The organism is Lachnoclostridium sp. An118 (genome assembly GCF_002160985.1).
Classification (GTDB): domain Bacteria; phylum Bacillota; class Clostridia; order Lachnospirales; family Lachnospiraceae; genus Claveliimonas; species Claveliimonas stercoravium.
Genome location: NZ_NFLQ01000007.1, coordinates 56,504 through 112,356 on the forward strand (window position 1 = coordinate 56,504; position 55,853 = coordinate 112,356).

Here is a 55,853-nt window from a genome sequence, read left to right on the forward strand (position 1 = left end):
GATTGGGAACAAGCTGGCCCAGAGGCTGGATATCCCCCTCTACGACAAAAATCTGATCCATATGGCGGCCCAGGAGCTCGGTATCAGCAATGAGGCTGCGGAGAATATCAACGAGACGGCTCTTGGCAGGTTCCTGTCCTCCTATGTGGTGAGCCTGGGGGATTACACGACCTTTATGAGCGGAGAAAACGTGGAGCCCCTGAGCGAGCAGATGTACCGGGTGCAGACAGAGCTTGTGAAGAAGCTGGCCGCCCGGGGCTCCTGCGTCATCGTGGGCAGGTGCGCGGACTATGTACTGGGAGACTACAGCAGCTGTATCCATGTGTTCATCCACGCCTTCAAGGAGGACCGGATACGCAGGATATCCAGGATTTACAAGCTGAACGAGAAGCAGGCATGGGACAAGATCAAACGGACCGACAGGGAGAGGAGGCTCTACTATGAGACCCATGCGCAGAGACCCTGGGGCAGCATCGAGTCCCACCAGATCCTCTTTAACGCCAGCCTCATGGGCGTGGACGGGATCGTGGACGCGCTGGAGGCCATGTACCGCACAAGGCAGAAATAAGACAAAAAGGAGATAGACACACATGCTTTTTATTGAATATCCAAAATGCAGCACATGCAGACGGGCCAAAAAACACCTGGAGGACGCAGGGATCGCGTTCCAGGACCGGCACATTGTGGAGGACAATCCCACGGAGGAGGAACTGACAGAGTGGATCCGGATGAGCGGCCTGCCGGCGAAGAGATTTTTTAACACAAGCGGCATGAAATACAGGGAGCTGGGACTGAAGGACAGGCTCCCGGACATGAGCGAGGAGGAGCAGATACGCCTCCTGGCAGGCGACGGCATGCTGGTCAAGAGGCCCCTCCTCATAGACGGGGAACGGGTCCTTGTGGGATTTAAGGAAAAAGAGTGGACGTTTTAGGAGAGGATATCCGTGAAGAGTATACTGCTTGTTGAGGATGATGAGAGCCTGAACCAGGGCATCACACTGAAACTGAAAAAAGAAGGATACCGCGTTTCTTCTGCCTTCTCGCTGGAGGAGGCAGAAGAACTTTTTGACTCTGCCGCCTGGGACCTCCTCATCTGCGACGTGGGCCTGCCGGACGGCAGCGGGCTGGATTTCTGCAGGAGAGTGCGCCGGGTCAGCGATGTGTACATCCTGTTCCTGACAGCCCTGGACTCAGAGATCGACATGGTGACGGCCTACGACCTGGGGGCGGACGACTACATGACCAAGCCCTTCAGCCTTATGGTGCTTGTCTCCAAAGTCCACGCTTTCATGCGGAGGACCAGGGAGGCTCCCGCCTCCCGCATCGTCTCCGGCGATATCCTCCTCTCCCTGCGGGAGATGAAGGCCTTCCGGCAGAGGCCGGAGGGGGGAGCGGAGCCGGTCCCCCTGAGCAAAAAAGAACTGCAGCTCCTCCTGCTCCTGATGGAGAATGCCTGCCAGATCCTCACAAAGGAGCAGATACTGGAGCGGGTGTGGGGCGTGGAGGGACAGTTTGTGGACGACAACACAGTACCTGTCAACATCAGCCGCCTCAAGGGAAAGCTCGGGGGCAGCTATATTCAGAATGTAAGGGGGATTGGCTATATATGGACAGAAGAAAGCTTCAGAGAGTAGCCCTGCCTGCGGGGCTGCTCTTTCTTGTACTGCTGGCGCTGGGAGGACTCCTCCATACAGCCGGGGAGGCCGTGAAGGAGGAGGAGCAGCAGAAGCTGGGGGCTCTTGTGAGGGAGCACCCGGAGTATGAGGACCGCTATGCCCGGATCATGGGCGGGGATGCCCCGGGCGATGCCTCCGGCCTGGGAGCGCAGATCCTGGAAAAGTACGGCTATGACACCCTGGACGGCGGGGCCTACAGGGCGGTCCGCCGGTATTTTTTCCTTGCCGGATGCCTTCTTGCGGCGGGGATGGCGGTCTCTGCCCTGTTGGCGCTGCTGGCCCTCCGGGCCCAGAGAAGGGCGGAGGAGGACAGAGAGAGGCTGGAGGAGAAGCTGAGGGAGCTGCGGCTTCGGGAAGAGGGCACAAAAGAGCGCCTTATCCGGGAGGAACAGGAGACAAAGTCCCTGGTGACGGACATTTCCCACCAGCTCAAGACCCCCGTCGCGGCCCTGCGGATGAGCCTGGAGCTAAGGGAGACCACAGAGCTGACCGAGGAGGAGAAGAGAGAGTGCTCCGGCAGAGAGCTGCAGGAGGTGGCAAAGCTGGAAGAGCTCCTGAACAGCTTTACCCAGCTCTCCAGGCTGGAGGCGGATATGATACGGATCCGCCCGCGGATGGAGGAGCTGCGGCAGACTCTCGCCGGGGCGGTGGGAGCTGTCTATATGAAGGCGTTCCGCCGGGGCATAGAGCTGTCCCTGGAGGAGTTCAGGGACCGAAGGCTCCCGCATGACCCCAGGTGGACGAGGGAGGCCTTTGTCAATATCCTGGACAATGCGGTGAAGTACTCCCCGGAGAACACCTCTGTCACAGTGCGGGTTTCCTGGCTGGCCTCGGCTGTGATGATCGAATTTGAAGACCAGGGCATAGGCGTGCCCCAGGAGGAGGCCCACCGGATCTTCCAGAGATTTTACAGAGGAAACGCCCGGCAGGTTCAGGAGGGGGAGGGGGCCGGCGTGGGACTCTACCTGGCCCGCCGTATCCTGGAGGCCCAGGGAGGCACCGTCTGTGTAAAGCGGGGAAGGAGAGGGGGCAGCAATTTTATCGTGACCCTTCCTTACAATTCTGTTATGGAGCCTGTAAGCGTCCTGTAAGCCGGGCATACTATACTGGTACCAGAGTCGAAAAAAGGAGGCTGAACAGATATGAAACCAATATTAGAGACCATCGACCTGGTAAAGTATTACGGGTCCGTCAGCAGCGTGGTCAAAGCCATCGATCACACGGACCTTGCGATCCGGCGGGGCGAGTTTACCGCCATCGTGGGCAGGAGCGGTTCCGGGAAGAGCACCCTGCTCCATATGCTGGGAGGACTGGACCGGCCGGACAGCGGGAAAGTCCTCATAGAGGGAAAAGACATATTTAAACTGAAGGAAGAGCGGCTGGCCGTGTTCCGCAGGAGGAAAATAGGGTTTGTCTTCCAGAGCTACAATCTGGTCCCGTCCCTGAATGTGTGGGAGAACATCGTCCTCCCCATCGGTCTGGACGGCCGGCGGGTGGACCGGGAGTTTGTCATGGGCATCATCCGGCGGATCGGCATGGAGGACAAGCTCCACGCCCTGCCCTCCACCCTGTCTGGAGGACAGCAGCAGCGGGCGGCCATCGCCAGGGCTCTGGCGGCGCGGCCGGCGATCATTTTAGCGGATGAGCCTACAGGCAATCTGGACTCCAAAAACGAGCTGGACGTGATCAGCCTTTTAAAGAGCTGCGTCAGCGAGTACGGGCAGACCCTTGTGATGATCACCCACGATGAGACCATCGCCCAGATGGCGGACCGGATGATCCTCATCGAGGATGGCAAGGTGGTGAGCGCATGAAGACAGTGACAAAGACAGCCCTTGCCAATCTGAAGCTGAATCGGGGGAGAAACCTTATCAGCGGTTTTGCTATTTTACTGACAACTCTTCTTATTTTTTTTACGATCACCATAGGGATGGCTGCCGGATCTGTGGAGCTGGCTGCCGTCAATGTCTACTATCCCACCTACCACGCCATGTTCCGGGGCGTGACGGAGGAGAATGTACAGAGGCTGGAAAGCCAGAATGAGATCGAGGCCATGGGACTGAGGGAGGATTTTGCCTACGGCGTGGACGATGACGCAGACATTGGGTTTTATGCCATGGACGAGGAGGGGATTCGTCTCAGCAAGATCGAGCTGGAGGAGGGACATTTCCCCAGGGAGGGGAAGGAGATTGCCCTCTCCAGGGGGCTCCTTGCGGAGTACGGCCTGGAGGCCGGCATCGGAGACCAGGTGACTTTGCCCTTTCAGCTGGTGGAGGATGGAGGTCTGGGGTGGCAGCAGGAGGACACCTTCCGGATCACCGGTTTCCTTGAGACGGACACAGACCCGGAGAACAAAGCCTACGGCGTCATCTGCTCCCTGGACTATATGCGCGCCTCCGTCCCTGCGGAAGACAGGGCGTACCGTGTCCTGCTCCGGCTGAAGGACACCCAAGAGAAGGGGGATGGGATCGAGACTGTGGACGCCCTGGAGGAGAAGGCCTGCGAGATGGGAGAGGACTTTGGCGTTGACCGGGACAATGTAGTTGTCAACACCACCTATCTTCTTGCCAACTATACGGACCCGGGCCTTTACACCGGAATCGGGGCCATCATCCTGGTGGTGGTCGCAGCCGGCGTCCTCTGTATCTACAGCATCTACTATGTGTCCATGGTGCCCAAGATACAGGAGTACGGGCGGCTCAGGGCCATGGGAGCCACCAGGAGGCAGGTGCGGCAGGTCGTGTTCCGGGAAGGACTGGCAGTGGCCTTTGCAGCCCTTCCCGCCGGTCTTCTTCTTGGCAGTATCCTGGCCAGGCCGGTGCTGTTCACTATCTATAAAATGGCGGACAATGTCGAGACCGCCTACACGGAGCCGGGCATGCACCAGCTCTGCGTCGAGCTGCTGGAAAAGGGACAGGTCCCCATCCTTCGCTGGTGGATCTACCTGCTGACCATCCTGGCGGTCCTTGCCACCGTCTGGCTGTCCCTCGTAAAGCCCATGCGCCTGGCAGCCAGGGTTTCCCCTGTGGAGGCCATGCGCTATCAGGGCGGCAGCAGCCGGAAAAAGGACAGGAGGGGATATGAGAGCCTGAATATCTCCAGACTCACAAGGACCAACCTGGGGAGAAACAAGAGGCGGACCGTTCTCACAGTCCTTACCCTGGGCTCCATCGGCATTCTTTTTATGGCTGTGGCTACAGTCCTCTCCTGCGCATCGCCGAAGGAGATCGCCAGGCAGGAGTTTGAGGGGGATTACCAGATCTACGTGGACAGCTGGGAGGGGGACAAGATGAACCCGGACCGGGCCTGGGCCAGCCTCATGAAGGATAATCCCCTCTCCTCCGCCTTTGCAGAGGAGGTGCGCTCTGTCCCGGGCGTGGAGGAGGTGAAGGTCCGCTCATGGCTGACAGGCAGTCTCCCGGAGCTGGACCCGGAGGAGCAGGCCACGACGGCCAACGTGGAGGGCTACGAGGATTCTTATAAGGAGGCTGTCCTGTCAGGCATCACAGAGGGGACGGCGGACTGGGAGGAGCTGAAAAGGGGTGAGAAGATCATCATGAACCAGCGCCTGCAGCACTGGTTTCCGGAGCTGACGGCGGGAAGCCAGGTGAAGCTCCTCCTTGAGACAGAGCAGGGACCGGTGGAGAGGACCTTTGAGATCGCGGCGGTGGGAGCATATCCATCGGGGATCTGCGGAGGTAACTTCCTTCTGCCTGCAGAGTCTCTTGCCCGGTTCACTTCGGCCAACCTGAGCCAGACTTTGGTCATCACGGTGGACAAAGAACAGAAAGAAGAGGCTTTCCAGGCGTTGGATGCTATGGCACAGATCAGCCCCTACCTGGCCACAGACACCTACGACACCCATCTTCAGACATGGGAGAGCGGCATGGGCATCATCGCCCTCCTCGGATATGCCTTCCTCATCGTCCTGGGAGCTATCGGTATCATGAACCTTGTGAACACCATGATCAACAGCATCTACACAAGGAAGAAGGAGCTGGGCATGATGCAGGCCATCGGTCTGTCAGAAAGGCAGCTCCTGGGCATGATGCAGATGGAGGGCCTGTTCTACACGGCGGGGACCCTGGCGGTGGCGCTGGGTATCGGCAGCCTGGCGGGCTACGGCGTTTTCCGGTACATGAAGGCGGAAAATATCATGAATGTGACCAGCTACCATTACCCGGCTCTTCCGGCTGTGCTCCTGGCTCTGGTCGTGGCGCTCACCCAGGTGCTCCTTACCTGTGCTGTCTCCCGCAGCTTCCGGAAGATGAGCCTGATCGACCGCATACGGTACTCAGAATAAAAGAAGAGAGAAGACGGAGCCTTGGGGCTGTGGCTGGACTTTGCGGGCCCCTTCTGCTAAAATGGACTGCATATGCAGGAGTCGAGAGGATCCTGCGGGCCTATTGCGAGGAGGATGGTAGTTATGTATGAAGTGATGAGTGCTGACGAGGCGATCCGCCTGATCCGGGACGGGGACTGTATATGCGTCAATTCGTTTGTGGGGATAGAGAACCCGGTAGAGCTCCACGAGGCGCTGTACAGAAGATACCAGAGGATGCAGTCCCCCAGCCATCTGACGATGATATCCAGCGCAGGCTTTGGCGTCTGGGACGAAAACAGGAACGCGGAGGGGTACATACGGGAGGGCGCGGTGGACCGCCTGATCTGCGGACATTTCGGAGCTATGTTAAGCACAAAGAAGCTGGTGCTTGAGGACCGCTTTGAGGCATATAACCTGCCCCTTGGATGTATCTCCCACGCCATCCGCGCGCAGGCAGGGGGACTGCCGGGGGCGCTCTCCAAGGTGGGACTCGACATTTTTGTAGACCCGAGAAAGGAAGGACCTGGTATCAACCGGCTCTCGATCGACGACTCTCTTGTGAAATACGTGGAGGTGGACGGGGAGGAGTTCCTCTACTACAAGCTGCCGAAGATCACGGTGGCTCTCATAAAGGGCACTGCCGCGGACAGGAAGGGAAATATTTCCTTTGACGATATGTTCATGTCCGGCGACGCCCTGTCCATCTGTCAGGCGGTGAAGGCAAACCACGGCAGGGTGATCGTCCAGGTGGACCGGCTGGTGGACACACCCTCAAGGCCGAGGAATGCCATTATCCCGGGCTGCCTGGTTGACGCCATCGTGGTAGTAGAGCCGGAGGAGAGGAACGAGGCTTACACTGCGCTGACAGGAAGCTTTGAGATCCCCTATGCGCAGTGGAGCGCGTGGAATGAGAAGATAGACACAGTATCCGCAAAGACGCGGGGCAACAGCGCAGCCGGCAATATCATCGGCAGAAGGGCGGCCAAGGAGCTGCGGGTGGACGATATCGTCAATATCGGGATCGGGATCCCGGAGATGGTGTCCAGACACGCCCGAAAAAACGGCATGCTGGATATGGTGACTCTTACCGTTGAGTCCGGAGGCATCGGAGGCTTTCCTGTCTCGGGGGAGGCGTTCGGAGCCATGATAGGGGCGGCCTCCGTGTACGACATGGCAAACCAGTTCGATCTGTACGACAACGGAGGGCTGGACATATGCTTTATGGGAGCCCTGGAGGTGGACCGCCAGGGGAATGTCAATGCCCACCGTGGACCGGGCGCCTTTGCGGGAATCGGCGGATTTGCCAACATCACAGCCAAAACGCCCACGGTAGTGTTCTGCCTGACCTTTGATACCAAAGGGCTGGAGGTCTCTCAGAAAAAGGGGACCGTGACCATTGAACGAGAGGGGACTGTCCCCAAATTCGTAGAAAGGGTAAAAAGCGTCAGCTTTTCGGCAGCACGGGCTATTGCAAACGGACAGAAGGTCCTGTACGTGACGGAGCGATGCGTGTTCCGTCTGACCCCCAAGGGACTGAAGCTTATTGAGACCTACCCGGGGGTAGACGTGCAGAGAGATATCCTGGACCGCCTTCCCTTTGAGGTGGAACTCTGAGAGTATCCTCCGGGCAGGAGCGGGCGCTCCACAAAAGAAAAGTTGATATTGACAGAATGGAGTGCCGGATAGTATCCTGAAATCAGAATACTTTATTAAATGAGGAGGAAAAATCATGAGATATCAAATTCAGGGCGAGACGCTTCCAGTAGTCATCTGTGAACTGGAGGGCGGGGAGAAGATGATCACAGAGGGCGGCGGCATGGCCTGGATGTCCCCGAATATGAAGATGGAGACATCTACCAACGGCGGTGTGGGGAAGGCCTTTGGGAGAATGTTCTCCGGTGAGTCTATCTTCCAGAACAACTATACAGCAATGGGAGGTCCCGGCATGATCGCTTTTGCTTCCAGCTTTCCCGGGTCTATCCGTGCTTTCGAGATCAGTCCGGGCAATGAGATGGTCTTCCAGAAGAGTGCGTTCCTGGCAGGCGAGGCGGGAGTGGATGTGTCCATTTTCTTTAACAAGAAGGTCGGTGCCGGATTATTCGGCGGTGAGGGATTTATCATGCAGAAATTCAGCGGAAACGGTACGGTCTTCGCGGAATTTGACGGGCATGTGGTAGAGTACGAGCTCCAGGCAGGGCAGCAGATCGTGGTGGACACCGGACATCTTGCAGGCATGACAGCCAGCTGCAGCATGGAGATACGGAGCGTCCCGGGTGTGAAGAACATGCTCTTCGGGGGCGAGGGATTTTTCAACACCGTGATCACCGGGCCGGGCCGGATATGGCTCCAGACCATGCCTATCAGCAATGTGGCGGCCGTGCTCCGCAATTACATAACAACTGCGAAATAGTAAAAAACCGCAGGATATTTATAGGCAGAAATACTAAGTCCAGAGAGGGAATAATCTGAATATTGGGCAGTTTTCACAGCAGTAGTCAGGAGAGATTGCATTTTCCCGAGAGTGTGATATAATATTGACGACTTAAAAGGGAACGGCATAAAGAAAAAATATTGTGAGCAGTAAGATCTAGGAGGAATTGAAATGGCTACAAGAAAGACAGCAGATACCAAGACAAAAGTTGGTGTACAGAAGACAGTAAGCAAAGCATCAACCGATGTTGTGACTGCGGCGGCACAGAAGGCTGCGGCAGCTGCTGATACGAAAGAGGCTGTAAAGAAGGAAGCTGTTAAGGCAGAGCCTGCCAGAGAGACAGCTGCCAAAGAGGAGACTGCTAAGAAGGCCGCCGCACCGGCGAAGAAGGCCGACGAAGCTAAGGCGGCAGAGAAAAAGACGGCACAGAAGAAGGCTCCGGCCAAAAAAGCCGCGGCGAAAAAGGAGATCAAAGTCAAGACCTATGTGCAGTACATGGGCAGAGAAGTGGAAGAGAAGGATATGATAGCTGCCGTAAAGAAGAGCTGGACAAAGGCTTCCGGTAAAAAAGTGGGAGACATCAAGTCCATCGATCTCTATGTAAAGCCAGAGGAGGGTGCGGTTTACTACGTGGTAAACGGAACAGATACAGGTTCTGTGGCTTACTAGGAGCATAACAGACAGAGGGCGCGGGGTATGGGACCTGCGTCCTCTTTTTTTGCTGTGTCAGCGGCCGGATCGGAAGCTGCTCTTTGGGAGCGTCGGTTGTCAGTGAGAAGTAGACAGAATATTCTATAAATAACAATAAATTAAAAGATAAGTAAAATGTTTTTAAAATAAATATTGACAAATACGGTGATAAGTGTTAATATAAAGTCACAAAATAATAAACGAGATAAAAAACAGAATATAGAAAGTTTTTTATAGGTTTATTATTTTAGCTTTGAAGGACAGTCGATATCTGTAGATTGAAAAAATATGATCATTAACTTATTATAGTTGGATAATAAGAATTCATATTAAAAAAAGATTTACAGACAGAAGCTGAAATCCAAAGTCAATAGTTTAAGAAAAGGAGGTACGGACCGCCAAAAAATTAAACTATCTATACTGGTCATCATTAAGGGAATCCAAAAAGACTGATTCTTGAAAGCCAGAGTACTGAGAAAAGATTTTATTTGAGATATCAGTTTATCGGGTAATAAGATGTTAGTAACAGGAAGTTCATAGCAGACAGGAAAAGGTCATCCGATGAAATTAAGAATGGTCAGTATAAAAAGAAATCATTTTTTGCTACATGTGTAGAGAAAGGAAGAAAAATGATTGAATCAGTAAAGTAGAGACGGGTGTCAGTTTATTATGAAATTGATGCCCGTCTCTACTGTTTCCTGCTGACAGGGAAAATGTACTTAACAGAGAAAGAAAAAGATGATATAATACTTCTGAATAATTAATACAGGGACAAAGGAGAAGGTTATGGACGAATTGATGTCGATGATGAATCAACTGGCCGATGGGGAGACGGCGCAGGTCGCACAGAGCGTGCAGGATATGATGCGGGGGAGTATAGCTCCCGCTGTTACTGCTGTGGCCCTGGGACTTGTCATCTGTTTCTTTGGATTAAAGCTGATCCGTGTACTGGCGGCCATAACAGGTATCTGTATCGGGGCAGCGGCGGGAGCCGCCCTGGCTCTGGCTGTCGGCCAGCAGGGGACAGTGGTCCTGGCAGCGGCGGCCGTGGGGATGGTCTTATTCGCCTGTCTCGGGGCGATCCTCAGAAGAGTAGGCGGATTTCTCTTTATAGGAGTCCTCACAGCAGGGATACTGGAATGGGTCCTGGCACCGGGCACGCTTCCCTTCCACCTCATATGTCTGGGGGCGGGACTGGTACTCGCAGTGATCGCGGCCATACTGATGGACCCCATTATCATTGTCTTCTCTTCCATAGGAGGAGGCATTATGGCGGGGCTGGCAGCGACAGCACTCACCGGACTTGACCGGAATATCCTCATTACATACGCGGGATGTGCGGTCCTTGCGATACTGGGAATGGTCGTACAGTTCATGATGAAGTCCAGAGAGGTCGGCAAGAGAGAAAAGCGCTTCTCTGAGGCTGTGAAAGAGGAGAAGTCGGTGGAGACGGAAGTGGAGAAGGCAAGGATGCTGCTGGAGGACGACCTGACAGAGCCGGACGATGTCGAAAAAGCGGAAGACAAGTGATAACAAGTCTGATTTATAGGACACCTCATCTGCTATGGTATACCCATAGGAAGTGAGGTGTTCTTTTATGTACAGGGTAAGCAGGATTTTATTGATGGGAGCCGGTTTCATTTTGGCGGCTGGAGCAGCACTGGTCTTTGGCTTTGCGGACTGCAGGCTGGACGGGACCGTATATATGGCGGTCTGCCTGCTGGGACTGGCGATGATGTACGGTTCGAGCAGGGGGATGTCCAGGGAGTATTAGGACAGTGCATTGTGTTTCCTCCCTCTGATGTGCTATAATAAAAACATGCCGAAAGGGCATATTAAAGTGCAAAGGAGGCTTACTGATGAAACTGGATATGCATTGTCATGTAAAAGAAGGGTCACTTGACAGTAAGGTAAGCTTGGATGACTATATTACAAAGCTCAAGCAGGAGGGCTTTGACGGGATGCTCATCACGGACCATGACACGTACAAGGGCTACAGGCACTGGAAATATGAGATGAAGGGGAAGGTGCATGAAGACTTTGTCGTGCTGAAGGGGATCGAGTATGACACCTGCGATGCGGGCCATATTATCTGCATCATGCCGGAGGGGGTAAGGATGCGTCTCCTGGAGCTGAAGGGCATGCCGGTGCAGATGCTGATCGATTTTGTGCATCGGCACGGAGGGATACTGGGACCTGCGCATCCCTGTGGAGAGAAATATCTGAGCTTTACAAACACAAAAAAATATTTTAAATCTCCGGAGACGATAAAGAGGTTTGATTTTATCGAGGTGTTCAACTCCTGTGAGCCTGAGGAGTCTAATGACAGGGCGGCCAGGCTGGCGCAGAAGTACCAGAAGGTGGGGATAGGCGGCAGCGACTCCCACAAGATCGAGTGTGTGGGGAAGGGATATACGGTCCTGCCCCAGAGAGTGACCTGCGAGACGGAGCTGATCACGCTGATACGTGAGAAGGCGGCCATCGAGGCGGGCGGCACTCTGTACGGCAAGACGACGAAGGAGAAGCTTGGCCGGATGAACAAGATACTGCCATACTCCTTCTGGTTTTACAACAAGGGCGGAGCTCTTCTGAGGAAGAGGAAGAGGACGCAGAAGGGCAGGATCGAAAATCCGGTGGATCCCATTGACCCCATTGAGATCCCCTATCTGGATGAGATAAAAAGGAGGTAGGGAGCCCGGGCTTCGGGACCAGGCGCGCGCACAGATGACAAAGAGGGACAGGCTGCAGGAAAGCCTGTCCCTGTGCTGTGCCTTTGAAGAAGAGAAGAACAAGAGGATCACAAAGGAGAAAGAGAAGATGTATGTATTATGGTGCAGGCTGTTCCAGAGGGTGATGAAATTTTTCATGGATATAGTCCCCTTCTGGCGCAAGCCAAAGATGATAACTGGAAGGGACAGCCTGAAAAAGCTTCCCGGCATGCTCCGGCATAAGGGTATCAAAAATGTGATGCTGGTGACAGACCCGGGGATTGCCTCTCTGGGGCTGCACGAGCAGCTTCTGGAGTGGATCCGCGAGGAGGGTATTGAGTGCGTGGTGTATGACAGGACCACGGCAAATCCCACCATTGCCAATGTGGAGGAGGCTCTGCAGCTATACCGGGAGAATGGGTGTCATGCGCTCATCGCGTTTGGAGGAGGCTCTCCCATGGACTGTGCCAAGGGAGTGGGAGCCCGGGTGGCAAGACCTCACAAAAAAATCTCCTCCATGAGAGGGGAACTGAAGATCTTAAAGCCCATCCCCCCTGCTCATCGCCGTGCCTACTACGGCGGGGACGGGAAGCGAGACCACCCTGGCGGCTGTGCTGACAGACGAGAGGACGCATGAGAAATATGCCCTCAATGACTTTGTGCTGATACCCAGATATGCAGTCCTCGACCCGGTCCTCACAGAGGGGCTGCCCCCCTTCATCACGGCAACGACTGGCATGGATGCTCTGACCCACGCTGTGGAGGCGTATATAGGCAAGAGCAACACAGCCCAGACTATAGAAGACAGTGTGGCCGCAGTGAAGCTGATCTTCAGGAATCTGGAGCGTGCCTACACGGACGGTTCCGATATGGAGGCAAGAGAGAACATGCAGAAGGCCTCCTTCCTGGCCGGAGCAGCGTTTACAAGGGCCTACGTGGGATATGTCCACGCCATCGCCCACAGCCTGGGAGGGGAGTACGGCATCCCCCACGGCCTTGCCAACGCCGTGATCCTGCCCTATGTGCTGGAGGCCTATGGGAGCTCCGTGTACATGTCCCTGGCAGAGCTGGCGGACATTGTGAAGATAGGACAGGATCTGGAGAGTGACCAGGAGAAGGCCAATGCGTTTATCGCAGAGATAAGGGCCATGAACCGGCGGATGGGAATCCCGGACAAGCTGGAGGGCATCCGGGAGGATGATATCGACATGCTGGCAAAGAGGGCTGCAAAGGAGGCCAATCCGCTGTACCCGGTTCCGCGGATCATGAGGAAGGACCAGCTGAAGGAAATCTATTATCAGATACGCGCGCAGGAGGAGAGAAAATGACAGAGTATAAAGATATGCTGCAGAAGCAAAGAGACTATTTCCGCACCGGAGAGACAAAAAACGTGGCCTTCCGGCTGCGGCAGCTTCAACGGATGGAAGCCTGGATTAAAGAGAACGAGGAGGACATCATGGAGGCCCTGAAGCAGGACCTTCACAAGTCCCCCTTTGAGGCCTACGCTACGGAGATAGGGATTGTCAAGGAGGAGATACGGTACACGCTGAAGCATCTCAGGAGATGGGCCAGGCCAAAGAGAGTCCCCACTCCTGTCACCCAGTTCCCCTCCAGGTCATGCATCTATCCTGAGCCCTACGGGGTCGTGCTGATCATGTCCCCCTGGAACTATCCCTTCCAGCTCACCATCGCCCCCCTCGTGGGCGCCATCTGCGCGGGAAACTGTGCGGTGGTAAAGCCATCCGCCTACTCTGCCGCCACCTCGGCTCTCATAGGGCGGATGCTCCGGGAGCTGTTCCCGGAGAAGTATGTCAGTGTGATCGAGGGAGGGAGGAAAGAGAACGAGGCTCTTTTAAATGAGAGGTTTGACTACATCTTCTTTACGGGAAGCGTGAATGTGGGGCGTTACGTGATGGAGAAGGCCTCTGCCCACCTGACGCCCGTCAGCCTGGAGCTGGGGGGAAAGAGTCCCTGTATTGTAGATGAAACGGCAGATATCTCCCTGGCCGCCAGGAGGATCGTCTGGGGGAAATTCCTGAACTGCGGCCAGACCTGTGTGGCTCCCGACTATATTTTTGTCCACAAGAGTGTGAAGGATAAGCTCCTGAAGCAGATGGCAAAGCAGATACGGAAGATGTATGGAAATGACCCCTGCAGGAACGAGGAGTATCCGAAGATGATAAACAGGAAGCACTTTGACAGGGTGCTGGGGCTGATACGGGATGCCCGCGTGGTCTGCGGCGGCGGGAGCAGACAGGAAACGCTCCAGATCGAACCCACTATCCTGGACCAGGTCACATGGGAGCATCCGGTCATGCAGGAGGAAATCTTCGGACCGGTGCTGCCGGTCATGACCTTCTATGACCTGCAGGAGGTGGTCGCCCAGGTCAGCGCAAGGCCGAGACCCCTTGCCCTCTACCTGTTTACAAGGAAAAAGGAGAGGGAGGCCTATGTGCTGAAGCACGTCTCTTACGGCGGAGGCTGCATCAATGATACGGTAGTGCATCTGGCCACCTCGCATATGCCCTTTGGCGGCGTGGGGGACAGCGGTATGGGCGGCTACCACGGGAAGGACAGCTTTGACACGTTCACCCACAGGAAGAGCATCATGAAGAAGTCCTGTCTCATCGACATACCGGTCCGGTATGCCCCCTTTAAGAAAAAACTGGACCTCCTCAAGAAGATCCAGTAAAAGATGCTGAAAATGGGGATTACAGCAGCAGACCGATGTGGTAGACGAGAAAGCTCATCACCCAGGCCACTGCAAACTGGAAGCACACGAAGCAGGCGGTAAGACGCCTGCTTTCTGTCTCCCTGCGTATGGTGGCGATGGTGGCCGTGCAGGGGATGTAGAGCAGGCAGAAGACCATCAGTGCGTATGCGTTCACCGCGCCAAAGCCCATGGCACCCAGGGTGGAGGCCATGGCGGTCATGCCGTGGGATGTGGTGATGTTCTGGATGCCAAAGAGCACGCTGCAGCTTGAGACGACCACCTCTTTTGCGGCGATCCCGGCGATGAGGGCCACCACGATCTGCCAGTAGCCGAGCCCCAGAGGGGTAAATATCGGTACAATGGCCTTTCCTATCCAGGCGCCAAAGCTGGCGCTTATGTCCGTCACGTAGCCTGTGGGGCCGAAATTCAGGAGCACCCACATGATGACGGAGGCAACGAAGATGACAGTCCCTGCCTTTGTCAGGTAGTCCTTGATCTTCTCCCACACGTAGATGGCGATAGTCCGGGCGTTGGGAGACTTGTACTCCGGCAGCTCTATGAGGAGCGCGTGCTCTGCCTTGCTGCCGTCAAATCTGGAGATGACGAAGGCGGAGGTGATCGCCACCAGGATGCCCAGCAGGTACATGGAGTAGCACACCAGCATGGCGTTCCCTCCGAAGAACATGGAGGAGAACAGCACGTAGATGGGCAGCCTTGCGCTGCAGGACATAAAGGGGGTGATGAGGATCGTCTTCAGGCGGTCCCTGCGGTGCTCCAGAGCCCTTGAAGCCATGACTGCCGGGACGGAGCACCCGAACCCCAGGAGCAGGGGGATGAAGGCCCGCCCTGAAAGGCCCAGGCGGCTCATGATGTCGTCCATGACAAAGGCCACGCGGGACATGTACCCGCTGTCCTCCAGTATGGCCAGCGCCAGGAACAGGATGAAGATGTTGGGCAGGAAGGTCAGGATGCCGCCCACGCCGGAGATGATGCCGTCCACGATGAGGGAGGTGACCATGGGGCCTGTGCCCACCGCGGCAAGGCCCTCTGACACAAGGCCGGAGAAGGCGTCCAGCCCGATCTCGAAGTAGCCCTTCAGGAAATCGCCCACCGTGAAGGTGAGGAAGAACACCAGGGCCATGATGGCGAGAAAGATGGGGAGCCCTAGCCATCTGCTGGTGAGGTACCTGTCGATGTGGTCGGTCCGGGCCTCGTTTTTCGACTTGTTGACAAGGACCTCCTGGATGATCTCCTCAATAAAATCATATTTCTGGTTGATGATGTCTTTTTCGTAATCCCGCTCAATGATATCGGAAAGTTCCAGGGGGTACTGGCTGCTGACGCTCTTGTCCCTTTCCAGATATTTGATAGCGTGCCACCTCTTATTGGCCATATCCGGATAGGACTGCTTCAGCCGGTCCATGATCTGGTCGATCTTGTCCTCTATGTAATCTTGATACACCATGGCGTACTCCTGGTGGTGGTTGTGCCTGTGGGCGGAATGCTCCCCGTGGTGATGGTGGATAAAGGGACTCTGCGCCCCGTGGTCTTTGTGGTGCGCCACGGCATGGAGCAGGATGGACAGACCGGTTTTCTTTCTGGCGGAGACAGGGATGGCAGGGATGCCCAGCATCTCCGGGAGACGGTGCAGGTCGATCTCCATGCCCCGCTCCTCCACGATATCCATCATGTTCAGAGCCAGAACAACAGGTTTGCCCAGCTCGATGAGCTGGAGAGTCAGATAGAGGTTCCGCTCCAGGCAGGAGGCGTCCACCACGTCCACGATGACATCCACCTCGTCACTCAGGATACACTCCCTGGACACAGTCTCCTCCATTGTGTAGGAGGTGAGGCTATAGATACCGGGAAGGTCGATGAGCCGAAAATCCTGTCCCTCGTAGGTGGCGTGGCCCTCTTTTTTCTCCACCGTGACACCGGGCCAGTTGGCCACCTTCAGGTTGGCTCCGGTGAAGGCGTTGAAGAGGGTGGTCTTGCCGCAGTTGGGGTTGCCTATGAAGGCTACATTAATCGAGCCTGCCATCTTCCGCCACCTCCCTCACATCGATGTTGTCGGCGATCTGCCGGCCAAGCGCAAATCGAGTGCCCCGGAATCTGGCGGTCAGGGACCCCTTCTTGTCGTTGTTTAAGATCGTGATAAGAGCACCCTCTGTGAGCCCCAGGGCCTCCAGCCGGCGCTCCAGCTTCTTTTCAGTGTGTATGCCGCATACCTGGTATGTATGGTCATTTTTCCCTTGCTTTAGTATCATTTGTAAGTCTCCTTTAATGAGAAAAATTATCTTCTAGTGTATGATTATAGCATTATTTGACTGCACTGACAATGTGAAGTATAATCTTGCTGTCACACTCCCCGTCACCGTCCGGCCCGTTTTCCGGTGCGGCGGGCGGGGGAGGAGATGCTTTGGGAAAGGAGTTTTATATGCGGATATACAGCCTGCTGCTCTATTTTTTTATATACAGCTTTCTTGGATGGTGCACAGAAGTGGCCTATGCCACGGTGAAGGAGAGGAGATTCGTAAACAGGGGATTTCTCAATGGCCCCTGGTGCCCTATATACGGGGTGGGCGTGTCTGCGGTGGTGACACTGCTCGACGGCTTCCGGGACAGCCTGCTGCTCCTGTATCTTTCCTCCCTTGTGCTTGTGACGCTGATCGAGGGTATGACAGGGGTTATCATGGATAAGATATTCCACCATAAGTGGTGGGATTACACGGGCCTTCCCCTCAATATCGGCGGATATGTGTGCCTGCCCTTTTCCATTGCATGGGGAGCAGCCTGTGTAGTGATCGTAAAGGGGATCCACCCGCTCATCGAAAGACTGGTGGGATTTCTGCCGGAGGCGGCGGGAGCTGCCCTGCTCTGTGTCCTGACGGTCTGCCTTGCCGCCGACGTGGCGGTGACGACAGCGGGCATACTGAAGCTGAACAGGCGCCTGGATATGCTGGAGAGGATCGGGGCGGAGCTGCATGAGATCTCAGACAGGATGGGAGCCAATATCCACGAGAATGTCATGGATGCCATGGAGAAGGCGGAGGCGCTGGAGGATGTGGCTCAGGCCAGGAAAGAGCAGCTGGATGCCCTTTCCGGAGAGGCGAGGGAGCGGCTGGACCTTCTCTCCGGTGAGACGAGAGAGCGCTATGATATGCTCAGACAGCGGTACGCGGAGCTGACCGGGGCAACCCTGCAGGCCAGCCGGAGGCTTGTGAGGGCGTTCCCCAGGATGGAGTCCAGAAGGCACAAGGAGCTGCTGGACGAGCTGAAGCGGAGGCTGGAAGAGGTGACCAGAAAAAAATAAGAGAAGAACATGGAAAAAGGGACATTTCCAACCTGTCAGCGGGGTGGAAATGTCCCTTTTTGGAAGGCGGTCAAATGTGGAACAGCTCTTTCAGACCGCACAGGATCATAGCGCCGTGGTCAAAGGCCAGTCCCTGGCTGTTCTTTGCGAGGCAGGAGCCCTCATCGAAGCGCAAGGGGCATTCCAGGGAGGAGGAGAGGACCTGGCCGCCTCCCTCCAGGCGGAGCTCATAGTGGAACAGGCCCGGCCGGCTTTCCTCCCGGCGTGTCAGGGCAACGGTGAACCACCTGGCATCGCTGGCGTCATCCCCGGCCTCTGCGGGGATCTGGTCTGTGTCCAGGACAGCCAGATGGGCGCAGCTCATGACCCAGGTGCGGGGGTCTCTGCCGGGCTTTGAGAAGGTGTAGAGCTGCTGCAGGGGCACGCCCTCCACGTGGGTCTCCTCCAGGAGCTCTCTTCTGGCGGCCTCCATGACTGTCTCGCGGGGCTCCACAAAGCCTCCCGGAAGAGCATAGCGACCAAGGCAGGGGTGGCCGCCTCTTCTGACCAAAAGGACCCTCAGTGCCCTGCCGCCCAGATAGTGCTGCCGGTCCTCTGATGACATCCTCCCTCCGCCTGCAAGGCGGGAGGAAAGTCCAGGGGCGGCAAAGATGAGCATGTCCACCGTCATGGACGGGCGGGGGTAGTCGCCGGGCCGGTACCGGGCCAGGAATTCCTCCTCTGTCAGACCGTTTTTGTCTCGAAGTGCTTCCATTGTCATGCGCCTCCTGTCAGGACTGGAGCTGCCGATAGGAGATCAGCTTGTCCAGGTTGTTCAAGAACAGTGTGTTCTGGCTGGTTATCTTCTTCTTTTCCAGAGTGGATTTACACTGCTCCAGGTAGCTGTCGTACATGGAGTAGAGCAGTGCGTAGGGCAGGTCCCGGTTCTGGCTCCACTGGAACAAAAGCCAGTTCATGGCGTGGGAGAACCAGTATCTGCGGGGGATTTCCCCGTCTTTCAGCACCAGGATGTGGGGGTGGGCCTCCTCGGCGATGGCTGCCAGCTTCTCCGCATCCGGCTCCTGACGGCTGAACCTTTTGGGCTTCAGCAGGCCGGCACTCTCGCTGACCAGACCGTTCAGCCTGTTGGCGGCCTCCCAGTAGGGTGCGAAATTGGGGGATAGAGGTCCGCTGCGGCGTGCCTCCCTCTCCCTTGCGCGCTCGGCCCGGGTCTCCCGGCGGATGGGGTTGCGTATCCTGCGGTCGTAGGTCCTCCGGCTCTCCGGGTTGCTCAGGATCCGGTAGGCGGTGAGCACATTCTGGATGTAGGCTGTGGTGTCAAAGGTACTGTTTATATTTTCGTCCGGATGCATTTTTTTCACTAAAAAATTCTTGGCGTCTGCAATCTCTTTTTCATCTGCATCCATAGAAACGCCAAGAAGATCATAGTAAGTACAATCTTTCATATACATCTCCCCTTGTTGGATCAGTTTATAAACTCCCATCTATTATAATACTTCAGCAGGGCCGGGAAATCAACCGGAAAGTCAGGCTTGTTGTTCGGCGGAAAGGGTGGTAAACTGACAGTAAATGCGTGGGCGCCAGGCCGGAGAGCGTAAGCCGCAAAAAAGAGCGAGGCAAAAGGAGAAAGGAAGAGGAAGCTATGAGAAGGCCAAAGAGACAGATGACGGATATGGGAGAGATTACCAGGATGATCGGGGAGTGCGCCGTGTGCCGCGTCGGCATGCAGAGCCAGGGGAAAATCTACGTGGTGCCCATGAATTTCGGCTATGAGCAGGAGGGGGAAAGGCTTACCTTCTACCTCCACAGCGCAAAGGTGGGCCGCAAGATCGAGGCGCTCAAGGAGGAGCCGGAGGTGTGCGTGGAGCTGGACTGCCGGCACGGGCTGATGGAGGCGGAGCTCCCCTGCAGCCACAGCTATTGCTATGCCAGCCTCATCGGCACCGGGAGGGTGCAGGTCCTGAAGACCTATGAGGAGAAGCTGGAGGGACTGAAGAAGCTGATGAGACATCAGACCGGAAAGGATTTTGATGATTTTGACGAGAAGTGGGTGGGCGCTGTGGAAGTGCTGAAGGTGGAGCTTGAGGAGTACGCCTGCAAATACCACGACGGCACCAACTAGGAAAGAAGAGTGTGAAAAGAGGCATCCCTGGTGGGAGGCTCCACGAGGATCCCGGCTGTCCAGGAGAAGGTGCGGATGCTGACAGGAAAAGTGCCATCCAGGAACATCAACCCAGACGAGTGCGTGGCAAAGGGGGCAGCCATCCTGGGAAGCACTCTGGAGGGAAACAGCCTGGTGGCGGCAGGGACGGACAAGAGCCTGCTCCTTCTGGACGTGACCCCTCTGAGCCTGTCCATTGAGACCGTGGGCGGCGTGGCCACCCGGCTCATAGAGAGGAACACCACCCTTCCCACCCGGTATTCCCGGGTATTTACCACAGCGGCTCCCTACCAGCGCTCTGTGGACATCCATGTGCTCCAGGGGGAGCGCCCCATGGCCAGGGACAACAAGACCATCGGCAGATTCAGGCTGAAGGGCATCAAGGCGGCGCCCGCCGGCGTGCCCCAGATCGAGGTCTCCTTTGACATCGACGCCAACGGCATCCTGAAGGTGTCCGCCCGGGACCTGGACACAGGGAAGCAGCAGTCCATCACCATCACCTCCAACGACAGCATGTCCGAGGACGAGATCCAGCAGGCCATCCGTGACGCTCGGGACTACGCCGGGCAGGACCAGACGAGAAGGGACGCGGTGGAGGTCCTGGGAGATGCCCGGAAGCTGATGGCAGAGACGGAGCGGAAGCTGAAGGAGAAGAAAAAAGACCTGGACAGAGGGAAAAAGAAACAGGTGAAGGCTGACGTGAACAGGCTGAACAAGCTGACCATGAAGTGCCGCCTGGACAAGGTGACAGAGGAGCAGCTCTCGGAACTCCGGGAGGCTGTGCGCCAGCTTGAGGAGAGCGCCGGGAGTCTGTAGACATTTGCTCAAATAATACTCTGAAGAGTCAGTTGTATTTCAACACTCTTTGGAGTATTATTTTTTTAAAACGGAAAAGCAATCAGAGGTACTTTTTAGACGATAAATTTTGTGATTTTTCGCAAATTAATGCTTTAACTTGCGAAAGTATTGTGCTATACTAAGGGAAGCACGACGCGGAAGCGTAAAATTGAAGGAGGAAATGTCATGATCTGGTCGAAGGAAGAGACCCTGCCAAGAGGCGAGATAGAAGCGATCCAGCTGAAGAAGCTGAAGGAGACGGTGCCCTATATTTATGAGAGGGTTGCTCCCTACCGCAGGAAAATGGACGAGGCAGGGGTGAAGCCGGAGGATATAAAGACACTGGCGGATCTGACGAAGCTGCCCTTTACATACAAAGCGGATTTCAGAGACAACTACCCCATGGGGCTTTTTGCCGTGGACAAGAAGGAGCTGGTCAGATTCCACGCCAGCTCAGGGACCACAGGAAAGCCCACGGTGGTGGGATACACAAGGAATGACCTGGACATGTGGCTGGAAAACGTGGCCCGCATCGCCTGTATGGGCGGCGCCACAGCCGACGACGTGGCCCAGATTTCCTTTGGATACGGGACCTTCACAGGGGCCCTGGGACTCCATGGAGGTCTTGAGAAGATCGGCGCGTCTGTCATTCCCATGTCTTCGGGAAACACGAAGAAGCAGATCATGTTCCTGCAGGATATGGGCGTGACCCTTCTGGTGGCCACTCCCTCCTACGCCCTCCATTTGGGGGAGGAGATACGGGCGAGAGGCCTGGACCCGGAGAAGGACCTGAAGGTGCACATCGGTCTCTTCGGAGGCGAGGGCATGACGGAGCCCATGCGGGATGAGATGCACAAGGTGTGGGGCCAGCGCTTTCTGTGCACCCAGAACTACGGCATGAGCGAGCTGTGCGGCCCGGGCGTGGCCGGAGAGTGCGAGGAGCTTGTGGGCATGCATGTCAACGAGGACTGGTTTATCCCGGAGATCATCGACCCAAAGACAGAGGAAGTGCTGCCTCCCGGAGAGAGAGGCGAGCTGGTGGTCACCTGTCTCGGGAAAGAGGCGCTGCCCCTTCTGCGCTACCGGACAGGGGATATGACAAGGCTCATGTATGAGCCCTGCAGATGCGGAAGGACGACCGTGCGCATGGAGAACATCTCCGGCCGGGCGGACGACATGCTGGTCATCAGAGGCGTGAATGTATTCCCGACCCAGATCGAGGAGGTGCTGCTCCAGATACCGGAGATCGGACCCCACTACGAGATACTGGTGGAGAGAAAGAACCGGCTGGATGTCATGACCATCACCGTGGAGCTGGTGGACGACAGGCTGCTTGACAGCTACGCGCAGCTCAGCGAGCTGGAGATGAAGATCAGGAAGGGACTGAAGTCCCAGCTGGGCCTTGCCACCCAGATCAAGCTGGTGGCTCCCTACTCCCTGAAGCGGTTTGAGGGAAAGGCAAAGAGAGTGACAGATTTGAGAAAGGATGGACTGTAAAATGTCAGAGTCAAAGAGAGTGATCATGCTCGGCAATGAGGCCATTGCCAGAGGCGCCTACGAGGCGGGAGTGAAGGTGTCAGCCGCCTACCCGGGCACGCCGAGCACGGAGATAAGCGAATATCTTGTACAGTACAGAGACGACCTGTACTGCGAGTGGTCTCCCAACGAGAAGGTGGCCACAGAGGTGGCGATCGGCGCCTCCATAGCGGGGACGAGAGCTATGTCCTGTATGAAGCACGTGGGCTTTAACGTGGCGGCAGACCCGGCCTACACCGTCTCCTACATGGGAGTGAACGGGGGCCTTGTCATCGTGGTGGCCGACGATCCGGGACTTTACAGCTCCCAGAACGAGCAGGATACAAGGATGGTGGCAAGGGCGGCCCACCTGCCGGTGCTGGAGCCCTCCGACAGCGCGGAGGCAAAGGAGTTCATGAAGCTGGCCTTTGACCTGAGCGAGCAGTTTGACCGGCCCTTCGTGTACCGGACCACTACCCGGCTGGCCCACTCCCAGGGGCTGGTAGAGCTGTGTGAGAGAGAGGAAGTGCCGGATAAGCCCTACGAGAGAGACCCGGCCAAGAACGTCATGATGCCAGGCAACGCGAAGGGGCGCCATGTGGTCATCGAGAGGCGGATGGAGGAGCTGGCTGAGGCAGCCAACACACTTTCCATCAACAGGGTGGAGATGAACGATACGAAGATCGGCGTCATCACAAGCGGTATTCCCTACCAGTATGTAAAAGAAGTGCTGCCGGAGGCATCCGTGCTGAAACTTGGCATGGTCAATCCTCTGCCGAGAAAGCTGATCGAGGACTTTGCGTCAAAGGTGGAAACGCTCTATATCGTGGAGGAGCTGGATCCGGTGATCGAGGAGCAGGTGAAGTCCTGGGGCATTAAAGCCATCGGCAAGGAGATCTTTACCGTGCAGGGCGAGTACAGCGCCAATATGCTCAGGGAAGCCATCCTCCATGAGGACCTGCAGCTTGATGCGCCGGCCCAGGTGCCGGGACGCCCGCCTATCCTCTGCCCGGGATGTCCCCACCGCAGCGTCTACTATGTGCTGAACAAGCTGAAGATACACGGGGCAGGCGACATCGGATGCTATACGCTGGGAGCGGTAGCGCCGCTGAGCGTGGTGGACACCACCGTCTGTATGGGCGCCAGCATTTCCACTCTCCACGGAATGGAAAAGGCGAAGGGCAAAGACTATATTAAAAACTGGGTAGCCGTCATCGGCGACTCCACATTTTTACATACAGGTGTCAATTCCCTCATGAACATGATGTACAACAAGGCCACGGGAACGGTGATCATCCTGGACAATTCCACCACCGGAATGACAGGACATCAGGACCACGCGGCCACGGGCAAGACGCTCCAGGGCGACCCCACCTACGCCATCGACATCCCGGGACTTTGCCGGGCACTGGGCGTGAAGCACGTGCAGGAGATCAACGCTCTGGACATTGACACTCTGGAGAAGGCCATCAGGGAAGAGGTGGCAAGGGACGAGGTGTCGGTCATCATCACAAAGACCCCCTGTGTGCTCCTGTCCAAGGCGAAGAAGCCTCTCTACACCGTACATGCGGACAAATGCAAGAAGTGCGGCATGTGCATGAAGCCGGGATGTCCGGCCATGACGAGAAACGAAGACGGAACCATCCATATTGACGATACGATGTGCACCGGATGCGGACTGTGCCAGTCGCTGTGCAAATTCGGGGCGATCGAACTGGTAAAGGAAGGTGACAGATAATGGCAGTAAAAAATATTATGATCGTAGGCGTGGGCGGCCAGGGAACCCTGCTCACCAGCCGTGTCCTGGGAGGCCTGGCCATCGCCGGAGGCTATGACGTGAAGCTGTCCGAGGTGCACGGTATGGCCCAGAGGGGCGGAAGCGTTGTCACCTTTGTGCGCTACGGAGACAAGGTGGCGGAGCCCATCGTGGAGGAAGGGCAGGCGGACGTGATCATCGCCTTCGAGAGACTGGAGGCCATGCGGTACGCCCATTTCCTCAAAAAGGACGGGGCCCTTGTAGTCAATGACTGGAGGATAGACCCCATGCCTGTCGTGATCGGCAGCGCCAGCTATCCGGAGGGCATCCTGGAGGAGCTGGGGAAGACCCACAAGGTGTACGCGGTCAACGCCACGGAGGAGTCCAAGAGGCTGGGCAATCCAAAGGTGTTCAACATGATCGTGCTGGGCGTGGCGGCGCAGCACATGGATTTCAGCAAGGAGGACTGGTACAGGGTCATTGAAAATACAGTGCCGCCAAAGACAATAGATATCAACAGGAAGGCATTTGACACAGGATATCACCTTACTGCAAGATGATATAGATTTTAAGGACCAGAAAAAAGGAGGTGTCACATGATCAAGCAGCTATCAGTTTTCGTGGAGAATAAGCCGGGCAGCCTGATGGAGGTTACATCCAAGCTCACAGAAGCACACATCAACATCCGGGCCGTCGCGTCTTTTGATACTCCGGAGTTTGGGATCCTTCGTCTCGTAGTAGATAAGCCAACAGAGGCGAAGGGTTATCTCACTGAGAGGGGATTTGTCGTCAGAGTGAATGATGTCATCGGCGCAGAGCTGGAGGACAAAAAGGGCAATCTCAATCAGATGTTGGCAGTACTTGCAGAAAACAGCATAAACGTGCGCTACATCTATTCATTTGTAATCCGCGAAGGACGCGCTCCGGTTCTGGTTTTCAGCACCGACGATTATGAGAAAGCAGCTTCCATTCTTAAGGATGCAGGTGTGAAGATGGTAGACGAGTCAGACCTGTAGGCCTGGCCGCACCAAAAGTATCAAGAATAGGAGTAAAAGAAAATGGCAGGAGTATCATTAGAAAATTGGCAGGAGAGGATCAGGGATCCGAAGATCGAGTGTATGAGCAGGGACGAGATGAGCGCCCTGCAGAGTGAAAAGCTTGTTAAGCAGGTAAAGAGAGTGTATGAGAACGTACCCTTCTACCGGAGAAAAATGCAGCAAAAAGGCGTGGAGCCCGGCGATATCCGGGGGATTGAGGATATCGGAAAGCTGCCCTTCACCACAAAGGAGGACTTAAGAGACAACTATCCTTTCGGTCTGCTGGCAGTGCCCCAGGAGAAGATCGCCCGGGTACAGGGAACATCCGGCACGACAGGCAAGCTGACACTGGCCTCCTACACAAAGTATGACGTGGAGGTGTGGGGTGAGTGCGTGGCCAGGGCCCTCACTATGGCCGGCCTTACCAGCGAGGACCGCATCCACATCTGTTACGGGTACGGGCTTTTCACGGGAGGTATGGGGCTCGACTATGGCGCTATGCAGCTGGGAGCTATGGCCATTCCCATGTCTGCGGGGAATACCCAGAGACAGATGATGTGCATGGAGGATTTCGGAGCCACAGCCTTCGCCTGCACCCCGTCCTACGCCCTCTACCTGGCCGAGTCCATCCAGGAGGCAGGGCTTGTGGACCGCATGCAGCTGAAGGCGGGCATCCACGGTGCGGAGCCCTGGACGGAGGAGATGCGCAGAAAGATTGAAGATATCCTCCATATCAACTGCTTTGATATTTACGGCCTCTGTGAGGTGACAGGACCGGGCGTTGCCCTGGACTGCATCCACCACGAGGGACTCCATGTATACGAGGACCATTTCTATCCGGAGCTGATCAATCCTGCGACCTACGAGCCCTGCGCGGACGGAGAGACGGGAGAGCTGGTGTTCACAACCCTCTCCAAGGAAGGAATGCCCCTGATCCGCTACCGCACAAAGGACCTGACGAGTATGACCCACGGCACCTGCAAGTGTGGAAGAACGCTCGTGAGGATCCACAAGTTCACAGGACGCACCGACGACATGAAGGTCATCCGCGGCGTGAATGTATTCCCGACCCAGGTGGAGACGGCCCTGCTGTCCATGGGCGGAGGCGTGGCGCCCCACTATCTGATGATCGTGGACAGGGAGAACAATATGGACGTGCTCACTGTCATGGTGGAAGTGGACGAGAGATATTTCTCCGACGAGATCCGCAAGCTGGACGAGCTGAAGAACAAGGTGGCGGCTGTGCTGAAGCAGGCGCTCGGCGTATCTGTCCGCGTGAAGCTGGTAGAGCCGAAGACCATCCAGAGAAGCGAAGGCAAGGCCAAGCGCGTCATCGACAACAGGCAGATGTAAGAAGGAGGGGAATATCATGGGAATTAGTAATACAGTACAGCAGTTATCCGTATTTCTGGAGAACAGGGAGGGACGTCTGGACGAGGTGCTGGCAGCGCTGGCAAAGGGCGGCGTGAATATCGTGGCCCTCAGCCTGGCGGACACCTCCGAGTATGGTATGCTCCGGATGATCGTATCGGACCCCCACAAGGGACGGATGGTCCTGAAGGAGGAGGGGATCACGGCCATGCTCACGGACGTGGTGGCCCTGCGGGTGCCTCACGCCACGGGCTCGCTGGCAAAAGCCATGCACCAGCTTGTGGAGGGCGAGGTCAACATTGAGTACATGTACGCCTTTGCCAACGGAAGCGACGCCGCGGCAGTGCTCAAGAGCGATGAGCCGGGAAGAGTGATCGATATCCTGAAGGGAAGCGGCTTTGACGTGTACACTGCTGACGAGGCATACCGGGCAAATGTATAAAAACTGTATAGTTGTGAAAAAATAAACAATTGTACGAAGTGTCAAATAAAAAACAATTATTGACAGAAAATTTCGGGGCGTTTATAATAGAGCCAGATTTAATGAGACAGGTGTTACGATCTGGACGAGGCTCTGGATGAACGGACAGGGAGAGACTGGTTTCAAGGGAAGAAGACGGTCTCTCCCTTTTTATTTTCATTTGTCTCATCAATAAAAAAGTCTGGCAAAGGAGGAAAAGGAGAAATGGAACGGAAAACACCGCTCTACGAGGCACATGTGGAGGCGGGCGGGAAGATCGTGCCCTTTGGGGGCTATCTTCTCCCGGTACAGTACAAAGAGGGCGTGATCAAAGAGCACATGGCAGTGCGCACCCGGGCGGGGCTTTTTGATGTGTCCCACATGGGGGAGATCCTCTGCCAGGGGAAGGACGCCCTGGCCAACCTGCAGATGATGCTGACCAACAATTTTGACGATCTGACAGACGGTCAGGCCAGATACAGCCCCATGTGCAATGAGCAGGGGGGCACGGTGGACGATCTGATCGTGTACAAAAAGGCCGATGAGGACTATTTTATCGTGGTCAACGCGGCCAACAGGGACAAGGACTACCAGTGGATGCTGGACCATCAGTTCGGCGAGGTGACATTTACCGATGTGTCGGACCAGTACGCCCAGCTGGCCCTCCAGGGGCCGAAGGCCATGGAGATCCTGAGGAAGGTCACAGCAGAGGAAAATATCCCGAAGAAGTACTATCACGCCGTGTTTGACACGGAGGCGGCGGGGATTCCCTGCGTTATCTCAAAGACCGGATACACCGGCGAGGACGGAGTGGAACTTTATCTGGACAGCAAAAGGGCGGAGGAGATGTGGGATGCTCTCCTTGCGGCCGGGGAGGAGGAGGGACTGATCCCCTGCGGCCTGGGAGCAAGAGACACTCTCCGGATGGAGGCGGCCATGCCTCTCTACGGACATGAGATGGACGACCAGGTGACACCCCTTGAGGCAGGTCTGGGATTTGCGGTGAAGATGGGAAAAGAGGACTTCATCGGAAAGAGGGCCCTTGAGGAGAAGGGGGGACCGGCAAGAAAGCGCATCGGACTGAGAGTGACCGGCCGGGGCATCATAAGAGAGCATCAGGACGTATACCTGGGTGACCGGCTCATCGGCCGCACCACCTCCGGCACCCACTGCCCCTATCTTGGCTGCCCGGTGGCCATGGCCCTGGTGGATGCGGATTGCACAGAGCCGGGGACAAAGGTGGAGGCGGACGTGAGAGGACGTCGGGTGGAAGCCGAGATCGTGTCCCTTCCGTTTTACAAGAGGAGCAAATAGAAAACAGAGAGTGAAAGGAGAAGATCATGGAATTAAGAGAAGGACTGCTGTATTCAAGATCACACGAGTGGGTAAAAGAGGAGGGCGATGAGGTCCTCATCGGACTGACAGACTACGCCCAGTCTGAGCTGGGCGACCTTGTGTTTGTCAATCTCCCGGAGGAGGGCGACGAGGTGGCCACAGGAGAGAGCTTTGCGGACGTGGAGTCTGTCAAGGCTGTGTCGGATGTGTACTCCCCGGTGACCGGCGTGGTGAGCGCTGTGAACGAGGAACTCCTGGATGCGCCTGAGTCCATCAACGAGGCACCCTACGACGCCTGGTTTGTCAGGGTCAAAGACATCTCTGACCGGGAGGAGCTGCTGACAGCGGCGGAGTATGAGGCGTTTGTGGAGAGCGAGAAGGACGCGTAAGAGCAGAGGAGGAAAGCAGAAGGAGAGAAGAAGGAGGGAAATATATGGGAAGCTATGTGCCGAACACCCAGGAGGAACGGCAGGCAATGCTTGAGGCCGCCGGCTATGCGTCCATGGACGACCTGTTCCGGGATATCCCGGAGGAGGTGAAGCTGAAGGGCGGACTGAACATACCTGAAGGGCTTTCTGAGCTGGAAGTGAAGAGAAAGATGCAGTCCATAGCTGCAAAGAACAAAGTGTTCCCCACCATCTTCCGGGGGGCGGGGGCCTACCGCCACTACATCCCGGCCGTGGTGGGCAGCGTGACATCCAAGGAAAATCTGCAGACTGCCTACACCCCCTATCAGGCGGAGATCAGCCAGGGAATCCTGCAGTCCATCTTTGAATACCAGACCATGATCTGTGACCTGACCGGGATGGATGTCTCCAACGCCTCCGTCTATGACGGCGCTGAAGCCGCGGCAGAAGGAGTGGCCATGTGCAGAGAGAGGAAGCGCGGCAGGGCCTGCATATCCGCCGCGGTCCTTCCCAGCATCCTTGAGACGGTAAAGACCTACTGCTTTGGGAACGGGATGGAGCTGGAGGTGATACCGGAAAAAGACGGTGTGACAGATGTGGAGTGGCTGAAGGCACACCTGGATAAAGAGACAGCCTGCGTCCTCATCCAGCACCCCAATTACTACGGGAACCTGGAGCCGGCAAAGGAGATCGGCGAGGCAGTCCACCAGGCGGGGGCCAAATTCATCATGAGCGTGAATCCCATCTCGCTGGGTATCCTGAAGACACCGGCCGAGTACGGGGCCGATGTGGCGGTGGGAGAGGGGCAGCCTCTGGGACTTCCCCTCGCCTTCGGCGGACCCTACCTGGGCTTTATGGCCGCTACCAGGGCCATGATGCGCAAGCTGCCGGGCAGGATCGTGGGACAGACGAAGGACCGGAACGGAAAGACCGGCTACGTGCTGACCCTGCAGGCAAGGGAGCAGCATATCCGCAGGGAGAAGGCATCCAGCAACATCTGCTCCAATCAGGCCCTCTGCGCCCTGGCAGTGGGCGTCTACCTGACAGCTATGGGAAATGAGGGGCTTGAAAGAGCCGCCTCCTCCTGCCTGTCCAAGGCCCACTACTTTGCAAAAAGGCTGGGAGAGGCGGGCTTTGAGCTGGAGAACAGGGGCGGGTTTTTCCACGAGTTCGTGACCGTGTCGGAGAAGGAGTCCGGCCGGGCGCTGCAGGCCCTTGAGGAGCACGGCATCCTGGGGGGACTTCCCCTGGACGACCACCGGATCCTCTGGTGCTGCACGGAGATGAACACAAAAGAAGAGATGGACGAGGCAGTCCGCATCCTGAAGGAGGTGTAAGGCATGTTAGTATTTGAAAAGAGCAGACCAGGCAGAGGATGCCCTGCGCTTCCTCCCTGCGATGTGGAGACCGTGAGCCTGCCGGCGGGGGACAGACGGGGGAAGGAGCTCCACCTGCCTGCCCTGTCCGAGGTGGAGATCTCCCGGCACTACACGGAGCTTGCAAGGAAGACCCACGGGGTCAATGACGGTTTTTATCCCCTGGGCTCCTGCACCATGAAATATAACCCCAGAGTCAACGAGGCGGTGGCCTCCCTTCCCGGATTTACCGAGATCCATCCTCTCCAGGGAGAGGACACGGTGCAGGGCTGCATGGAGGTGCTCCACCTGGCGGAGAAATATCTGTGTGAGATCACCGGCATGGACCGTATGACCTTCCAGCCCGCGGCGGGAGCCCACGGGGAATTTACCGGGCTTCTCCTCATCAAGGCCTACCATGAGAGCAGGAAGGATGGAAAGAGGACGAAGATACTTGTTCCCGACTCGGCCCACGGCACCAACCCGGCCAGCGCGGCCATGGCAGGCTACTCCGTGGTGACCATCCCCTCCAACGCGGAGGGCTGTGTGGACATCGGGAAGCTGAGGGAGGCGGCCGGCGATGACGTGGCGGGCCTGATGCTGACCAATCCCAACACAGTGGGACTGTTTGACAAAAATATCCTTGAGATCACAGATATCGTGCACAAATGCGGCGGACTGTGTTATTATGACGGGGCGAACCTGAATGCGGTCATGGGCACTGTGCGCCCGGGTGACATGGGCTTTGACGTGGTCCACCTGAACCTCCACAAGACCTTTTCCACGCCCCATGGAGGCGGCGGCCCGGGAAGCGGTCCGGTGGGCTGCAGGGAGCTGCTGACAGATTTCCTTCCATCCGTTCTCGTGACGGGGGAGGACTGCTGTCGGTTTGAGAGGCCGTCCCGGAGCATCGGGGAGATGAAGAGCTTCTACGGCAATTTCCTTGTGGTGGTGCGGGCCCTCACCTACATCCTCACCCTGGGGAGAGAGGGCATCAGGGAGGCCAGCCAGAACGCGGTGCTGAACGCCAACTACATGAGATGCGCCCTGAAGGATCTGTACACCATGGCCTATGACGAGACCTGCATGCACGAGTTTGTCATGAGCCTTGCGGACCTGAAGAAGGGGACCGGCATCTCGGCCATGGACATTGCCAAGGGACTGCTGGACAACGGCATCCACCCGCCGACTATGTACTTCCCCCTGATCGTGGAGGAGGCCCTCATGGTGGAGCCCACGGAGACCGAGTCAAAGGAGACGCTGGACGATGCCATCCAGGTGTTCCGCAGCCTGTATGAGCTGGCGAAGACAGATCCGGAGAAACTGCACGAGGCGCCTGTCACCACGCCGGTCACAAGGCTGGACGAGGTGGAGGCGGCCCGACATCCGGTCCTCACCTATGATTTCGGAGCAGAGGGAGAAGCATGATTGACACCATCAGATACACAGAGAGCGGGCAGTTTGTGCCCTACCACAATCTGGCTGTGGAAAAATATCTTCTGGAGACCTGCGGCGAGAGGGAGTGCATCCTGTATCTCTGGCAGAACCAGAGGACGGTCATCATCGGGAGGAACCAGAATGCCTGGAAGGAGTGCAGGGTGAGCCGCCTGGAAGAGGACGGCGGGTATGTGGCCCGCCGGCTCTCCGGAGGCGGTGCTGTCTACCATGACCTGGGGAACCTGAATTTTACTTTCCTTGTGAGAAAGAAGAATTACAGCGTGGAAAGGCAGACCGAGGTGATCCTGCGGGCGGTCAGGGCCCTGGGCATCCCGGCGGTCCGGTCGGGCAGGAACGACCTTCTGGCAGACGGGCGGAAATTCTCCGGGAACGCCTACTATGAGCAGGGAGACTACTGCTATCACCACGGTACGCTGATGGTGGACGTGGACAAGGAGGTGCTGGGCAGCTATCTCACGGTGAATAAGGAGAAGCTGAAGTCCAAGGGTGTGGACTCTGTCCGCTCCAGAGTGGCCAACCTGCGGGAATTTGTCCCGGACCTGACTATAGACAGGCTGAAGGCAGCACTGCGGCAGGCCTTTGAGGAGGTGTACGGCCAGAGGAGCACTCCCCTGACAGAGGAGGAGCTGGACGGGGAGAGGCTGAAGGCCGACGAGGAATATTTTGCATCCTGGGAGTGGAAATTCGGGCGCAGGCTGGAATTCCAGTTTGAGCTGTCTCACCGGTTTCCCTGGGGGAGCCTCTCTGTGGAGCTGAAGGTGGATCAGGGAAAAGTGACAGACGCGGCGGTCTATTCAGACGCCCTGAAGCCGGGGCTTATCCTGGCTCTTCCCGACTGTCTGAAAAACGCTAGGTACAGCAGGAAGGCCCTCTGCAGGCAGCTTGGCCTGCTCCACCCGGCCGACCCGGCTGAGGCAGAGATGCTGCGGGATGTCATCCGGTGGGTCGCGTCGGAGGAGATATAGGGAGACAAAAGGAGAAGAGGATATGGAAGAAAGATTCGATCTGATCATCATAGGCGCGGGGCCCGGGGGCTATGTGTGTGCCATCAAGGCCGCAAAGCTGGGGCTGAAGACGGCCGTTGTGGAGGAGAGCCGGGCGGGGGGGACCTGCCTGAACCGGGGCTGTATCCCGGCCAAGGCAATGCTCCACGCCTCCGGACTCTACCGGGAGATCCGGCAGGCGGAGCGGTTCGGGGTAAAGGCAGAGGGAGTCAGCTTTGACTTTGAGAAGATCCTGGCCTACAAGGAGGAGACCACAGACCAGCTGGTGCAGGGAGTGGAGCAGCTCCTTAAGGGAGGCGGCGTGACCTGTCTGGCGGGCAGGGGAAGGCTCCTCCCGGGAAGACAGGTGGAAGTGGAGAAGGACGGAGAAAAGCAGGTGTACCAGGCGGAGCAAGTGGTGCTGGCGGCCGGCTCAAGACCTGTCATCCTGCCCATCCCGGGCATGGATCTGCCTGGTGTCCTGACAAGCGACGAGCTCTTTGCGCTGCGGGAGGTGCCTGAGAGCCTGGTCATCATAGGGGGAGGCGTCATCAGCGTGGAGTTCGCCACCATCTATTCCTCCCTTGGCTGTAAGGTGACGATCCTGGAGGCCATGCCCCGGCTGGTGCCAAACATGGACAAAGAAATCTCCCAGAACCTGAAGATGATCCTGAAGAAGAGAGGGGTGGATATCCACACGGGAGCGGCAGTCCGGTCTGTGGAAGAGGCGGCGGGCGGACTTGTCTGCCGGTTTGAGGAGAAGGAAAAAGAGCAGTCCGTCTCCGGACAGTATGTGCTCTGCGCCGTGGGGAGACGGCCCGCCTCGGAGGGACTTTTTGGGGAGGGCGCAGTCCCGGATATGGAGCGTGGCCGCGTTCTCGTGGATGACAGGTTTGCCACGAGCATCCCGGGCGTCTACGCCATCGGGGATATGATCCCGGGCGCACAGCTGGCCCACGCTGCCAGCGCCCAGGGCATGGTGCTGGCGGAGCTGCTGGCAGGACAGGAGCCCTCTGTGGACCTGGCGGTGGTGCCGGGCTGCGTGTACACGGAGCCGGAGATCGCCTCGGCGGGGCTGGACGAGGAGACAGCCAAAGGGGAAGGGATCCCTGTGCGGACAGGCAAGTTCATCATGAGCGCCAACGGGAAATCCCTCATCTCAAAGGAGGAGAGAGGCTTTATCAAGGTGGTCGTCCATGAGGAGACAGAGGAGATACTGGGCGTGCAGATGATGTGCGGCCGGGCCACAGACATGATCGGCGAGTTTGTCAGCGCTATCGAAAACCATCTGACGGCTTCCCAGGTGCTCCGGGCCATGCGTCCCCACCCCACCTACAATGAGGGCGTGGCGGAGGCGTTGGAGGAGCTGAAGGGCGGAGCCATCCATGTGATGCCCAGAAAGAAGAGATAGCAGAAGAGCCAGAGAGAACAGACAGAAGGACAGAGACAAAAAGAGAAGGAGAAAGACTATGATGATGCTGGAGATGAAGACTACGGAGTTCCTTGAGGAGCTGTCTTCCAAGGCCCCCGTGCCTGGGGGAGGGGGAGCCTCCGCCGCTGTGGGAGCCTTCGGGGCTGCCCTTGGCATGATGGTGGCGAACCTGACTGTGGGGAAAAAGAAATACGCGGCAGTGGAGGAGGAGATCCTGGCGGCCCTGGAGGAGCTGGGGAAGCTGCGGGACAGGCTGGTCGCCCTGACAGACCGGGACGCCCAGGCCTTTGAGCCCCTGTCCAGGGCCTACGGGCTCCCGAAAAATACAGAGGAGGAGAAGGCTGCCAGGGAGAAAGTCATGGAGTCCGCCCTTTACGACGCCAGCGTGGCCCCGCTGGAGATCATGGAGACCGTGCTCGCCTCCATGGACCTTTTGGAGGTCCTGGGGGAGAAGGGCAGCAGGCTGGCCTTAAGTGACGTGGGGGTGGGCATCCTCTTTGCCCAGGCGGCCCTGGAGGGAGCCTCCTTAAATGTCTTTATCAACACACGGCTCATGAAGGACAGAGGCCGGGCGGAGGAGCTGAACGGCCGGGCTGACCGGATGATCGCGGAGGGCCGGGAGAAGAAAGAGCGTATTTACAGCCAGGTGCTCCAGAGTGTAAAATAGAGCGGTACCGATCCGGAAGCCTGACGGTGGACGGACGACATGCGGAAGCAGCATGCAGACACAACACAGGAGGGACAAAAAGATGGGAACAGTGATGTTGGGAACCGAAGTGGCGAAGGCCATGAAGGAGCGTCTGATACAGAGGACAGAAGCGCTGAAGGAGAGGGGGACAGAGCCAAAGCTGGCGATCCTGCGGGTGGGGGCAAGGCCGGACGACCTCTCCTATGAGCGGGGAGCAAAGAAACGGATGGAGCTGACGGGCATCGGATGCCAGGTGACAGAGCTTCCGGAGGACGTCTCCCAGAGGGAGCTGGAGGAGGCGCTGGAAGCGCTGAACAGGGACCCTTCCGTACACGGGATCTTAGTGTTCCGCCCCCTTCCCGGGCATCTGGACGAGGAGCCCCTAAAGAGCCTTATCGACCCGGTCAAGGACGTGGACTGTATGAGCCCTGTCAATATAGCGAAGGTCTTTTCCGGGGACGACAGCGGCTATGCGCCCTGTACGCCGGAGGCGGTGATGGAGATGCTGGACCACTACGGCATTGATCCAAAGGGAAAGAAGGTGACTGTCATCGGAAGGAGCATGGTGGTGGGCAAACCCCTGGCCATGCTGCTCCTTAAGCGGCACGCCACAGTCACCATCTGCCACACCCGGACAGAGGACCTGGCAGGCACCTGCCGGGCGGCGGACATACTCATCGCTGCCGCCGGAAAGGCGAAGATGGTCACAGCCCCCATGGCAGGGGAAGGCGCTGTGGTGGTGGACGTGGGCATCAATATGGACCCGGAGGGAAATCTGTGCGGGGATGTGGACTTTGAGGCGGTGGAGCCAGGGGCCTCCTTTATCAGTCCTGTCCCCAGGGGCGTGGGGAGCGTCACCACATCCGTGCTGGCACAGCACGTGGTCCGGGCGGCAGAATCCCTGAGCGGACAAAGCAGAGTGTAAAAAATATCATATAGTCAGCGCGTAAAGGAGAGGGAGCGCTCCAGGCAGCCCGGTTGGATTTGACAGGGCTGCCTTTTCCATGTATAATTACTAATAAAGTTAGCAATTTGACACGGCAGAAGAAAGGAGACGATTATTGAGCAAAAAAGGCAGTACGACTTATTCAGAAGAATTTCACAAGGCAGAAGTAAGAGAAAGACTGAAGGAGAGATTAAAAGAAAAGCTGAGAGAGGCTGTCAGCGCGGTGCTTCCCATCATCGTGATCGTGATGGCGCTGTGCTTTACGATTGTTCCGGTTTCAACGGACACTATGCTGGAATTTCTCGTTGGAGCAGTGATGCTGGTGATCGGGATGATGTTTTTTACCCTGGGGGCCGAGATAGCCATGACTCCCATGGGAGAGAGGGTGGGAAGCAGTATGACCCGCTCGAAGAAGCTGTGGGTGATGGTTGTCCTGGGCTTCATCCTGGGGTTTGTCATCACAGTGTCGGAGCCGGACCTTCAGGTGCTTGCAGAGCAGGTCCCGGCAGTCCCCAATATGGTCATCATAGTTGCCGTGGCGACAGGCGTGGGGATTTTCCTCGTGGTGGCGTTCCTGAGGATCTTGTTCGGCATTCCCCTTTCCCGGATGCTGGTGTTCTTTTACATTATTGTGTTTGCCCTGGCAGCGGTTACGCCGAAGGCCTTTCTTGCGGTAGCGTTTGACTCGGGTGGAGTGACCACAGGTCCTATGACAGTTCCCTTTATCATGGCACTGGGTATCGGTATATCTGCCATCCGGAGCGACCGCCACGCGGCGGACGACAGCTTTGGCCTGGTGGCTCTTTGTTCCATCGGTCCCATCCTGGCCGTGCTCATACTGGGGCTGATCTATGAGACGGACGGGGGAGCCTACAGCATGTCCTCGCTCACGGGGGTGGAAGACTCCGTTGAGCTTGGAAAACTATTTTTACACGCACTTCCGGAGTATTTTGGAGAAATTGCGGTTTCACTTCTTCCAATCGTTGTTTTTTTCGGATTGTTCCAGATTTTTTCACTGAAATTGAAAAAACGTTCTCTGATCAAGATCGTGATAGGACTTCTCTATACGTATATCGGGCTGGTACTGTTCCTGACAGGAGTAAACGTGGGATTTATGCCGGCGGGAAATTACCTGGGACAGATGATCGCGTCCCTGCCCTACAAGTGGATCATCATACCTATCGGCATGCTCATCGGCTACTTTATCGTCATCGCCGAGCCGGCGGTGTACGTGCTGACAAAGCAGGTGGAGGAGCTGACAGACGGAGCCATAGAGGGCAGTATCATGAAGACAGGCCTGTCCATCAGCGTGGCCGTGTCGGTGGGGCTTGCCATGCTGCGGGTGCTGACGGGGATTTCCATTTTTTATCTTCTCGTACCGGGCTACGTGGCGGCCATCGCGCTGTCGTTTTTCGTGCCGAAGATCTTTACGGCGGTGGCTTTTGACTCGGGCGGAGTGGCCTCTGGTCCCATGACGGCCACCTTCCTGCTCCCCTTTGCCATAGGAGCATGTACTTCTGTGGGAGGAGACATCGTGGCGGATGCCTTTGGAGTGGTGGCTATGGTGGCCATGACACCGCTCATCACCATACAGGTGATCGGGCTGATCTACAAACTGCAGGCAAAGCATGCGGACTCCGCGGCGGCAGCAGGGCAGGTCACATCCCTGGATGCCTATGCGGATGACGCGATCATTGAATTATAGACGAGGATGGAGCTATGAGTGAAGTATATATGATGGTGACGATCACCGACTGGAAGGAAACGGCCGTGGACTTTATGGAATTTTACAAGGAAAACCATGTGGATGCCAATATGGTCACACTCGGGCGGGGAACGGCGGGCAGCGAGATGCTGGACTATCTGGGCCTGGAAGAGACGGAGAAGACCATGATACTGAGCATCGTGACGGACAAGGTCTGGAAGACGCTGAAGAGAGGGCTGCGCCAGCAGTTCAAGATTGACATTCCCGGAACAGGCATTGCCTTTATCGTGCCGGTCAGCAGCATCGGCGGAAAGAGAGAGCTTCTGTTCCTGCTGGATAAACAGGATTTTGAGAAAGGTGAGGAGACGGTATTGAAGGACACAGCACATGAATTATTGATCGTGATCGCAAACCAGGGATACAATGAGATGGTCATGGACGCGGCCAGGAGCGCGGGGGCGGCGGGAGGCACTGTGCTCCACGCCAGAGGCACCGGCATGAAGAGAGCGGAGAAGTTTTTCGGCGTCTCCCTTGTGTCAGAGAAAGAGCTGGTGCTGATCGTGACAAAGACAGAGAATAAAAATGCCATCATGCAGGCTGTCATGCAGAAGGCGGGGATGGACACAAAGGCGAAGGCCATCGTGTTCTCGCTGCCGGTGACGGACACAGCAGGCCTCCGTCTGATCGAGGAGGAAGCTGCGGACGAGTAAGGGCAGACAAGAAAAGCGCCGCCCCGGCTGCCGGACGTTCTGTCCGGCACGCCTGGGCAGCGCTTTTTTGCGCCTGGCGCAGTGTGTCTAATCGCATTCGCATGTATTGCTTTTAAATATCTAAATGAAATTGCCGTTTATATAAATAAAAGGTACATCTTATTCCGATTAATGCTTTTTCTGTTACAGCTTGACAACATTGACAGCCTGCGGTCCTTTTGTGCCCTCTGTCACCTCAAATTCCACTGCCTGGCCTTCTTCGAGGGATTTGAAGCCATCCATCAGAAGTCCGGAGTAGTGGACGAAGATATCGTTTCCCTCTTCGTCTGAGATGAAGCCATAGCCCTTCTGGTTGTTGAACCACTTTACGGTACCTTTGTTCATATGCTACCTCCATATAAATTGAATAAAAATAAAAGGTTCATAAATCTACAGAATTGTCTGTAAATTTACTCTGACAGCGTAGCATAAAACATTAAAAAAGTCAATCGATATGACAGAAATATACAGAAAATTCTCATAAAACGGATATTCGGATGTACAATTCGGCTTGTATATGGCGGGCAAATCATTTATAATGGAAAAGTATCTATTAATGTAACTGTATTGGATAAACGATTGTTGAACAGGAGGAAAAAGTACATGGGAGGACTTTTCGGTGTGGCGTCCAGGAAGGACTGTATGCTGGAGCTTTTTTACGGGGTGGATTACCATTCCCATCTGGGGACGAGGAGAGGAGGGATGGCTGCCCACGGTGAGGACGGGTTCTGCCGGGCCATCCATAATATAGAGAACTCACCCTTCCGCACAAAGTTTGAGCGGGATGTGGAGGAGATGAAGGGAAATCTGGGCATTGGCTGCATCTCGGACTACGAGCCCCAGCCCCTGCTCATACAGTCCCATCTGGGCAGCTTTGCTATTGCCACGGTGGGAAAGATCAACAACCTGGACGTTATCCTGGAGAAGGCTTACAAAGAGGGACATTCCCATTTTCAGGAGATGAGCGGCGGCCTCATCAACGCTACAGAGCTGGTGGCCTCCCTGATATGCAGGAAGGGGTCCTTCGCGGAGGGTATCCGCTATGCCCAGGAGATGATAGACGGTTCCCTGACCATGCTGGTCATGACAAAGGACGGCATCTATGCGGCGAGGGATATCCTGGGAAGGACGCCCCTTGTAGTGGGAAGAAAAGAGGACGCTTACTGCATCTCCTTTGAGAGCTTTGCCTATATCAATCTGGGCTACAGCGATCACAGGGAGCTGGGGCCCGGGGAGATTGCCTACATCACGCCGGAGGGGGTGGAGACGGTACTGCCTCCGGGAGAAAAGATGAAGATCTGCTCCTTTTTGTGGGTGTACTATGGATATCCCACATCCTCCTACGAGGGAGTCAATGTGGAGGCTATGAGATACAGATGCGGAAGCATGCTGGCAAAGAGGGACAACGGCTCTGTCCAGCCGGACATCGTGGCCGGTGTGCCTGACTCCGGCGTGGCCCACGCCATCGGCTACTCCAATGAGTCCGGTATCCCCTACGCACGGCCCTTTATCAAGTACACGCCCACCTGGCCCCGGTCCTTTATGCCCCAGAACCAGAGCCAGAGAAATCTCATCGCCCGGATGAAGCTCATACCGGTGCGTGAGCTGATCGAGGACAAGAAGCTGCTCCTCATCGACGACTCCATCGTCAGAGGGACCCAGCTTCGGGAGACAACGGAGTTCCTGTACAAGAGCGGCGCCAAGGAGGTGCATGTGCGTCCCGCCTGTCCGCCCCTTGTGTACGGATGCAAATATCTGAACTTCTCCCGTACCAAATCGGAGCTGGAGCTGATCACCAGGAGAGTGATCCGGGAGAAGGAGGGAGAGAACTGTCCGCAGGAGGTCCTGGAGGAGTACACAGACCCGGATTCCTGCCGCTACGCACAGATGATAGAGGCGATCCGTAGGGAGCAGAATTTTACAACTCTCAGATATCACCGGCTGGACGACCTGCTGGCCTCCATCGGTATCGAGCCGTGTAAAGTGTGCACGTACTGCTTTGACGGAAAAGAATAGGTGCGGGGCAGAGCGCAGGATGAAGATATCGACAAAGGGCGTCTACGCCATGGAGATCGTGGCTGACCTGGCCCTGCATGCAGGGGAGGAACAAAAAGAGAGCCTGGGGAATATTGCCAGGCGCAGAGGACTGTCAGAAAAGTACCTGGAGAGGATCATAAAGGCGCTGAAGGAGAAGGGCATTGTGGAGAGTGTGCGGGGGGCCAGAGGCGGGTACCGCCTCCTGGTCCCCCCGGAACAGCTGACGGCCAGAATGGTGCTGCAGGCCGTGGAAGGCCCGCTTGCCCCTGTGGGATGCCTGACAGGGGAGACAGACTGCCAGATGGACTGCAATGCCTGTCCTACCAGACCGCTGTGGCAGGAGATGTGGGACTGCATTCTGGATGCGGCGGATCAGGTGACGGTCGCTCATATCCTTGCGGAGACGAAGCGGGAAGAAAAAAGAGGGATTGACAGGACAGAGCAGATATAGTATAACTAGACCCATATAATACTTATTGAATTGGTAGGAAATAAAAATAAGCGTACAGGGCGGTGCAGGAGATGAAAATATCCACAAAAGGGAGATATGGCCTCAGGGCGCTGGTGGATCTGGCGGTCAATGTCAGCGGACAGCCGGTCCCTCTGACGGCGATCGCCGCAAGGCAGAGAATGTCCGTGAATTATCTGGAGCAGGTGTTTGGCCAGCTCCGCCGGGGCGGCATACTCCAAAGTACAAAGGGGGCCGGGGGCGGCTACAGTCTTTCCCGGGACCCGTCCTGCATCACGGTCAGAGAAATACTGGAAGTGCTGGAGGGACCTTTTTGCATTACCGATGCCGATCGGGACGGCAGGGAGGACAAGATAAGCAGAGCAGTCCGAGCCCTTCTGTGGGAAGAGATCGACCGCCGGACAGCCTGCCTTCTGGAGGAGAAGACACTGAATGACCTGATAAAGAAGGAGGCTGATCCTGACAATGCGGGAAAACAGGTCCACGCAGAGACAGATGCCTAGCCGGGCAGCTTTCTTTTTGAAATCAATTCCTACTAAAGTAATATATTATATTTAGAGAGGCAGTGCCCGGAGCGGCGGCTGAAGGATGGCTGGCAAACAGGGCACACAAATGTGCAAAGGAGACAAGAAAGGAGAGCAACAGACAATGGGAAAGATATATAAAAGCGTAGAGGAACTGATCGGCAGGACCCCCCTCCTGGAGGTGACAAACCTGGAGAGGGAAAAAGAACTCAGGGCAAGAGTGCTTGTAAAGCTGGAGTCATACAATCCGGCAGGGAGCGTGAAAGACAGGGCGGCCCTCTTTATGATCCGGGACGCGGAGGAGAGAGGTCTGATCCGCCCGGGAGATACGCTCATTGAGCCCACCAGCGGAAACACAGGCATCGGGCTTGCCTCTGTGGCGGCATCCCGTGGCTACCGGGTGATCTTTACCATGCCGGAGACAATGAGTGTGGAGAGAAGGAAGCTGCTTGGGAGCTACGGAGCACAGATCGTACTGACAGAAGGGGCAAAGGGCATGTCGGGTGCCATCGCAAAGGCGGAGGAGCTGGCAGCGTCCATGGAGGGAGCAGTTGTCCTGGGACAGTTCGTAAATGCTGCCAATCCCAAAGCCCACAGGGAGACCACCGGACCGGAGATATGGGAGGATACAGATGGAAAAGTGGATGTCTTTGTGGCAGGCGTGGGAACCGGGGGCACGATTACCGGGACAGGCGGATTCCTGAAGGGGAAAAATCCGGATATCCACATTGTTGCCGTGGAGCCGGAGGACTCCCCGGTGCTTTCAGGCGGCAGGCCGGGCCCCCACGGGATCCAGGGGATCGGAGCCGGATTTGTGCCGGAGATACTGGACACGGAAGTTTACAGTGAAGTGATGAAAGTGAAGACGCAGGAAGCCTTCGAGGCGGCCCGGCTGCTGGCCAGGCGGCAGGGTGTGCTGGTGGGGATCTCATCCGGGGCAGCCCTCCACGCGGCACTTAGGCTCGCCGGCCAGGACCGGTTCCAGGGCAAGACCATTGTGGCGCTCCTGCCGGACACAGGTGAGCGATACCTGTCCACAGCTCTCTTTGAGGAGTAAGAGCGGCGCAAAGTGGTGTAAGGTGCGGCTGGCACTTGACTGGATCTGCCCCAGCGTGTAAAGTAAAAGACATACAGAACAAAAAAGGGGCAGGAAGTATCATATGATCACATTGACAGGTAAAAAGGTATCAGAAGGAATTGTAATCGGCCGGCTCGTGTTTTTTAACAGGGGAGAGCGTGAAATCCGCAAGATTTACGTGGAGGACCCGGAAAAAGAGCTGGTACGGTTTCAGAAGGCCAGAAAGAAGACGGCGGCGGAGCTCCAGGAACTCTACGAAGAGTCGGCCAGTGAGCTGGGGGAGGCCAATGCCACCATCTTTGAGATGCAGCAGATGGTCCTGGAGGACGAGGAGTTTGTCAACCGGGTGGTGCGCATGATCACGGAGCAGAAGCTGAATGCGGACTATGCGGTGAAGGAGTCGGTGGAAAGCTTCCTGAAGGTCTTTTCCGTCAGGCCGGAGAGCTATGTGCGGGGACATGAGACGGACGTGCAGGATGTGGCGTCCCGCATACTGCGCATCCTGTCCAGGAGCAGGAAGGACCGGATGTTCATGGACGAGCCGTTTATCATGGCGGCCAGGGACCTCTATCCCAGCGAGGCTGTGAAGCTGGACAAGACAAAGGTGCTGGGCTTTGTTACCATGTACGGGTCCATCAACTCCCACACGGCCGTGCTGGCCAGGACAAAGGGGATCCCTTCGGTCATCGGCATCGGAGAGGCCCTCAAGAGAGATTACGAGGGCAAGATGGTCATCATAGACGGGTTTGACGGCAAGCTGTATATCGAGCCGGACCAGACTACCATGGAGAGGATGAAGCAGAAAAAGCAGCAGAACCTCCAGAAGGTGGAGACGCTGGAGAGGCTGAAGGGCAAGGAAAATGTCACCCAGAGCGGTCAGAAGATCGACGTGTGTGCCAACATAGGGAGCCGGGAGGATATTGAGCGGGTGCTGCGCAACGATGCCAATGGGATCGGTCTTTTCCGCAGTGAGTTCCTCTATATGGAGTCGCCCGGAAAGCTGCCCACAGAGGACCAGCAGTTCCAGGTGTACAAGCTGGCGGCGGAGGCCATGGGCACTAAAAAGGTAGTGATCCGCACTGCTGACCTGGGCGGCGACAAGCTGCCGGAGAGCATGGACTTTCCGGGGGAAAACAATCCCATGATGGGATACAGGGGGATCCGCATTTCTCTGGACAAGGAGGAGATGTTCAAGACCCAGCTGCGGGCTATCCTCCGGGCATCCGCTTTCGGGAATCTGCAGGTCATGTTCCCCATGATCACATCCGTTGAGGAGGTGGAGTCCGCAAAGAGGGTGCTGGAGAGGGCAAAAGCCGAGCTGAAGGAAGAGAAGGCGGCTTTTGACGAGAATATCAAAGTGGGCGTCATGATAGAGACGCCGGCGGCTGTCATGATCAGCGGAGAGCTGGCCAGAGAGGTGGACTTTTTCAGTATCGGTACAAACGACCTGACCCAGCATACCCTGGCCATGGACCGCACCAACCGGAAACTGACCGGATACTACAACGTGTATCATCCGGCTCTGGTGAAGATGATACGCATCGTGGCCAACAATGTCCACCTGGAGGGAAAGCACATCAGTATCTGCGGCGACCTGGCAGCGGATACCAGCATGACGGAGACCTTTATACAGATGGGTATTGACGAGCTCTCGGTAGCTCCGGGGAAGGTGCTGCCTCTTCGGAAGAGGATAAGGGAGATACGCTGAGCCTGTGGGAGAAGTGATATTTCAAGGCGGCCCTGATGGGAACACTTCTGATGGCTGTTTTCGCCAACTACCCCTTTGCCCTGGCACCGGGCATGGGGCTCAACGCCTATTTTGCGTACACAGTGGTGCTGGGCATGGGCTACACCTGGCAGGTGGCTCTGACAGCCGTCTTCGTGGAGGGCATCATTTTTATCATCCTTTCCCTGACCAGTGTGCGGGAGGCCATATTTAACGCCATCCCCCGGAACCTGAAGGCGGCGGTCAGTGTGGGTATCGGCCTCTTTATCGGCCTGCAGAATGCCAATATCGTGGTGGGGGGCTCCACTTTGCCGGAGCTCTATTCCCTGGACGGATACAATGCGGCAAACGGTGTGGAGGGGACCTTTAACGATGTGGGCATCACGGTGATCCTTGCTGTGGCCGGCATACTCATCACGGGAGTGCTGGTGCTGCGCAATGTTAAGGGAAACATACTCTGGGGCATACTCATCACCTGGGTGCTGGGGATCGGCTGTCAGCTGGCGGGCCTCTATGTGCCTAACCCGGAGGCCGGATCCTACGGGCTTCTGCCGGATTTCAGCGGGATCTTCTCTTTGAATTTCCTTGTCGTCATATTTGCCTTCCTGTTTGTGGACATGTTTGACACTATCGGGACACTCATCGGCGTGTCGTCAAAGGACGGCATGTTGGACGAGGAGGGACGGCTTCCCCGCATCAAGGGCGCTGGTCATCGTGGGATTCTACATGCTGACAAATGTGGTCAACATTGATTTCAATGACCTGAGCGAGGCCATTCCCTGCTACATCTGCATCGGGGCCATGCCGTTTTCCTACAGCATCTCCGAGGGGATCTCCATGGGAGTCATCTCCTATGTGGCCCTCAATCTGCTGAGCGGAAGATTCCGGGAGAAAAAGCTGAGCGCCCTCATGTATGTGCTGGCTGTCCTGTTTATCCTGAAATATATTTTTCTATAGGAGCGGACTATGCGGTATATAAGACCTGTTTACTATGATACCTTCAGGTGTGTGGCGGGCAGATGTCCCGCCTCCTGCTGCGAGGGATGGCAGATCGTCATCGATGAGGCATCCCTGGAAAAATACAGAGGCTACCAGGGAGACTTTGGCAGGAGGATGGCCAGGTCCGTATCCTGGCAGGAGGGCACTTTCCGCCAGTATGGAGGGAGATGCGCCATGCTGAATAGGGAGGGGCTCTGCGACCTCTACATAGAGAAGGGGGAGGAGTCCCTCTGCGAGACCTGCACCCGGTACCCCAGACATGTGGAGGAGTTTGAAAATGTGCGGGAGTACTCCCTCTCTCTTTCCTGTCCCGAGGCGGCCAGGATCATGCTGGAGGATGAAGGGGACCTGACCTTTGTGACAGAGGACACCCCGGAGGAGGAGACCTTTGAGGAGGGCTTTGACTTTCTTCTCTACACCAGGCTGGTGGACGCGAGGGAAGTGCTGTACGCCCTGCTGCAGAGGCAGGACCTGTCCTTTGAGCAGAAAGAGAGGGCCTGTCTGTCCTTTGCAGGCGGGGTACAGGCTCTTCTGGAGGCGGGAGACTACCCTGGCATGGAGGAGTGGATCCGGTCAGCGGGAGAGCCTGGGCTGCCGCCTTCGGAGAAAGAAAGGTGGGCGGGCCCTTCCCGTTTGTCCCGCCATGCCAGGCTGCTGGAGGAACTGCAGGTGCTGGGAGGGCTGGAGAGACTGGACCCTGCCTGGGAAAGCCTGCTGCGGGAGGAGAAGGCGTTTCTGCTGCTGGCGGGGGAAGAAAAGTATGAAGAGATACGGGCCGCCTTCAGGGAGAGCCGGGAGGCGGACGGACCGGGGGGCGAAGCATGGGACAAGAAGCTGGAAAAGCTGGCGCTGTTCTTCATCTACACTTACTTCTGCGGCGCGGTGTACGACGATGCGGTCCACGCCAAGGTGTGCCTGGCCTTCTTTTCCGCACAGTGGATACAGGAGCTTCTGATGATGGAATGGTACGTCCGGGGAGACAGTGCCGGCATGGAGTCTCTGATCCGCATGTCCTGGCGCTATGCCAGGGAGATTGAGCACTCGGATGAAAACCTGAATGCCCTGGATGACTACTTCTGGGACAGGACGAGCGGGTAGGGGAAGCTCCCTTCCCCTACCCGCTCACCGCGATACCTCGCTTATCTCTCGGCATTGCCGTTCGATGGTCTCCGCTCCGCTACGGTCGGCGCTAAGCGAACGTCCACTGGACGTTCAGCGCCGTTACCCGTCGGCTGCCCGCTCGTGCAAGCACGGCGGTCGCCCTCCGGGTGTATCGCACAAAAAGAGCTGACGCGTAGTATGCGTCAGCTCTTTGAGCTATCGGGAGAAAAGCTTCCGGAGAATGCAGCTTATAACGCCTGCTATGCACAGAGGCACCAGGGTGCCGGAGAGGGAGCCGTAGATTTCCACCGCTCCGGCGAGGCCTGTCAGAGGTGCGGGAGTTCCGGGGATAAGGCCTGCCAGTACATAGGCCAGGATGGACCCGGCGCCCACCAGGACGAAGGAGAACATGCCCCTGCCGGTGTCGCTCTGGAAGCTCCGCCTGCCATTTTCTGCCACCCGGGGACCGGTCAGTGCCCAGAGGAATGAGATGGCCTCAAAGAGCAGGAGGAAGAGGGCAAAGGCGACGTAGGCTGCCATGATGTAGTTCCTCTCCGCAACGGCTGTGGCCGGATTGCCGTAGGTGAAGAGCCCCTCCAGAAAGTGGGAGGCCAGGATAAAGGTGATGACTGCGATCAGCACAAGGGTGGCTGCCCTGCAGACCATCTGTATCAGCCGTGCCGCGACCCGGGCTCCTGTCTGGGCTGTCTTTTTTACGGGGGAGAGGACACTGTGTCTGCTCCTGGAGCGAGACCTGTGCCTTCCGTCCTCCTGGAGGCCCCTTCCGGAGCGCCTTTCTTTTTCTTTCCCGGCGCCGGAGTCCCTGCCCCTCCGGCGCCCGGAGTCCCTGCGGCTGTCATATTCCTCGTCCTCGTCATCATCGATGGGATCCTCATCATCGTCATAGTCATCATAGCTGCGGTCACAGCGGTCCTTCCGGTCGTCGCTGTCACCGTTTATATGGATCTCGGGCAGGTCCTCCTCGTAGACCACCTCGAAGTCGTCGTCAAAAAAGTCACTGTATGATCTTCCGTTCATATGTATACCTCCTTTTAACAGGATTATTCTATAATGTATGTGTGCGGGATGCAAGCAAAGACACAGAAGCTTTATAAAGTCATAAGATTTTCTTCAGAAACCGGCAGCAAAAGGGCAGGGGCATCGTAGCGATGCCGCCTGCCCGGCCGTCCCCCATGCGCCGGGATGACGCAAAAAGGACGGCGATATATATGATCAGCCTGCACAGCAGGATGGTCTGCCAGCTATCCGGCCGCCTCCCGGGCGAACTCTGTGGTGACAAGGTCCTCGTAGGGGGCCCGCTTTTCCAGCTCCCCTGCATCCTCCAGGATATCCTGGAGAAGATCGAAGCTGTCCTCAGAGAACACCAGATTGTCGGCCCATGTGTCCTGGTCATAGTAGCGGGTCACAATGGTGGTGATGGTATCCAGGTCCGTCTCCTCAAACTGAGGAGCGATGATGCCCGCGATCTCCTCCGGGGTGTGGCTCTGCACATAGTCCATGCCCTTCTGGAGGGCGTTGGTAAAGCCCTGGATCACATCCGGGTTCTCCTCTATATAGCTCTTTTTTGCGGAGAAGGCGGTGTAGGGCACGTAGCCGCTGTCAGTGCCAAGAGAGGCCACCACGTAGCCCTTTCCCTCCTGCTCAAGGCTGGTGGCTCCGGGCTCGAACTCCACCGTGAAATCCCCCTGACCGCCGGCAAAGGCCGCCGCAGTGGAGCCGAAATCAATGCTCTGGTCTATAGTCAGGTCCTTCTGCGGATTTATGCCGTTCTGGCGCAGGATATACTCGAACACCATCTCCGGCATGCCGCCCTTTCTTCCCCCGAGGACGAGATGTCCTTTCAGGTCCTTCCAGGAGAAATCCTCCACAGGCTCCCTTGCCACCAGGAAGTTTCCGGCCCGCTGGGTCAGCTGGGCGAAGTTGACCACATAGTCCTGCGCCCCCTCGTTGTAGGTGTAGATGGAGGCCTCCGACCCCATGAAGCCGATATCCGCCTCACCGGAGAGGACAGCGGTCATGGTCTTGTCGGCGCCAAAGCCATTCACCAGCTCCACCTGGATGCCCTCCTCCTCAAAGTATCCCTCCTCGATGGCCACGTACATGGGTGCGTAGAAGATGGAGTGGGCCACCTCGTTCAGCACCACCTTTGCAGGCTCTTTCGAACTGCCGCCGGCCTGACCGGCGGCAGTGCCGTCTTCCTTCTTCCCGGCCGAACAGCCGGCCAGGGAGGAAAGAGCCAGGACGGCGGCAAGCATTGCCGTAAACAGACGCTTTTTCATAAATTCCTCCTTAAAAATACTGGTGGTTTAGTATATGCGGGAGGAGGAGAAGTGCTAACACACGACGATAATGCGCCTGGGCGTGGTCTGGGGCGGTATGCTCATAGTGGAGGCGGAGTAGTAGACGATGAGGAGCTGTCCCTCCAGACTGCAGTTAAATCTCTGGCCGTTGGATGTCATGATCTGTGTGGAGGGCCCCACATTCAGCTCCAGCGACTGGTCCACTGCCAGCAGGTCCTCGTCAAACCAGCCGGCGTAAATGGTCTCGTTGGCGTTTTTCCGGCCTATGATGACGGCCTGGTACTCCGGCGGATACACAAGAGGAATCGCCAGATTGCTGTCGTAGAAGGCTGTCACCAGCATACCGGCCCGCAGTCGGACCTCCTGGATGACGTAGGTGGACGGGCTGACGATAAAATTGGATACTCCGCTGTTGTTTATGATGGAGACCTGCAGGGAGCAGCAGTCTCCGGACAGCGGAGTGACGCGCTGGATCACGCCGCTTACTGGTACAAGTGTCTGATCTGCCATAGTGATACAAATCCTTTTTTCCTTACTATATGCCGGGAAGGAAGGATGTGTTTCCCTACTTTTTCTTTGGTGGGAATTTGGGCGGGAGATACTGGTAGGCGTACAGGTCCTGGTAGGACTCCCTCTCTGCCTCCGAGACCGGCCCGGATGGGATCAGCCCGGTGCAGTCGCCGGCTGAGGCGGCGCCAGAGATGTAGTCGTAGGAGTCGATGATGGACTGGTTGTCTCTGTCCTCCTTCTTTTGCGATGCGTTCTTCTTTTCTTCCCTGCTCATGTGACTGGGACCTCCTTTATTTGCTAAATAAAAATAGATACGTTATAATGATTTCCGGACAGAGGAATTTTATACTTTATCCGTGCGGAGGAAACAGTATAGAAACGACAGATAGAGATAAGGAGGAAGAGATGGAAGTTAAGATTGATACCCACACCCACACTATTGCCAGCGGCCATGCCTACAATACGATCCGGGAGATGGCCTCCATGGCTGCAAGCAGGGGACTGGAGGGACTTGCCATCACGGAGCACGCCCCGGAGATGCCTGGAAGCTGCGGCCTTTACTATTTTCAGAACCTGAAGGTTGTTCCAAGGAAACTGGGGAATCTGAGGCTCCTGTTTGGTGTGGAGCTGAATATACTGGACGAGGACGGCACGGTGGATCTGCCGGAGCGGACGATCCGGTCGCTTGATATAGCGTTGGCCAGCATCCACCCGCCCTGCTACGGAAAGACCAGCGGCAGGGAGGAGAACACCAGGGCCTATGTCAATGCCATGAAAAAGGATTATATCGATATTATCGGGCACCCCGATGACGGGCGCTATGGGCCGGACTATGAGGTGCTTGCCAGGACGGCCAGGGAGACGGGGACTCTCCTGGAGATAAACAATTCATCCCTCCGGCCGGGAGGCTTCCGGGAGAATACCCACGACAATGCCCTGGAAATGCTCCGCTGCTGTAAAAAGTACGGCACAATGGTAACTCTTGGAAGCGATGCTCACGTGGATCTGGACATTGCGAACACCGAGTATTCGGCTAGGCTCCTGGCCGAGGCGGATTTCCCGGAGGAGCTTGTGGCCAATACGTCCCTGGATAAGCTGATGTCCGCACTGAAGCGCAATGCCCTGAGATAACGGCCTTCTGCTCGAAGGGAAAATAATCCCGCCTCCCTATGGACTTTATGAATTTAGTGTGCTAAAATATACGCATAATGAATTTCGTTTCGGAGGAGAGAATAAATATGAGCAAAAAAATCAGGACGGAGGCGGTTGACTATCTTTTTAGCGCCATACTGAGTCTGAAGGATAAAGAAGAGTGTTATATATTTTTTGAAGATATCTGTACCATCAATGAGTTGCTCTCCCTGTCGCAGCGGTTCGAGGTGGCCAAGATGCTGCGGGACCACAAGACCTATCTTGAGATCGCGGACAAGACCGGGGCCTCCACAGCCACCATCAGCAGGGTAAACCGCTCCCTAAACTACGGGAACGACGGCTACGACATGGTATTTGAGAGGATCAATAAAAAAGAAGAGTAGAGATAAAAAAGAAGATTGCCTGGCGGCAATCTTCTTTTAGACAGGGGCCTATTTTTTCTCCTCAGAGCCGGGAAGCTGGTCGATCAGCTTTTCCATGAGGAGTTTTTTTACGTAGACATCAAAGGCAAGGCTGCAGATGAAGGAGAAGAGCTGAAGGGATTCCCGGTCCTCCTCCGGCGCGTCCTGGAAGGTCTCGGCAGATGTGCTGTACATTTTTGCGATATCCTTAGCCAGATGGTCAATCCTGGATTTCTCCAGACTGCACACCTCCTCATAAACAGATGTGATGTCAAAATCCTCCCCGTTGTGAAAATATTTCTCTGTGAGAGGCTTAAGGAGCGTCTCGATATCTTTGATGGAGAGGATATTTTTAAAATAGTAGATAAAGATCAGGACCAGCACATGCTCCTTGGAGTATTTCTTTTTCACCGGAGGGGGGAGGAGATTGTTCTTTGCATAGTTGTTGATCATGGTCTTCGTCAGTATCTTGTCCTCGCCGTGCCGGCGGGTGGAGCCGAGCTGGCTCTCCATAAAGGTCGTGACCTGGTCCATGTACAGGTCAATATTCGGAATATCCTGAGGCTTCACGTAGTCGATGCGGGAGAGGCTCTGCAGGATACTGTTCAGCATATCTTTTGTGTCAATTGTCATAGTTTCACCACCTCAATGTATCTATTATATAGTATCCAAAACCAGATGACAAGAGTGGCCCGACGTGTTTTTTGAAAATGCTTTTAAGCACATTTTACTATGTATGGCCGGAAAATTCTGCTATAATAAATAAGAATGTGTTATTCAGAACGGAATGATCTAATTGGAGGTAACAGGCGTGGAAGACAGGTTTGCACTGCTCATCGATGCGGACAATGTATCGTCCAGGTACATTGAGCCCATACTGGATGAGCTTTCAAAATACGGAAAAGTGACATATAAAAGGATTTACGGGGACTGGACCAGCACCAACAATTCAGGGTGGAAGGAGGAGCTTTTAAACAACTCGATCACTCCCATCCAGCAGTTCAGCTACACTCACGGGAAAAATGCCACAGACTCGGCTATGATCATTGACGCCATGGACATGCTGTATACAAGCGAGCTGGAGGGCTTCTGCCTTGTGTCCAGCGACAGTGATTTCACCAAGCTGGCCAGCCGCCTGAGGGAGAGCGGCAAGACAGTCATCGGGATGGGCGAGAACAAGACGCCGGCTCCTTTCCGCAAGGCATGTGACATATTCACCGTGCTGGAGCTTCTCATGGAGGAGAATATGGGAGACAGTGATGTGGTGGACAGGAGCCAGATCGAGGAGGCGGTCATCCGCATTATCACGGAGAACCAGAACGATGACAGGAAGACCGGCCTTGGAGAGGTGGGAAGCCGTCTTGTGAAGCTGTACCCGGATTTTGACGTCCGCCGCTATGGATACAGCCTTCTGTCCCGGTTCCTGGAATCCTGCCCTAAGCTGAAGCTGATACAGTCCGGCTCCCAGATCACAGTGACGCTCTTTGAGGACAAGAGCAGGAGAGAGCAGATTGAGGAGTTTATCTTAAAGCAGATCAAGGACAGCGGGAAACACGGCATTTTCCTGAGCGTCCTGGGGAACCGGATACGGAATAAATTCGGGGACTTTAAGGTGCGGGATTACGGGTATTCCCAGTTCAAACAGTACATCCAGAGCTTCCACGGCGTCCATGTGCTGGATGACGGAGAGCATAACAGAGTGATATACAGCAAAAAGGATGAGCATAAATGAAGATAGACGGGCTTTTTGACCTCCAGGTCATGATGTTTCTTCTCATGGCTGTGGGGGTCGTCCTGAGAAAAATGAATATTATCACAAAAGAGGGCAAGGGCATGATGACGGACCTTGTCATCGATCTGATCCTCCCCTGCAATATCATATCCGCCTTCTACATGCCCATGGACAAGTCGGTGTTTGTGGCGGAGCTGGAAATCCTTGTCATCTCCATACTGATACAGATTTTCTGTACCTTTGTGAGCGCTGTGTTTTACCGGAGGGTGCCAAGAGAGAAAAAGATGGTCCTCCAGTACGCCACGGTCTGCTCCAATGCAGGCTTTCTCGGAAATCCGGTGGCGGAGGGACTCTACGGCTCCATCGGCCTTCTGTACGCCTCCGTCTATCTGATCCCCCAGCGGATCGTCATGTGGTCGGCGGGGGTCTCCTATTTCACCGAGTCCCCCAGCAAAAGGGAAGTGGTAAAAAAGGTGCTGAAGCATCCCTGTATCGTGGCGGTGGAAATCGGTATCGTGCTGATGGTGACTCAGATACAGCTGCCCGGCTTCCTGAGCTCTGCCATTGACAATGTGGGGGGCTGCACCACGGCTATCACCATGATCCTCATAGGGACCATCCTGACAGATGCGGATATGCGCCATATCCTGACAAAGACTACGGTGCTCTACTCCTTTGTCCGGCTGGTATTTATCCCGGCTGTGGTGTTCGCGGGGTGCTGGCTTGCCGGCATTGACTCCGTTGTGGCCGGGGTCTCCGTGACCCTTGCGGCCATGCCCGCAGGAACGACCACAGCCATCCTGGCCATGAAGTACCACGGGGATGAAGAGTTCGCGACCCAGTGCGTTGTCCTTACCACCCTTCTCTCAGTGGTGGCCATCCCTGTGTGGAGTCTTATCATACACAGCGCCCTGTAGGGGAGCGCTTATCCGGCCAGCTCCGGCAGCTCCCGGATGGAGGAGATGGAGGCGAGGCAGTCCTTTTCCGCCACCTGGCCAAATCCGTAAGAAGCAAAGATAAAAGGGATGCCCGCCTGTGCGGCAGCCTTCTGGTCCCCGGCAGTATCGCCTACATAGCAGGTGCTGCCGGGGACATTTCTGTCCATGACAAGACGGATGTTCTCGCCCTTTGTCTTTTTTGTGTTGCCAAAGCATTCTATATCTGTGATATATTTTTCAAGGCCGGTCTTCCTGAGAAAAAGTTCGATATAGCCGCTCTGGCAGTTGCTGACGATAAAGAGCCTGTGGGTCCCGGAGAGGGCGGCGATGGTCTCCCGGATATCCGGATAGAGGGGTGGGATATCCAGCCTCTCCAGAAATTCGTCCTCGTACCGGCAGCAGGCCTCCATGAGCACGTCCCGCTCAGGCAGGGGCAGGTGGGGGAAGAGATCCTCCGCGATCACGTCCATCGTCTTCCCGAATTCGTTTTTCAGCTGCTCTCCGGTGATGCCCGCCGGGGGATAGCCCAGCGTCTCAACTGCGTGATTCCACGAGTCTGCCACAGTTTTGGTGGTATCCCACAAAGTTCCGTCCACATCGAAAATAATATTTTCAAATTTCATAATGATTTCCTTTCCCAAAAGCCAAAATTCCTATTCCAGTCTATCATAAGTCCCACATTTTTGGGAGAAATATTGTGCAGTTTTCCAGGGAAAACAAGTGAGGGGCCAGGGTAGGAAATAAAAAAGTTGACAGCTTGGAGAGTTTATAGTAGAATAGCCGGCGTAACATTTTTGTAATATTCGTAATACATGTGCAATAAAGTGCATATAAATATAAAACAAATGTAAGAATATTACAGGAGATCAGGAGGAGTATATGAAATTAATGAGGATGAAAAGCCTATTTTGTGCCACAGCTGTGATGACAGCATGTACCTTCTGTACAGCCGGATTTACCAGCTATGCCATGTCGCCGGACCAGGGGAGAGACGGCGGTGCGCTCACGGCAGAGGGCAGCGTGCTGAAAGATGAGATAGCCCAGACAATGACAGAGACTGCCAGAGAGATTGCTGTAGAGAAGAAGACTCAGAGAGAAGAGGAGCTGAAGGCCCAGGCGGAAGCTGCCAGACAGGCGGAGGAGGCCAGGAAAGCGGCAGAGGAGGCTGCGCGCCAGGCCAGGGAGGCGGACCAGAGACTGCTGGCAGCCCTGATCTTCTGCGAGGCCGGCAACCAGCCCTACGAAGGACAGGTGGCCGTGGGAGCCGTGGTCATGAACCGGGTGAACAGCGTCGCTTATCCGGGCTCCATCCGTGAAGTCATCTATCAGTCCGGTCAGTTCGGACCTGCCATGACCGGGTGGCTGGACCAGGTCCTGGCAAACGGCAGCTATACCCAGACTGCTCTGCAGGCCGCGGCGGACGCCCTGGCAGGCAGTGACCCGGTGGAGGGATGTCTCTCCTTTGGAAACGGAAATTACGGCATCCGCATTGGCGACCACTATTTTCACTAAATAATGAGACATACAAAATTACTTGAGAAAAGTTCTCAATTAATAGGTTGATGATCCATCTTTCTTCTGGTACGATACATATAGTTAGTATTTACTAACTGTGTGTGGATAAATCATGGACAGCTCCTTTTGCCCGCATCCTTGGCAGGCAGGGCAAAAGGGAGTCCCATGGGAAAGGACAGAAGGAACAATGGATTTTTTAGAAATTGAAAAAGTAACAGGCCGGGAGATCATTGACTCGAGAGGCAACCCTACTGTGGAGGCTCAGGTGTATCTGGCGGACGGCACCACCGCAAGGGGAGCCGCTCCCAGCGGTGCTTCCACGGGGGAGTTTGAGGCGCTGGAGCTGCGGGACGGCGACAAGGCAAGATTCGGCGGAAAGGGCGTCTCCAGGGCAGTGGAAAATATCAATACAGTGATCAACGACGCGCTGAAGGGGATGGATGCCTCCGATATTTACGCTGTGGACAGGGCCATGATAGAGGCGGACGGCACGAAGGACAAGTCAAAGCTGGGGGCCAACGCCATCCTGGCAGTCTCCATTGCCTGCGCAAGGGCAGCGGCCTGCGCCCTGGAGCTCCCTCTTTATAAGTTCCTGGGCGGGGCGGGCGGCAACCGTCTCCCTGTGCCTATGATGAACATTTTAAATGGCGGCGCTCACGCGGCCAACACAGTGGACGTGCAGGAGTTTATGATCATGCCTGCCGGAGCCCCCAGCTTCCGGGAGGGTCTGCGCTGGTGCACGGAGGTGTTCCACGCCCTGGCGGCGCTCCTGATGGAGAACGGCCTGGCCACCTCTGTGGGGGACGAGGGGGGATTTGCCCCTGACCTGGCAAGCGACGAGGAGGCTATCGAGTACATCCTCCGGGCTGTGCGGAAGGCCGGATATGAGCCGGGAAAAGATTTTGTCCTGGCCATGGACGCGGCGTCCAGCGAGTGGAAGAGCGGCACAAAGGGCGAGTACGTGCTTCCCAAGTGCGGAAAGAAATTTACATCTGCCGAGCTGGTAGCCCACTGGAAGAGCCTGTGCGACAAATATCCTATCTACTCCATCGAGGACGGCCTTGACGAGGAGGACTGGGAAGGCTGGCAGATGATGACAGAGGAGCTGGGCGGAAGGGTGCAGCTTGTGGGAGATGACCTTTTTGTGACAAACACGGAGCGCCTGAAAAAAGGAATTGGTCTTGGATGCGGCAATTCCATCCTCATCAAGCTGAACCAGATCGGCTCCGTGTCCGAGACGCTGGAGGCCATCAGGATGGCACACAAGGCTGGCTACACGGCTATCTCATCCCACCGCTCC

At 56.2% G+C, this 55,853-nt stretch carries 57 protein-coding genes and 1 pseudogene (2 of these 58 running past the window's edge); 47 read left to right on the forward strand and 11 right to left on the reverse strand.

Going from position 1 to position 55,853, the window contains the following annotated elements:
* The 15 genes from B5E62_RS07865 to B5E62_RS07925 all read left to right on the forward strand — a co-directional run.
* Positions 1-568, forward strand: the 3' portion of a protein-coding gene (locus tag B5E62_RS07865; protein ID WP_087174074.1) for a cytidylate kinase-like family protein. 56 nt of this gene lie to the left of the window's left edge; only the last 568 of its 624 coding nucleotides appear in the window; its start codon lies off the left edge, out of view; it ends in the stop codon at positions 566-568.
* 22 nt (positions 569-590) lie between these two features.
* Entirely contained in the window at positions 591-932 is a 342-nt protein-coding gene (locus B5E62_RS07870) for an arsenate reductase family protein (RefSeq protein WP_033126732.1), read from the forward strand.
* A 12-nt stretch (positions 933-944) separates the two neighbouring features.
* Positions 945-1,634 carry a response regulator transcription factor gene (locus B5E62_RS07875; protein WP_087174075.1) on the forward strand — a complete coding sequence of 230 codons (690 nt, stop codon included), beginning with the start codon at positions 945-947 and terminating at the stop codon, positions 1,632-1,634.
* Entirely contained in the window at positions 1,607-2,767 is a 1,161-nt protein-coding gene (locus tag B5E62_RS07880; RefSeq protein WP_087174076.1) for a sensor histidine kinase, read from the forward strand. The genes B5E62_RS07875 and B5E62_RS07880 overlap by 28 nt, the downstream gene beginning before the upstream one ends.
* A gap of 51 nt (positions 2,768-2,818) precedes the next feature.
* A complete protein-coding gene (locus tag B5E62_RS07885) occupies positions 2,819-3,490 on the forward strand; it encodes an ABC transporter ATP-binding protein (protein ID WP_087174077.1) in 672 nt (223 codons plus the stop codon).
* A complete protein-coding gene (locus B5E62_RS07890; RefSeq protein WP_087174078.1) occupies positions 3,487-5,979 on the forward strand; it encodes an ABC transporter permease in 2,493 nt (830 codons plus the stop codon). The genes B5E62_RS07885 and B5E62_RS07890 overlap by 4 nt, the downstream gene beginning before the upstream one ends.
* Before the next feature lie 123 nt (positions 5,980-6,102).
* Positions 6,103-7,614: a CoA-transferase gene (locus B5E62_RS07895; RefSeq protein WP_087174079.1), complete on the forward strand. Its 1,512-nt coding sequence runs from the start codon at positions 6,103-6,105 to the stop codon at positions 7,612-7,614.
* A 115-nt stretch (positions 7,615-7,729) separates the two neighbouring features.
* On the forward strand, positions 7,730-8,410 hold the full coding sequence (locus tag B5E62_RS07900) for a TIGR00266 family protein (protein WP_087174080.1): 681 nt from the start codon (positions 7,730-7,732) through the stop codon (positions 8,408-8,410).
* A 192-nt stretch (positions 8,411-8,602) separates the two neighbouring features.
* Positions 8,603-9,100 (forward strand): DUF6465 family protein, encoded by a 498-nt coding sequence (locus B5E62_RS07905; RefSeq protein WP_087174081.1) that lies wholly within the window; start codon positions 8,603-8,605, stop codon positions 9,098-9,100.
* Positions 9,101-9,925: 825 nt separating this feature from the next.
* Positions 9,926-10,651 (forward strand): transmembrane protein, encoded by a 726-nt coding sequence (locus B5E62_RS07910; RefSeq protein WP_087174082.1) that lies wholly within the window; start codon positions 9,926-9,928, stop codon positions 10,649-10,651.
* A 67-nt stretch (positions 10,652-10,718) separates the two neighbouring features.
* Entirely contained in the window at positions 10,719-10,895 is a 177-nt protein-coding gene (locus tag B5E62_RS16905; protein ID WP_162610280.1) for a hypothetical protein, read from the forward strand.
* Positions 10,896-10,980: 85 nt separating this feature from the next.
* Positions 10,981-11,811: a PHP domain-containing protein gene (locus B5E62_RS07915; protein WP_087174083.1), complete on the forward strand. Its 831-nt coding sequence runs from the start codon at positions 10,981-10,983 to the stop codon at positions 11,809-11,811.
* 34 nt (positions 11,812-11,845) lie between these two features.
* Entirely contained in the window at positions 11,846-12,466 is a 621-nt protein-coding gene (locus tag B5E62_RS17510; protein ID WP_330398062.1) for an iron-containing alcohol dehydrogenase, read from the forward strand.
* Positions 12,396-13,157: an iron-containing alcohol dehydrogenase gene (locus B5E62_RS17515; protein ID WP_330398063.1), complete on the forward strand. Its 762-nt coding sequence runs from the start codon at positions 12,396-12,398 to the stop codon at positions 13,155-13,157. Before B5E62_RS17510 ends, B5E62_RS17515 begins: the two co-directional genes overlap by 71 nt.
* On the forward strand, positions 13,154-14,521 hold the full coding sequence (locus B5E62_RS07925) for an aldehyde dehydrogenase (protein WP_087174084.1): 1,368 nt from the start codon (positions 13,154-13,156) through the stop codon (positions 14,519-14,521). The genes B5E62_RS17515 and B5E62_RS07925 overlap by 4 nt, the downstream gene beginning before the upstream one ends.
* 19 nt (positions 14,522-14,540) lie before the next feature.
* On the opposite strand, the gene feoB is transcribed toward B5E62_RS07925, so the two are convergent.
* Positions 14,541-16,583, reverse strand: a complete 2,043-nt coding sequence (gene feoB, locus B5E62_RS07930) for a ferrous iron transport protein B (RefSeq protein ID WP_087174085.1) — start codon at positions 16,581-16,583, stop codon at positions 14,541-14,543.
* A complete protein-coding gene (locus B5E62_RS07935) occupies positions 16,567-16,809 on the reverse strand; it encodes a FeoA family protein (protein WP_087174086.1) in 243 nt (80 codons plus the stop codon). The genes feoB and B5E62_RS07935 overlap by 17 nt, the downstream gene beginning before the upstream one ends.
* Before the next feature lie 170 nt (positions 16,810-16,979).
* On the opposite strand from B5E62_RS07935, the gene B5E62_RS07940 reads away from it, so the two are divergent.
* A complete protein-coding gene (locus tag B5E62_RS07940) occupies positions 16,980-17,855 on the forward strand; it encodes a putative ABC transporter permease (RefSeq protein WP_087174146.1) in 876 nt (291 codons plus the stop codon).
* 70 nt (positions 17,856-17,925) lie between these two features.
* On the opposite strand, the gene B5E62_RS07945 is transcribed toward B5E62_RS07940, so the two are convergent.
* Both B5E62_RS07945 and B5E62_RS07950 read right to left on the reverse strand, forming a co-directional pair.
* Positions 17,926-18,609: an NUDIX domain-containing protein gene (locus B5E62_RS07945; protein ID WP_162610281.1), complete on the reverse strand. Its 684-nt coding sequence runs from the start codon at positions 18,607-18,609 to the stop codon at positions 17,926-17,928.
* A 16-nt stretch (positions 18,610-18,625) separates the two neighbouring features.
* Positions 18,626-19,300 (reverse strand): J domain-containing protein, encoded by a 675-nt coding sequence (locus B5E62_RS07950; RefSeq protein ID WP_162610282.1) that lies wholly within the window; start codon positions 19,298-19,300, stop codon positions 18,626-18,628.
* A 197-nt stretch (positions 19,301-19,497) separates the two neighbouring features.
* Here B5E62_RS07950 and B5E62_RS07955 point away from each other — a divergent pair, with 197 nt between their 5' ends.
* The 18 genes from B5E62_RS07955 (at position 19,498) to B5E62_RS08040 (ending at position 38,011) form a co-directional block, all read left to right on the forward strand.
* Positions 19,498-19,977, forward strand: a complete 480-nt coding sequence (locus tag B5E62_RS07955) for a pyridoxamine 5'-phosphate oxidase family protein (protein WP_087174089.1) — start codon at positions 19,498-19,500, stop codon at positions 19,975-19,977.
* A 30-nt stretch (positions 19,978-20,007) separates the two neighbouring features.
* Positions 20,008-20,832: an Hsp70 family protein gene (locus B5E62_RS07960; RefSeq protein ID WP_242957779.1), complete on the forward strand. Its 825-nt coding sequence runs from the start codon at positions 20,008-20,010 to the stop codon at positions 20,830-20,832.
* Between the two features lie 207 nt (positions 20,833-21,039).
* The gene (locus tag B5E62_RS07965) at positions 21,040-22,350 is read left to right on the forward strand and encodes a phenylacetate--CoA ligase family protein (RefSeq protein ID WP_087174091.1); all 1,311 of its coding nucleotides are present in this window, start codon (positions 21,040-21,042) and stop codon (positions 22,348-22,350) included.
* A 1-nt stretch (position 22,351) separates the two neighbouring features.
* Entirely contained in the window at positions 22,352-24,106 is a 1,755-nt protein-coding gene (gene iorA / locus B5E62_RS07970) for an indolepyruvate ferredoxin oxidoreductase subunit alpha (RefSeq protein WP_033126927.1), read from the forward strand.
* Positions 24,106-24,684, forward strand: coding sequence for an indolepyruvate oxidoreductase subunit beta (locus tag B5E62_RS07975; protein WP_033126928.1), 579 nt, complete (start codon positions 24,106-24,108; stop codon positions 24,682-24,684). Before iorA ends, B5E62_RS07975 begins: the two co-directional genes overlap by 1 nt.
* A gap of 36 nt (positions 24,685-24,720) precedes the next feature.
* The gene (locus tag B5E62_RS07980; protein ID WP_033126929.1) at positions 24,721-25,140 is read left to right on the forward strand and encodes an ACT domain-containing protein; all 420 of its coding nucleotides are present in this window, start codon (positions 24,721-24,723) and stop codon (positions 25,138-25,140) included.
* A 42-nt stretch (positions 25,141-25,182) separates the two neighbouring features.
* On the forward strand, positions 25,183-26,514 hold the full coding sequence (locus B5E62_RS07985) for a phenylacetate--CoA ligase family protein (RefSeq protein ID WP_033126930.1): 1,332 nt from the start codon (positions 25,183-25,185) through the stop codon (positions 26,512-26,514).
* A 16-nt stretch (positions 26,515-26,530) separates the two neighbouring features.
* Positions 26,531-26,974, forward strand: coding sequence for an amino acid-binding protein (locus B5E62_RS07990; RefSeq protein WP_087174092.1), 444 nt, complete (start codon positions 26,531-26,533; stop codon positions 26,972-26,974).
* Between the two features lie 243 nt (positions 26,975-27,217).
* Positions 27,218-28,306: a glycine cleavage system aminomethyltransferase GcvT gene (gcvT, locus tag B5E62_RS07995; RefSeq protein ID WP_087174093.1), complete on the forward strand. Its 1,089-nt coding sequence runs from the start codon at positions 27,218-27,220 to the stop codon at positions 28,304-28,306.
* A gap of 26 nt (positions 28,307-28,332) precedes the next feature.
* Complete coding sequence (gene gcvH, locus B5E62_RS08000; protein WP_087174094.1) at positions 28,333-28,716, forward strand: glycine cleavage system protein GcvH; 384 nt, start codon at positions 28,333-28,335, stop codon at positions 28,714-28,716.
* 44 nt (positions 28,717-28,760) lie between these two features.
* Positions 28,761-30,071 (forward strand): aminomethyl-transferring glycine dehydrogenase subunit GcvPA, encoded by a 1,311-nt coding sequence (gcvPA, locus tag B5E62_RS08005; RefSeq protein WP_087174095.1) that lies wholly within the window; start codon positions 28,761-28,763, stop codon positions 30,069-30,071.
* 3 nt (positions 30,072-30,074) lie between these two features.
* Complete coding sequence (gcvPB, locus tag B5E62_RS08010; RefSeq protein WP_087174096.1) at positions 30,075-31,517, forward strand: aminomethyl-transferring glycine dehydrogenase subunit GcvPB; 1,443 nt, start codon at positions 30,075-30,077, stop codon at positions 31,515-31,517.
* Positions 31,514-32,512: a lipoate--protein ligase gene (locus B5E62_RS08015; protein ID WP_087174097.1), complete on the forward strand. Its 999-nt coding sequence runs from the start codon at positions 31,514-31,516 to the stop codon at positions 32,510-32,512. Before gcvPB ends, B5E62_RS08015 begins: the two co-directional genes overlap by 4 nt.
* A 22-nt stretch (positions 32,513-32,534) precedes the next feature.
* Positions 32,535-33,941 (forward strand): dihydrolipoyl dehydrogenase, encoded by a 1,407-nt coding sequence (gene lpdA, locus B5E62_RS08020; protein ID WP_087174098.1) that lies wholly within the window; start codon positions 32,535-32,537, stop codon positions 33,939-33,941.
* 61 nt (positions 33,942-34,002) lie between these two features.
* Positions 34,003-34,629, forward strand: a complete 627-nt coding sequence (locus B5E62_RS08025; RefSeq protein WP_087174147.1) for a cyclodeaminase/cyclohydrolase family protein — start codon at positions 34,003-34,005, stop codon at positions 34,627-34,629.
* Positions 34,630-34,711: 82 nt separating this feature from the next.
* Positions 34,712-35,575: a bifunctional 5,10-methylenetetrahydrofolate dehydrogenase/5,10-methenyltetrahydrofolate cyclohydrolase gene (locus B5E62_RS08030; protein ID WP_087174099.1), complete on the forward strand. Its 864-nt coding sequence runs from the start codon at positions 34,712-34,714 to the stop codon at positions 35,573-35,575.
* A gap of 199 nt (positions 35,576-35,774) precedes the next feature.
* A complete protein-coding gene (locus tag B5E62_RS08035; RefSeq protein ID WP_242957784.1) occupies positions 35,775-37,301 on the forward strand; it encodes a DUF1538 domain-containing protein in 1,527 nt (508 codons plus the stop codon).
* A gap of 14 nt (positions 37,302-37,315) precedes the next feature.
* Positions 37,316-38,011: a P-II family nitrogen regulator gene (locus tag B5E62_RS08040; protein WP_087174100.1), complete on the forward strand. Its 696-nt coding sequence runs from the start codon at positions 37,316-37,318 to the stop codon at positions 38,009-38,011.
* Positions 38,012-38,194: 183 nt separating this feature from the next.
* Here B5E62_RS08040 and B5E62_RS08045 read toward each other — a convergent pair whose 3' ends face one another.
* On the reverse strand, positions 38,195-38,395 hold the full coding sequence (locus tag B5E62_RS08045; RefSeq protein ID WP_033126940.1) for a cold-shock protein: 201 nt from the start codon (positions 38,393-38,395) through the stop codon (positions 38,195-38,197).
* 258 nt (positions 38,396-38,653) lie between these two features.
* On the opposite strand from B5E62_RS08045, the gene B5E62_RS08050 reads away from it, so the two are divergent.
* The 7 genes and pseudogenes from B5E62_RS08050 (at position 38,654) to fliB (ending at position 45,981) form a co-directional block, all read left to right on the forward strand.
* Positions 38,654-40,066 carry an amidophosphoribosyltransferase gene (locus B5E62_RS08050; protein WP_087174101.1) on the forward strand — a complete coding sequence of 471 codons (1,413 nt, stop codon included), beginning with the start codon at positions 38,654-38,656 and terminating at the stop codon, positions 40,064-40,066.
* Positions 40,067-40,085: 19 nt separating this feature from the next.
* Entirely contained in the window at positions 40,086-40,538 is a 453-nt protein-coding gene (locus B5E62_RS08055; RefSeq protein ID WP_087174102.1) for an RrF2 family transcriptional regulator, read from the forward strand.
* 71 nt (positions 40,539-40,609) lie between these two features.
* The gene (locus tag B5E62_RS08060; RefSeq protein WP_087174149.1) at positions 40,610-41,059 is read left to right on the forward strand and encodes an RrF2 family transcriptional regulator; all 450 of its coding nucleotides are present in this window, start codon (positions 40,610-40,612) and stop codon (positions 41,057-41,059) included.
* Positions 41,060-41,204: 145 nt separating this feature from the next.
* Positions 41,205-42,137, forward strand: coding sequence for a cysteine synthase A (gene cysK / locus B5E62_RS08065; RefSeq protein ID WP_087174103.1), 933 nt, complete (start codon positions 41,205-41,207; stop codon positions 42,135-42,137).
* Positions 42,138-42,240: 103 nt separating this feature from the next.
* Positions 42,241-43,866 carry a phosphoenolpyruvate--protein phosphotransferase gene (gene ptsP / locus B5E62_RS08070; RefSeq protein ID WP_087174104.1) on the forward strand — a complete coding sequence of 542 codons (1,626 nt, stop codon included), beginning with the start codon at positions 42,241-42,243 and terminating at the stop codon, positions 43,864-43,866.
* A gap of 26 nt (positions 43,867-43,892) precedes the next feature.
* Positions 43,893-44,841 (forward strand): annotated as a pseudogene (locus B5E62_RS08075) (NCS2 family permease); the annotation flags it as partial.
* A 9-nt stretch (positions 44,842-44,850) separates the two neighbouring features.
* The gene (fliB, locus tag B5E62_RS08080; protein WP_087174105.1) at positions 44,851-45,981 is read left to right on the forward strand and encodes a flagellin lysine-N-methylase; all 1,131 of its coding nucleotides are present in this window, start codon (positions 44,851-44,853) and stop codon (positions 45,979-45,981) included.
* 219 nt (positions 45,982-46,200) lie between these two features.
* On the opposite strand, the gene B5E62_RS08085 is transcribed toward fliB, so the two are convergent.
* The 4 genes from B5E62_RS08085 to B5E62_RS08100 form a co-directional block, all read right to left on the reverse strand.
* Positions 46,201-47,022: a hypothetical protein gene (locus B5E62_RS08085; RefSeq protein WP_087174106.1), complete on the reverse strand. Its 822-nt coding sequence runs from the start codon at positions 47,020-47,022 to the stop codon at positions 46,201-46,203.
* Positions 47,023-47,246: 224 nt separating this feature from the next.
* Positions 47,247-48,284, reverse strand: coding sequence for an ABC transporter substrate-binding protein (locus B5E62_RS08090; protein WP_087174107.1), 1,038 nt, complete (start codon positions 48,282-48,284; stop codon positions 47,247-47,249).
* A 54-nt stretch (positions 48,285-48,338) separates the two neighbouring features.
* Positions 48,339-48,815, reverse strand: coding sequence for a hypothetical protein (locus tag B5E62_RS08095; protein ID WP_087174108.1), 477 nt, complete (start codon positions 48,813-48,815; stop codon positions 48,339-48,341).
* A gap of 55 nt (positions 48,816-48,870) precedes the next feature.
* Positions 48,871-49,089, reverse strand: coding sequence for a hypothetical protein (locus B5E62_RS08100; protein ID WP_087174109.1), 219 nt, complete (start codon positions 49,087-49,089; stop codon positions 48,871-48,873).
* Positions 49,090-49,220: 131 nt separating this feature from the next.
* Between B5E62_RS08100 and B5E62_RS08105 the strand changes: the two genes are divergently transcribed.
* Together B5E62_RS08105 and B5E62_RS08110 are read left to right on the forward strand one after the other, a co-directional pair.
* The gene (locus B5E62_RS08105; RefSeq protein ID WP_087174110.1) at positions 49,221-49,946 is read left to right on the forward strand and encodes a phosphatase; all 726 of its coding nucleotides are present in this window, start codon (positions 49,221-49,223) and stop codon (positions 49,944-49,946) included.
* A gap of 107 nt (positions 49,947-50,053) precedes the next feature.
* On the forward strand, positions 50,054-50,350 hold the full coding sequence (locus tag B5E62_RS08110) for a YerC/YecD family TrpR-related protein (protein ID WP_033126950.1): 297 nt from the start codon (positions 50,054-50,056) through the stop codon (positions 50,348-50,350).
* Between the two features lie 48 nt (positions 50,351-50,398).
* On the opposite strand, the gene B5E62_RS08115 is transcribed toward B5E62_RS08110, so the two are convergent.
* On the reverse strand, positions 50,399-51,001 hold the full coding sequence (locus tag B5E62_RS08115; RefSeq protein WP_087174111.1) for a DUF1836 domain-containing protein: 603 nt from the start codon (positions 50,999-51,001) through the stop codon (positions 50,399-50,401).
* 178 nt (positions 51,002-51,179) lie between these two features.
* On the opposite strand from B5E62_RS08115, the gene B5E62_RS08120 reads away from it, so the two are divergent.
* Together B5E62_RS08120 and B5E62_RS08125 are read left to right on the forward strand one after the other, a co-directional pair.
* Positions 51,180-52,100, forward strand: coding sequence for an NYN domain-containing protein (locus B5E62_RS08120; protein ID WP_087174112.1), 921 nt, complete (start codon positions 51,180-51,182; stop codon positions 52,098-52,100).
* Positions 52,097-53,017, forward strand: a complete 921-nt coding sequence (locus tag B5E62_RS08125) for an AEC family transporter (RefSeq protein WP_087174113.1) — start codon at positions 52,097-52,099, stop codon at positions 53,015-53,017. Before B5E62_RS08120 ends, B5E62_RS08125 begins: the two co-directional genes overlap by 4 nt.
* An 8-nt stretch (positions 53,018-53,025) precedes the next feature.
* On the opposite strand, the gene B5E62_RS08130 is transcribed toward B5E62_RS08125, so the two are convergent.
* Positions 53,026-53,661, reverse strand: coding sequence for an HAD family hydrolase (locus B5E62_RS08130; protein WP_087174114.1), 636 nt, complete (start codon positions 53,659-53,661; stop codon positions 53,026-53,028).
* A gap of 256 nt (positions 53,662-53,917) precedes the next feature.
* Here B5E62_RS08130 and B5E62_RS08135 point away from each other — a divergent pair, with 256 nt between their 5' ends.
* Together B5E62_RS08135 and eno are read left to right on the forward strand one after the other, a co-directional pair.
* The gene (locus B5E62_RS08135; RefSeq protein WP_087174115.1) at positions 53,918-54,550 is read left to right on the forward strand and encodes a cell wall hydrolase; all 633 of its coding nucleotides are present in this window, start codon (positions 53,918-53,920) and stop codon (positions 54,548-54,550) included.
* 190 nt (positions 54,551-54,740) lie between these two features.
* Positions 54,741-55,853 carry the 5' portion of a phosphopyruvate hydratase gene (eno, locus tag B5E62_RS08140; RefSeq protein ID WP_087174116.1) on the forward strand. 183 nt of this gene lie beyond the right edge of the window, so the window shows 1,113 of its 1,296 coding nt (coding positions 1-1,113); it begins with the start codon at positions 54,741-54,743; its stop codon lies beyond the right edge, outside the window.

Excerpts from the sequence above, each read along its gene's own strand:
- B5E62_RS08030 (WP_087174099.1), top strand. The coding sequence starts at position 34,712 with ATGGGAACAGTGATGTTGGGAACCGAAGTGGCGAAGGCCATGAAGGAG.
- B5E62_RS07940 (WP_087174146.1), top strand. The coding sequence starts at position 16,980 with ATGCGGATATACAGCCTGCTGCTCTATTTTTTTATATACAGCTTTCTT.
- B5E62_RS07975 (WP_033126928.1), top strand. The coding sequence starts at position 24,106 with ATGGCAGTAAAAAATATTATGATCGTAGGCGTGGGCGGCCAGGGAACC.
- B5E62_RS07955 (WP_087174089.1), top strand. The coding sequence starts at position 19,498 with ATGAGAAGGCCAAAGAGACAGATGACGGATATGGGAGAGATTACCAGG.
- B5E62_RS08095 (WP_087174108.1), bottom strand. The coding sequence starts at position 48,815 with ATGGCAGATCAGACACTTGTACCAGTAAGCGGCGTGATCCAGCGCGTC.
- gcvT (WP_087174093.1), top strand. The coding sequence starts at position 27,218 with ATGGAACGGAAAACACCGCTCTACGAGGCACATGTGGAGGCGGGCGGG.
- feoB (WP_087174085.1), bottom strand. The coding sequence starts at position 16,583 with ATGGCAGGCTCGATTAATGTAGCCTTCATAGGCAACCCCAACTGCGGC.
- B5E62_RS07905 (WP_087174081.1), top strand. The coding sequence starts at position 8,603 with ATGGCTACAAGAAAGACAGCAGATACCAAGACAAAAGTTGGTGTACAG.
- B5E62_RS16905 (WP_162610280.1), top strand. The coding sequence starts at position 10,719 with ATGTACAGGGTAAGCAGGATTTTATTGATGGGAGCCGGTTTCATTTTG.
- B5E62_RS07895 (WP_087174079.1), top strand. The coding sequence starts at position 6,103 with ATGTATGAAGTGATGAGTGCTGACGAGGCGATCCGCCTGATCCGGGAC.
- fliB (WP_087174105.1), top strand. The coding sequence starts at position 44,851 with ATGCGGTATATAAGACCTGTTTACTATGATACCTTCAGGTGTGTGGCG.
- B5E62_RS07870 (WP_033126732.1), top strand. The coding sequence starts at position 591 with ATGCTTTTTATTGAATATCCAAAATGCAGCACATGCAGACGGGCCAAA.
- B5E62_RS07965 (WP_087174091.1), top strand. The coding sequence starts at position 21,040 with ATGATCTGGTCGAAGGAAGAGACCCTGCCAAGAGGCGAGATAGAAGCG.
- B5E62_RS08100 (WP_087174109.1), bottom strand. The coding sequence starts at position 49,089 with ATGAGCAGGGAAGAAAAGAAGAACGCATCGCAAAAGAAGGAGGACAGA.
- B5E62_RS08125 (WP_087174113.1), top strand. The coding sequence starts at position 52,097 with ATGAAGATAGACGGGCTTTTTGACCTCCAGGTCATGATGTTTCTTCTC.
- B5E62_RS17510 (WP_330398062.1), top strand. The coding sequence starts at position 11,846 with ATGACAAAGAGGGACAGGCTGCAGGAAAGCCTGTCCCTGTGCTGTGCC.
- B5E62_RS07915 (WP_087174083.1), top strand. The coding sequence starts at position 10,981 with ATGAAACTGGATATGCATTGTCATGTAAAAGAAGGGTCACTTGACAGT.
- B5E62_RS08130 (WP_087174114.1), bottom strand. The coding sequence starts at position 53,661 with ATGAAATTTGAAAATATTATTTTCGATGTGGACGGAACTTTGTGGGAT.
- gcvPB (WP_087174096.1), top strand. The coding sequence starts at position 30,075 with ATGTTAGTATTTGAAAAGAGCAGACCAGGCAGAGGATGCCCTGCGCTT.
- lpdA (WP_087174098.1), top strand. The coding sequence starts at position 32,535 with ATGGAAGAAAGATTCGATCTGATCATCATAGGCGCGGGGCCCGGGGGC.
- B5E62_RS07950 (WP_162610282.1), bottom strand. The coding sequence starts at position 19,300 with ATGAAAGATTGTACTTACTATGATCTTCTTGGCGTTTCTATGGATGCA.
- B5E62_RS07985 (WP_033126930.1), top strand. The coding sequence starts at position 25,183 with ATGGCAGGAGTATCATTAGAAAATTGGCAGGAGAGGATCAGGGATCCG.
- B5E62_RS08045 (WP_033126940.1), bottom strand. The coding sequence starts at position 38,395 with ATGAACAAAGGTACCGTAAAGTGGTTCAACAACCAGAAGGGCTATGGC.
- B5E62_RS08050 (WP_087174101.1), top strand. The coding sequence starts at position 38,654 with ATGGGAGGACTTTTCGGTGTGGCGTCCAGGAAGGACTGTATGCTGGAG.
- B5E62_RS08015 (WP_087174097.1), top strand. The coding sequence starts at position 31,514 with ATGATTGACACCATCAGATACACAGAGAGCGGGCAGTTTGTGCCCTAC.
- B5E62_RS08060 (WP_087174149.1), top strand. The coding sequence starts at position 40,610 with ATGAAAATATCCACAAAAGGGAGATATGGCCTCAGGGCGCTGGTGGAT.
- B5E62_RS07885 (WP_087174077.1), top strand. The coding sequence starts at position 2,819 with ATGAAACCAATATTAGAGACCATCGACCTGGTAAAGTATTACGGGTCC.
- B5E62_RS08090 (WP_087174107.1), bottom strand. The coding sequence starts at position 48,284 with ATGAAAAAGCGTCTGTTTACGGCAATGCTTGCCGCCGTCCTGGCTCTT.
- B5E62_RS08025 (WP_087174147.1), top strand. The coding sequence starts at position 34,003 with ATGATGCTGGAGATGAAGACTACGGAGTTCCTTGAGGAGCTGTCTTCC.
- B5E62_RS07945 (WP_162610281.1), bottom strand. The coding sequence starts at position 18,609 with ATGGAAGCACTTCGAGACAAAAACGGTCTGACAGAGGAGGAATTCCTG.
- iorA (WP_033126927.1), top strand. The coding sequence starts at position 22,352 with ATGTCAGAGTCAAAGAGAGTGATCATGCTCGGCAATGAGGCCATTGCC.
- B5E62_RS08135 (WP_087174115.1), top strand. The coding sequence starts at position 53,918 with ATGAAATTAATGAGGATGAAAAGCCTATTTTGTGCCACAGCTGTGATG.
- B5E62_RS07935 (WP_087174086.1), bottom strand. The coding sequence starts at position 16,809 with ATGATACTAAAGCAAGGGAAAAATGACCATACATACCAGGTATGCGGC.
- gcvPA (WP_087174095.1), top strand. The coding sequence starts at position 28,761 with ATGGGAAGCTATGTGCCGAACACCCAGGAGGAACGGCAGGCAATGCTT.
- B5E62_RS07925 (WP_087174084.1), top strand. The coding sequence starts at position 13,154 with ATGACAGAGTATAAAGATATGCTGCAGAAGCAAAGAGACTATTTCCGC.
- B5E62_RS07910 (WP_087174082.1), top strand. The coding sequence starts at position 9,926 with ATGATGAATCAACTGGCCGATGGGGAGACGGCGCAGGTCGCACAGAGC.
- B5E62_RS08085 (WP_087174106.1), bottom strand. The coding sequence starts at position 47,022 with ATGAACGGAAGATCATACAGTGACTTTTTTGACGACGACTTCGAGGTG.
- B5E62_RS08040 (WP_087174100.1), top strand. The coding sequence starts at position 37,316 with ATGAGTGAAGTATATATGATGGTGACGATCACCGACTGGAAGGAAACG.
- B5E62_RS08115 (WP_087174111.1), bottom strand. The coding sequence starts at position 51,001 with ATGACAATTGACACAAAAGATATGCTGAACAGTATCCTGCAGAGCCTC.
- B5E62_RS07980 (WP_033126929.1), top strand. The coding sequence starts at position 24,721 with ATGATCAAGCAGCTATCAGTTTTCGTGGAGAATAAGCCGGGCAGCCTG.
- cysK (WP_087174103.1), top strand. The coding sequence starts at position 41,205 with ATGGGAAAGATATATAAAAGCGTAGAGGAACTGATCGGCAGGACCCCC.
- B5E62_RS07990 (WP_087174092.1), top strand. The coding sequence starts at position 26,531 with ATGGGAATTAGTAATACAGTACAGCAGTTATCCGTATTTCTGGAGAAC.
- B5E62_RS07880 (WP_087174076.1), top strand. The coding sequence starts at position 1,607 with ATGGACAGAAGAAAGCTTCAGAGAGTAGCCCTGCCTGCGGGGCTGCTC.
- B5E62_RS07890 (WP_087174078.1), top strand. The coding sequence starts at position 3,487 with ATGAAGACAGTGACAAAGACAGCCCTTGCCAATCTGAAGCTGAATCGG.
- B5E62_RS08110 (WP_033126950.1), top strand. The coding sequence starts at position 50,054 with ATGAGCAAAAAAATCAGGACGGAGGCGGTTGACTATCTTTTTAGCGCC.
- ptsP (WP_087174104.1), top strand. The coding sequence starts at position 42,241 with ATGATCACATTGACAGGTAAAAAGGTATCAGAAGGAATTGTAATCGGC.
- B5E62_RS07900 (WP_087174080.1), top strand. The coding sequence starts at position 7,730 with ATGAGATATCAAATTCAGGGCGAGACGCTTCCAGTAGTCATCTGTGAA.
- B5E62_RS08055 (WP_087174102.1), top strand. The coding sequence starts at position 40,086 with ATGAAGATATCGACAAAGGGCGTCTACGCCATGGAGATCGTGGCTGAC.
- B5E62_RS08105 (WP_087174110.1), top strand. The coding sequence starts at position 49,221 with ATGGAAGTTAAGATTGATACCCACACCCACACTATTGCCAGCGGCCAT.
- gcvH (WP_087174094.1), top strand. The coding sequence starts at position 28,333 with ATGGAATTAAGAGAAGGACTGCTGTATTCAAGATCACACGAGTGGGTA.